The sequence below is a fragment of the Rhizobium sp. SL86 genome (assembly GCF_026672545.1).
Lineage (GTDB): Bacteria > Pseudomonadota > Alphaproteobacteria > Rhizobiales > Rhizobiaceae > Neorhizobium.
On sequence record NZ_JAPPRJ010000002.1, the window covers coordinates 115344 to 173014 of the forward strand.

The window sequence follows — 57671 nt, forward strand, 5'->3', positions numbered from 1 at the left end:
ATATGTTTGCCCCCTCAGCCCAGAACCTTACGTGCCCTCGCCTCGATCATCCGGTTATAGGCCAGCATGATCAGGAGATTGGCGACAAGAACAATGAAAGCGATGGCGGCACCGAGCGGCCAGTTCAGCTCGTGCATGTATTCGTCATACACAACGGTCGCCGCCATTTTCAGCCGGCGCCCGCCGAGAAGGCCAGGAATGGCAAACGAGCTTGCCGAAAGGCCGAAAACGATCAGACTGCCGGACAGGACACCGAGCGAGATCTGCGGCAGGATGATCCTGCGCATAGCGGTAAAACGCGAGGCGCCGAGCGACCATGCGGCCGACTCAAGCCCCGGGTCGAGCTTCTGGATCGCTGTCCAGACCGGGATGATCATGAACGGCAGCATCACATGCACCAGCGCGATCACGATGGCCGTTTCGCTATAGAGAATACGAACCGGACCGAGACCAAGCATGATGCTGGCCTTTGAGATCAACCCCGTCGAACCGAGCAGCATGCTCCAGCCGAAGGAGCGCACGACGACCGAAACGAGCAGCGGTCCAATGATGACGAGCAGGAAGACCGACCGCCACGGGTTCCACATCCGCGATAGGATATAGGCCTCCGGCACGCCGATCATGACGCACAGAACCGTAGTGATGAAGGCAATCCTCAGCGTTCGCCAGAAGATCGACAGGAAATAGGGATCGGAAAGGACCGTCGTATAGTTCGAAAGCGTGTAGGTGTCGCGCACACCCAGATTGAAATCATAGGCATGGAAGGACAGCACCGCGGTCAGCACCAGCGGCAAGACCACCATACCGAGGAAAAAGATCAGGCCGGGCAGAGACAGGAACCACGGCGTCGAATGTGTCCGTGCCGTCATCCCTCGACCCTCGACACTTCCTGCGGGCGGGCGGCCATCCGGGCGCTTTCAGGCGCCCAGGCAAGCTCGACCGGTTGCCCCACGGCCGGCGGCAATGACCGGTCGGTATTCGGCGAGGAGACAATGATCAGGCCGACCGCCGTCTCCACATTGAACAGCCAGTGACTGCCGAAGAAAAACCGGGCGCTGACCACGCCCGGCAGATGCCCCTCGCCCGCCGGCACGATGTTGATCCGCTCTGGACGCAGGGACAGGATGACCGGTTCGCCCTCGGCGGCGCCAGATCCGGTCGCCGGCAGGATGACGCCCGACGACTGGATGGCGGATGTGAGTGCCGTCCCTGAAATGTTGTTCATCTTGCCGATGAAGGAGGAGATGAATTCCGTTGCCGGATGATCGTAGACGGCCGCCGGCACATCCACCTGCGTCATCCGTCCATGTTCCATGACGACCACCCGGTCGCTGATCGACAGCGCCTCACCCTGGTCGTGGGTGACCATGATCGTCGTCGTGCCGACCGTCTGCTGGATGCGGCGGAGTTCGAACTGCATTTCTTCGCGCAGCTTGGCATCGAGATTGGAAAGCGGCTCATCAAGCAACAGCACCGGCGGTTCGATGACAAGAGCACGGGCGATCGCGACGCGCTGCCGCTGGCCACCGGACAGCTGGCGGGGGTAACGATCGAAAAACCGGTCGAGCTTGACGAGTGCCAGAACCTCGGCCACCCGTCGATCACGCTCGGCCTTGCCGATCCTGCGCATTTCCAACCCGAAGCTGACATTCTGCGCCACCGTCATATGCGGGAAAAGCGCATAGGTCTGGAAGACGATTCCGAGGCCGCGGCGGTTCGGCTTCTCGTGCGTTATGTCGCGGCCATCGAGCATGACCGAGCCCGCCGACGGTTCTACGAGACCGGCAATCATTTGCAGCGTCGTGGTCTTGCCGCAGCCGGACGGTCCGAGCAGCGAGACGAATTCGCCCTTGCCGACCTCCAGACTGACCGCATCGACGGCAGTAAAATTGCCATAGGTCTTCGACAGCGAATTGAGCGTCAGAAAGCTCATGTCCACTCCAGTTGCGCCAGTTTTTTGCGCGTTTTCTGATTGCGTTCCCGAGGCAAGGAGACCGCAAGAAGCCGCTAACGGTCAATAAAAAATTCCTGTTAAAAAAATTATCATTGAAAAATTCCATTATATGAAATTTGTGTGGAGACGAGTTAAACTGGATTACGCTCAATGAATGAAGATACCCGCCAGATCTCGAGTGCGCGGCGTACGCTGATCATCCTCAAGGCTCTCGGTGCGGCCGACAGCGCCGGCATGCGGCTGATCGATGTGGCACGAGAGGTCGGCTGCAACCAGCCGACGGCACATCGCGCAATGCAGGATCTGATGGCCGAAGGTTTTGTCGAACAGGTTGCGGGCGGCAAACGCTATCGCCTCAGCGTCGAATTTTTCGTCCTCGCCGCCCGCGCCGGACACGCCGATGGACTGCGCGAACTCGCACGTCCGGCACTTCTTCGCCTCTCTTCCACCTTGACCGACACGATTTTCCTGCTCGTTCGCAGCGGTTATGATGCGGTCTGCCTCGACCGTGTCGAAGGGCCGTTCCCGATCCGCTCCTTCACGGGTGACATCGGCGGCAAGGTGCCGCTCGGCATCGGCCAAGGCAGCACCGCCATCCTTGCCAATCTGCCGGACGCAGAACGAGAGGCCGTGATCCGGTTCAACATGCCCCGGCTGCTCGACCGCAGCCATCTCGACGAAGCAAGCTTCCGCCTCCTGCTTGCCACAGCCCGCGAACAGGGGTTTGTCAGTTTTAATGCCGGCCTCATTCCCGGCATGGCCGGTGTCGCCGTTCCCGTCTGCGATGCAAGCGGCACGGCGGTGGCGGCCTTGAGTGTCGGCACGCTTGCCGAACGCGCCGAGGGCGAACGCCTGCAAGCGATCGTGGACATCCTGACCACCGAAGCCAAGGCACTCGGACAGAAAATCAATCCCTTCGATCCCACCCTGCGCGCGCCAAACCGCAGCCTCAGCAGCGTTCAGCCAACAACCCGGAACGTCTAGTGGCAACCTGGGTGCTCGGCTCGGCGGTCAGCACCGCCGCGAACCGGCCAATGGGCGCAAGGACCAACGGGGTATGGGGGGTGCCGCTCGCGGCTGGAGGGTCGGTGCTGCAATCCTCCTTTTTCATCGTCTTGTGTAGTGCCAGGACGGTAGCGTCTTGGCCGGCACCGCAGGCCCTTACCCGCAAGTCTCGGCAAACGGCAGGCTGAGCACTGCTGAGAAACCGTGTTCCGTTCGACGGAAATGAAGCTCTCCGTCGAGCTTGTTCATGGCCATCTCCACGATTGCCAGGCCGAGACCACTGCCGTTACCGGCAGGCGACCGTCCGCGGTGGAAACGCTCCCGAACCCTTTGATGCTCATCCTCGTCGATGCCCGGCCCCTGATCGACAACCGACAAGTCGAGGCGATCGCCGACCTTGCTGGCGGCAACGACGATGGTCGAGGTTTCCGGTGCATATTGCATCGCATTTTCCAGGACGTTGCGCAGAGCAAGCCGCAAGAGGTTCTCGTTACGGACCGAAAAGGACAGGACCTCGCCCACCGCGATCGTGACATTCAGGCCGTGGCCGCGTTGCACGCCGTCGAGATCGGCCAGGACGCCTTGCACGAATTCGGCGGTGACGAGGTGCTGCGGGCTCGTTCCACGTTCAGCGGAATCCACCGTCGCCATGTCGATCAACTGCCGCACCAGGCGGCCGGTGCGGTCGACACTCGTCGAAATCTGCCTGAGGGCCTGCGACCGCACCGCCTCGTCGCTGCTCATGGCGGCCACCTGCGCCTGTGTTTTCAGGCCGGCAAGAGGGGTTTTCAACTCGTGAGCCGCATAGGCGGTGAAGGTCTTTTCCCGTTCGCGCGCTTCACTGACGCGATGGAACAGCGCATTAAGTGCCCGCAGAAGCGGACGAACTTCGCCTGGAGCATCGGCCTCGGTGACAGGATGCAGTTCATCCGCCGACCGTGCCGCCAGAAGTGCTGCAATACGGTTGAGCGGCGCCAGTCCGCGCGCCACACTCAGCCAGATCAGAAGTGCAAGAAGCGGCAGACTGGCGAAGGCGGGAACCAGTTGTCCCGTCACCACATCGGCCACCAGCCTGTCGCGGATATCGAGACTATCGCCCACAAGGACGCGCACGTTCAAGACAGGATTGACCACGGCATAGACGCGCCATTTTACACCGTCGACCGTGGTTTCGCTGAAACCATCGTCATGATCGGAAAGGGACATGCGCGGCGCGCTCTCCGAGCGGCTGACAAGCTGCCCCTGCAAGGACCAGATCTGACAGGACAGTTGCCGACGATACTCCCCCGCATCCGTTTCCGCTGCCGTTTGCGCATCCGTCTGGCTGCTGACGGCCGCTGCGACATCGATGTGGTGATCGGTGATGAGCGAACTGACCATGCGGGCCGCTTCCATCAGCCGCGCATCAAGCGCCTTTTCGACACGGGTCTGCACGCTCACATAGGTCCAGGCAACGCCGAGCAGCCAGATGGCGCTCGTTGTCGCCAGCAGAAGGAGAAACAGGCGAAGGCGCATGGACTGCATCATCAAACGGACCCCAGACGATAACCGACGCCACGAACGGTTTCGATGACGGCGCTCCCCAGCTTGACCCGCAGTTTGTGGATATGCACCTCGATCGTGTTGCTTTCGACGTCTTCCTGCCAGCCATAAAGCCTCTCCTCGAGAGCCGACTTTGAATGGATGGCCGTCGGGTTCTCCATCAGGGCACGCAGGATGGCGAATTCGCGCCGCGAAAGTGTGACCTGTTCGCCGCTCCGTTCCACCCGCATCGATGCCGGTTCAAGGCTCAAGCTGCCGCAGGTTAATGTGCCGTTCGCCCGGCCCTCGGCGCGCCGCGCAATCGCACGCAGTCTCGCGGCGAGTTCGTCAAGATCGAAGGGTTTGCCGAGATAGTCATCGGCTCCGGCATCAAGGCCACCGATGCGATCGCCGACTTCGTCCTTTGCTGTCAACAAAAGCACGGGCACGCGATTTCCGCTTCGTCGGATCGACAAAAGGACATCGAGCCCGGAGCCGTCCGGCAGCATACGATCCAGCACAACCGCATCGAACCCGCCAGCCGTCAGCGCGAGAAAGGCATCCGCAGCCGTGGCAACCGTATCGACGGCGAAGCCGCAAAGCTTCAAGCCTTCCCGCAATCCATCGCGCAGGACGAGATCGTCTTCCACCACCAGTATGCGCAATCAAACCTCCGTGCGTGTGGTCTTTCCGCGTGATGCCGAGGCAACCTTAAGCCTGCCTTAAGCTGCGCACGAGATCGCTCGCCCAATTCGAACAGGACGAAAACCCCATTCGTCCACTCTGCGCTGATGACACAAGGATACCGCATGCTTCTTTGCAAACCGCCGGCAGCCTTCCTGCCCACCGGTCGATCACTGCTCGCGTCCATGCTGGCGCTTGGCCTTTCGGCCTGCGTCCAGACCACCGAGACCGCACCGCCTGCCCGGCCCACCGTCGACCCCGCCGTGCAGGCCATGTACGGCCCCGTCACCGATGGTGAGGAAAAGGTCCCGCCAGTCGATACGTCAAAAATGGACCCGAAAAATGTCCGTCAGATCGTGAACTATCGCACCCCCTATCCGCCGGGAACGATCGTCGTCGATCCGCATGCGCGGTTCCTTTATCTGGTCATGGAAAACAACAAGGCCATGCGCTACGGCGTCGGCGTTGCCAAGGCCGGCCTGGCATTCGAAGGCGAAGCCGTGATCGAACGAAAGGGGCGCTGGCCAGGCTGGGTTCCCACGCCGGACATGATCCGACGCGAGCCCGCGCGTTACGGACCACTGGCCAAGGGCATGCCGGGCGGCATCAACAATCCGCTCGGCGCCCGCGCCCTTTATCTCTACAAGAACGGAGAGGACACGCTCTACCGCATTCACGGCACAAACGAAGCGTGGTCCATCGGAAAATCCGTGTCCTCCGGCTGCATACGCCTGCTCAACCAGGACATCATCGACTTGCACAGCCGGGTTCCCGAGGGCTCGAAAGTGGTGGTCCTCGGTCCCGAACAATCCGGAAAAGGAGAATTCTGATGCTTTACAGACGTGAACTGGTCACCGCCGGACTTGCTGTCGCTGGGGCTGCCGTTTTTCTGCCGCGTGTCGGCAAGGCACAGTTGACGAAGGAAGAGGTGTTCTTCGACAATGACGCTCCCGTGCTTGGCAATCCCAAGGGCAGGATCACGGTTGTCGAATATTTCGATTACCAGTGCCCCTACTGCAAAGCCTCCCACCCGACCGTCAAAAAGGTCGTGGAAGATGACGGTGACGTCCGGCTCGTCATGAAGGATTGGCCGGTATTTGGTGGCGCCTCCGTGTTTGCGGCACAGGCCGTCCTGGGCGCAGCCCAGATCGGCAAATATGAGATCGCTCTCGAATCGCTGATGAAGACCAAGGGCCGGCTGTCGCAGGAGGATGTCGAGACACAATTGACCGGTGCCGGTCTGACGATCAAGCAGCTTGCCGCTGCCGTCAACGCCAACAATGCCAAGATTTCCGGCCTTCTGGACCGCAACTATAATCAGGCGCTGGCCTTCAACTTCGCCGGAACGCCATCCTTTGTCATCGGCAATTCCCTCTATCCCGGCGTGCTGGACGAAAAGGCGCTGAAGGACGCAATTGCCAAGGCGAGAGGCTGACCGCTGCCCAACCGGTTTGCCACAGCTTGCCTAATCCGCTGATGCGCCTTGAAGAAACGACATCCGCGCCCCACCATCGACGGGGGACGCGGCTCATGGCCCGATTGCGCCCGGACAAAGCCCCCCGAACAGGCGGATGCTGCCGGCGGTCGTCTCGGCGGCCGGCCAATCGGTTCACCTCAGTGAAACGTGCGCTGCTCGCATACCAGCTGAACCGCAAGTGCTGCCAGAATATGGCGCACGGCCGGAGACCCGTCATCCAGATCGCCGGAGAGGAACGGCATGAGCGCAAGCCCCAGCTTGTGCAGCACGGGATCGGGCATATTGCGCCGAGGTCTCGGGCGGACAGGCAGAGCAGGAAAACGCTCGGACATTTCGTCGATAAGCGCAAAGGGAATGACCAGGCCTATTCCGTCGATCGCACCCATCAGGCGGATCGCCGCTCCCTCGGCGAGATCGACAAAACAGACATTGCCGCGCTCATAGATGCGGGCGGGCCTTGCGGAGCCATCGGCGAGCAGGTCGCAATGCTTGACCTGCTGCAGATAGATCATCGCGAAATAGGCGGGCTGCGGGTCCAGCTCGAAGACATCCTGCCGACTGCTCGAGATCTGATGCATGACGCGCCAGGCGGAAATCGGCTGGTCTCGAAACGGAACGTTGCGAAGAGAGGGAAAGTGCTCCAGGCGAAGCGGCGCCGCTGTCCCCAAGTCTTTTCCTGTCGCCATGCATCGCTCCGAGGCCAAGTCGTCGACCATTCAACACCGTTATGCCTTCGCTCAGGGCTTTGCAATCCGCAAACGGCGCGGCGCCCAATGGCTGCGACACTCACGCGATTTTCTGCCAAAATTGAGCAGCTGGAACAAGGAATCTAGCTGCTGCCGCCGGCAATTCCCGCTGAGGCGAGTGTTTGACGCAGCTTTGCGATGAAAACCCGCACTTTTGGCAACACGAGCTGATTGGTGGGATAAACCGCCCAGATCGCGATTTCCTCCGGCGCAGCATCGGCCAACGCGATCTTGACCAGTCGGCCGGCCGCGACATCCTCATCGACATACCAGTCGGAGAGCAGCGCCACGCCGCCCCCCGCGACACTTGCCGCGTGGCAGCCGGCAATGCTGCTGCAGGACAAACGACCGTTCAGGCGCACATGCCGCTCGCCCTCGGCTGACACGAGGGTCCAGTGGGTGGCATTGCCGAGCGCCAGGCAATCATGGTCGCCAAGATCACTCACCCGTTGAGGCAGACCGCGCCTGGCAAGATAGGCCGGGCTGGCCACGAGGGTGCGCGGATTGGCGGCGAGCTTCTGGGCAATCAGGCTGCTGTCGCGCAGCCGCGCGATGCGGATGGCCAGATCGGTTCCGGTTGCCACCAGATCCGGAAGGCTGTCGTTCAGGTCGACGGCCATCTTGAGATCCGGATTGTCGGCCAGAAGATCCGGCACGAAGGGCATGATGAACTTCAGCCCGAACGAAATCGGGACAGAAACCCGAAGCAGGCCTGCCGCCCCGCGCGTTTCCGCCCTGAGCCTTGCCATCGCTTCGGCCTCGTTGTCCACGAGCGCCCGGGCAAAGGGCAGGAAGGTTTCCCCCTCCGGCGTAAGAGACAGGGACCGCGTGGTGCGGTGGAGCAGGCGGACACCGAGCGAAGCCTCCAGTGCGGCCAGCCGGCGGCTTGCCAGCATCGGCGTCACGCCCAGCTGACGGGCTGCCCCCGCAAGGCTGCCAGCGGTGACCGCCGCGGTGAAGACCTGAACGTCAGCCGTGTCCATTATATCTCTATTCGTTCTACTGTCCGATCATTTTCTCAGTCTAATGCGGAAATCGATAGAACGCTAGATAGGGTGCATCTCCATTCCGTCAGAAAGACACCGATCATGGATGCCACCCGACATGATAAACCAGCAGCCCCGCACGGTCTCGGCACCGGCGCCCTGCTGGCCATGGCCACCGCAAGCGGACTTGCCGTCGCCAATATTTACTACAATCAGCCCATGTTGGGCCTCATCGAGGCCGATTTCCCAGGTCAGCCGATGACCGGCCTTGTTCCGACGGCCACCCAGCTCGGTTATGCCCTCGGGCTGTTTTTCCTGTTGCCGCTCGGCGACCTAGTGCACCGGCGCAAGCTGATCATCTCGCAATTCATCGTTCTGGCAGCCGCTTTGGCGCTTGCGGCGCTTGCCCCCTCGGCGCTTGCGCTTGTGCTCGCCTCTCTGGCCGTGGGCGCGAGTTCGACGGTTGCACAACAGATCGTTCCCTTCGCCGCGTCGCTGACGAGCCCGGAAAAGCGTGGTTCGACGATCGGCACCGTGATGGCGGGTGTTTTGTCCGGCATCCTCTTCAGCCGAACCCTGTCCGGCTTCATCGGCGCGCATGCCGGCTGGCGGGAGATGTTCTGGCTCGGTGTGCCGCTGGCACTTGCCGGTGCCATGCTGATGGCTGCGACTTTGCCGCATCATCGCCCGACGTCGCAGATGCGATACGGGTCTGCGCTCCGGTCACTTGCGCAACTGTGGAACCGTGAGCCGGCACTGCGCACGGCCGCGCTCATGCAGGCTGCCCTGTTCGGCTCGTTCGCCGCCTTCTGGACCGTTCTTGCGCTTTATCTCGCAACCCCGCAATTCGGACTCGGATCGGATGTCGCAGGCCTGTTCGGCATCGTCGGCGCCGCCGGTATCTTTGCCGCTCCGCTTGCCGGCCGCATTGCCGATCGTCATGGCCCGCAGGTCGTCGTCTGGCTGGGCGCACTCCTCGCACTGGCCGCCTGGATGATCTTCGGGCTCTGGGCCTCGCTCGGTGGCCTCGTGATCGGCGTCATCGTTTTGGATTTCGGCATCCAGAGTGCCCTCATCTCCAACCAGCACATCGTCTATGCGCTGGATCCTGAGGCACGCAGCCGCCTCAACACCGTCTTCATGACGTCGATGTTCCTCGGCGGTGCCGCCGGCGCAGCATTGTCCACCTTCGTCTGGAACCTTGCGGGATGGACGGGTGTCAGCCTTTTGGGCGCTGTCCTGGCGCTGGCCGCGCTTGCCATCCGGGCCACCGGCTCGGACCTGAAGACAGTGCACAAGGCGCATCGCTGAGAGCGCGCCCGGCAAGATCCGTTCCTTTATCCGCCGTCTGCACGAAGACGGCGGAAACATCCAAATCACCCTACCAAGCTTCAAGAGCCAAACGACAACACGCGCCATAAAGGGCGCGTCCCATTTTCACACAACGAGGAATCCCATGTCCGTTACCGCCACCCCGACTCCCGGCTCCAAGCTTCTGAAGCCTTCGGACCACACCCTGATCCTCATCGATTTCCAGTCGCAGATGTCGTTTGCGACAAAAAGCATCGACGCGGTCAACCTGCGCAACAACGCCGCCCTGATCTCCAACGGCGCAAAGGGCTTCGGCGTCTCCACCATCCTGACGACGGTGGCCGAGAAGAGCTTCTCCGGCCCGATGTTTTCCGAAATCACCGATGCGTTTCCAGGTCAGAAGCTGTTTGACCGCACATCGATGAACACCTGGGAAGACGCTGCCGTCATCGAGGAAGTCAACCGCATCGGCAAGCCGCGCATCGTTTTGGCCGGCCTGTGGACCAGCGTCTGCATCGTCGGTCCGGCACTCTCGGCCATCGACCAGGGTTTCGAGGTGCTCGTGATTGCCGATGCCTGCGGCGATGTCAGCACGGAAGCGCATGAGCGTGCGATGGAGCGCATGGTTCAGGCGGGTGCCCAGCCGATGACATCTCTCCAGTATCTCCTGGAACTGCAGCGCGACTGGGCCCGCACAGAGACCTATGACATGACCACCGGCATCGCAAAGAAGTTCGGCGGCGCTTACGGTCTCGGCATCATCTACGCCAAATCCATGTTCGGCGCTTCCGAAGGCCACTGAGGCCATCTGCGGCACTCCCTTGGCGGGGGTGCCGTCTCCCCTTTCGTGAGGCCCACCCATGAAGATCTACCTGATGTCGCTTGGTGCCGGCATTCTCGTCGGCGTCGTCTACAGCCTTCTCAACGTGCGCTCGCCCGCCCCGCCGATCATAGCGCTGGTTGGTCTCCTCGGCATCCTCATCGGTGAGCAGGTCCTGCCACTGGCCCGCACGCTCTGGCGCAAGGAGCCGGCAGCGCTCTCCTGGCTGCACGAGGTCAAGCCGCACATGTTCGGCCACCTCCCGAAGGGCGCCAAGCCGCCGGTCGAGGCACGCTCGACAGTGCCACGAACGGGCGAGGACGCTTGATGCCGACCCGTCGCGCCTTCCTCGGCGGGGCTTCCAGCCTCGCATCCCTGCAATGGCTCGCTGCGGGTTCCCCCGTCAGCGCCGCATCCACCGGAGATGTTTCCATGACAGCCGATCTCATCCTCCACCACGGCCTCATCACCACGCTCGACCGGACGAAGCCTGCGGCCTCGGCCGTCGCGATCAAGGACGGCGTCTTCATCGCTGTCGGCACGGATCAGGAGGTCATGGCGCATGCCGGGCCGGACACGAAGATCGTCGACCTGAAGGGCAAGCGCGTGCTGCCGGGCCTTATCGACAACCACACCCACGTCGTGCGCGGCGGGTTGAACTTCAACATGGAACTGCGCTGGGATGGTGTGCGCAGCCTCTCCGATGCCATGGACATGCTGAAGCGGCAGGTGGCGATCACGCCGGCCCCGCAATGGGTGCGCGTCGTCGGCGGTTTTACCGAACACCAGTTTGCCGAAAAGCGCCTGCCCACGATCGAGGAAATCAATGCGGTGGCGCCGGATACGCCGGTCTTCCTGCTGCATCTCTATGACCGGGCACTTCTGAACGGAGCGGCTCTGCGCGCCGTCGGTTACACGAAGGACACGCCGAACCCGCCCGGCGGCGAGATCACCCGTGATGCCAACGGCAATCCAACCGGTCTGCTGCTGGCAAAGCCCAATGCCGGCATTCTCTATTCGACACTCGCCAAGGGACCGAAACTGCCCTTCGACTACCAGGTCAATTCCACCCGCCATTTCATGCGCGAACTGAACCGGCTGGGCATCACCGGCGTGATCGATGCCGGCGGCGGTTTTCAGAACTATCCCGACGATTATGCCGTCATCCAAAAACTCTCCGACGAGGGTCAGATGACCGTGCGCCTTGCCTACAACCTGTTCACTCAGAAACCGAAACAGGAGAAGGACGACTTCCTCAAATGGACGTCTTCGGTAAAATACAAGCAGGGCGACGACTACTTCCGCCACAATGGCGCGGGCGAGATGCTGGTCTTCTCCGCCGCCGACTTCGAGGACTTCCGCGAGCCAAGGCCCGACATGCCGCCGGAAATGGAAGGCGAACTGGAGGAGGTAGTGCGGATCCTCGCCCAGAACCGCTGGCCCTGGCGCCTGCATGCGACCTATGATGAGACGATCTCGCGTGCACTCGACGTATTCGAGAAGGTCAACCAGGACACCCCGCTCGAGGGACTGAACTGGTTCTTCGACCATGCGGAAACGATCTCCGACCAGTCGATCGACCGGATCGCGGCGCTTGGCGGTGGCATCGCCGTGCAGCACCGAATGGCCTATCAGGGCGAATATTTCGTCGAGCGCTACGGCCACGGCGCGGCCGAGGCGACACCGCCCATCGCCCGCATGCTGGAAAAAGGCGTGAAGGTTTCCGCCGGTACGGATGCCACGCGCGTCGCCTCCTACAATCCGTGGGTATCGCTCGCCTGGATGATCACCGGCAAGACCGTTGGCGGCATGCAGCTCTATCCGCGCGCCAACTGCCTGGACCGCGAGACCGCCCTTCGGATGTGGACGGAAAACGTCACCTGGTTCTCCAACGAGGAAGGCAAGAAGGGCCGCATCGAGAAGGGTCAGTTTGCCGATCTCGTGGTGCCGGACAAGGACTTCTTTGCCTGCGCCGAAGACGAGATCTCCTTCCTGACCTCGGAGCTGACGATGGTCGGCGGCCGCATCGTCTATGGTGCCGGCGACTTCAAGACGCTCGACGAGAACCACGTGCCGCCGGCCATGCCGGACTGGTCGCCGGTGCGCGCTTTCGGTGGCTATGCGGCCTGGGGCGAACCGGAGGGGGCCGGACGCCACTCGCTTCGTCGCACGGCGATTTCGACATGTGGCTGCGCCAATGATTGCACCGTGCACGGACACGACCATGCCCGTGCCTGGACATCGAAGCTGCCCATCAGCGACCTCAAGGGTTTCTTCGGCGCTCTCGGCTGTGCCTGCTGGGCTGTGTGAGGGCATCATGACAACGGTTTCCCATCACGCACCCAAACCGGCGGAACAGCGCCTCCTGACATCGCCCGTTCTCCGCTTCATCGCGCTTCTTGCGCTGTGCTCCGCCTATATCCAGGGCCTGCTCGTCAAGATCTTCGACTTTGCCGGCGCGCAGGCGGAGATGACCCATTTCGGACTGCTGCCGGCGCCGCTGTTTGCCATTGGTGTCATTATTTTTGAGCTCCTGATGTCTGCCCTCGTTCTCTCCGGCGTCTATCGACGTCCTGCGGCGCTCGCGCTTGCGGGGTTCACGCTGGCCGCAACCTTTATTGCGCTGCGCTTCTGGGAACTTCCGGCCGGCATGGAGCGCGGCATGGCGATGAACGGCTTTTTCGAGCATCTCGGTCTCGCCGGCGCCTTCCTCTACGTGGCGGCCATGGATGCCACCCGCGCAAAGGGCGGAACGCCCTGGAGCGGCTGATCCGGGGACGGCAGCGTTCACCCCAGAATTCCAAAGGTCCCAGCCCTCCGGGTTGGGACCATTTCGACATTCATTCCCCTTGCGGAGGTTTCCATGTCATCGGCAACAGACGACAAAAATGCAGGGGGCGCATTCGCGGCACTCAGCCAGAGCGTGTTCACCGTTCTGTGGGCCGCGACGATCCTTGGCAATACAGGCACCTTCATCCGCGACGTCGCGAGTTCCTGGTTGGTCACCGATCTGTCTGCGGCACCGGCCGCCGTCGCCACGATCCAGGCCGCCGGCACGCTGCCGTTCTTCCTGCTGGCGATCCCGGCGGGCGTCCTCTCCGACATCTTCGATCGCCGGATGCTGCTGATTTTTGTACAGGTCCTGCTCGCCTGTGTCAGCCTCACGCTGATGACGCTTGCCGCCCTCGATCTGCTGACCATCGAGGCGCTGATCGGCCTGACATTTCTCGGCGGTGTCGGCGCAGCCCTTGCCGCGCCCGCATGGCAGGCGATCGTGCCGGAACTCGTGCCACGCCCCTATCTGAAAAGCGCCGTCGGCCTGAACTCGCTCGGCATCAACATCGCCCGGGCGATCGGCCCGGCGCTGGGCGGCGTTCTTCTCGTCACCGTCGGCGCCGCGCTGACCTATGGCGCCGATGTGGCAAGCTATGTCCTCGTCGTCGCAGCCCTTCTCTGGTGGAAACGCCCGCATGGCGAAGCGGATGTGCTGAAGGAAAACTTCACCGGCGCGTTCCGGGCCGGGCTGCGTTATGCGCGTGCCAGCCACGACCTGCACATCGTGCTCCTGCGCGCCGTGGTGTTCTTCGCCTTTGCCAGCGCGGTGTGGGCCTTGCTGCCGCTGGTGGCCCGCAATCTGCTGGGCGGTTCGGCCGGTTATTATGGCCTCCTGCTCGGCGCGATCGGCCTTGGCGCCATTGGCGGCGCGGTGGTGCTGCCGATGCTGCGCCGGCGGCTGGATGCCGACGGGCTTCTTCTTTTTTCCGTTGTCATCACGGCCGGTGTGATGGCCATTCTCGCCCTGCGTCCACCGCAGGAACTGGCGCCGGTGGCACTGCTTTTCCTCGGAATGGCCTGGATCGTGGCACTCACGACGCTGAATGGCGTGGCGCAATCGATCCTGCCGAACTGGGTGCGCGGCAGGGCGCTTGCCATCTATCTGACCGTCTTCAACGGCGCCATGGCCGGCGGAAGTCTCGGCTGGGGTGTGGTTGCGGAAGCCGTCGGCATTCCGCAGACGCTGCTCATCTCCGCCTTCGGGCTGATGGTTGCCGGGCTCGTGATGCACCGCGTAAAGCTGCCACGCGGCGAGGCCGATCTCGTTCCGTCGAACCACTGGCCGGAACCGCTTCTCGCCAGCCCGGTGGCGCAGGACCGCGGACCGGTGATGATCACGGTCGAATATCGCATCGATCCGCAGCACAGGGGCCCCTTCCTGCACGCTCTTTCCCGCCTGTCGCACGAACGCCAGCGGGATGGCGCCTACAGCTGGGGCGTGACGGAAGACGCCTCCGACCCGTCCCTGCTCCTGGAATGGTTCTTCGTCGAATCCTGGGCCGAACATTTGCGCCAGCACAAACGGGTGTCCAAGGCGGACGCCGATCTGCAGGCAGAGGCACTGAGCTTTCACCAGGGCGAAGCCAGGCCGGTGGTGCGCCATTTCATCGCCCTGGAGCGCCGGAAACATTAAAAGCCGCCGCCGGTTGAAGACCGGCGGCAGCACCCACTCTTAGCGGCGCATGTCGAACAGCAAAGCCTTGCCATCGGTGATCCATTCGAGATCGGGAAGCTCGTCCGATCCCAGCTGAATACCGTCGCCGCCGGCGAGGCGCTCGCCATCGATCATGGCAAGGCCTTCGACGACATGCAGAAAGACGTGCCGGCCCGCCTCACGCGGGATCGCCAGCCGGTCACCTTCACGCGGATGCGCCATCAGGAGGCGGGTGTCCGAATTCAGCTCCAGCGGCGCCCCGTTCCCAGGTGCGGCGGCGATCAACGTCCATCCGCGACTGGCGTCCATGTCCGGCAGGCTGACCTGCTGGTAACGTGGTGCGCCACCCCGATGGTCCGGGATCAGCCAGATCTGCAGGAAATGCGCCGGCTCCGAAGCGGAGGCATTCATTTCCGAATGGCGGACGCCTGTCCCGGCATACATCAGCTGCGCCTCGCCCGGTGCAATGGTGACGGTGTTGCCAAGCGTATCCTTGTGTTGCAGCGTGCCAGAAAGGACCATGGTCAGGATATCCATGTCCTGGTGACCATGTTCGGAAAAGCCGGATCCGGGAGCGATGCGGTCCTCATTGATGACGCGCAGAGCTGCAAAGCCCATGCGTGTCGGATCCTGAAAACCGCCGAACGAAAAGGTGTGGTAGCTGTTCAGCCACCCCGTATCGGTGTGGCCGCGGGACATGTTTTCGTGGATGAGGGTCATTTCGCCGCTCCTTGAACAATGGACGCCAACACCGGCGTCCTCCTTGCCGACCAAGATAACGCGCTTCTTCGTCAACAAAATACGCAGATATGACGAATAATCGTTCTCAATTATTGAACGTCGTTCTCTTGTCCCGATAAAGCAAGTGTAAACCCTGTTTCAACCAAAAGGAGACAAATGTGGAAACGCGCCTACCTGTCAACGGTTTGGAAAGATCGACTGCCCCAGGGTAAGGAATAGTCACATTTTTCGCCAACCCACTCGTTGACGCTGGATTCTCGAATGGTGCGCAGGACAATGCTCGGCGATTTGACAGGTAGAGAGGCAGCCTGGCGCAGTTCAATTCTGGGCAAGGTGACGCTCTTTCTGCTGCTTGCGGTTGCAGCCGCTTATGTCACCGGTGCGGCGACCGGCTGGGTGATGATCGAGCGCAGCCAGCGGGAAGACTGGCGGCGGCAGGCAAGCACGAATGCGCAGATCGCCAGCAGCGTCATTCGCAGCATCTACACCTTCGTTTCGGTGGATCTTTCGGACACCGCCCAGATCGAAGCAATCAACTCGGAAAGCATGATCGGCGACGACCAGTCCGTGCTCGACACGGGTTTCGTGGCCGTCGATGTTTTGGCCCTGGCAGCCGTCCAGACCAAGGAAAAGATCTGGCTTGCGGCCTATCAGCCGGATAGCGGGAAGTTGCTGACGCTGACCGACAATGACGGTGGCACGCAGGGTGTCGCAATCCAGCTTGAACAACCTGAAAAGCCCGGCTTTTCCCATTTCACAACAGGATTTGCGAAAGTCGGCCCGGAACGGCATTACGTCGCCATCATCCCGATCAAGACACCGGAGGGGACACTGCTGGGTGCGGTCGTCGCCAGCGCCGGCAAAGCCGACCGACTTCTGGAAATGCAGGCGAGCTTCTACCGGAACTCGCTGCTCTACGGCGCAATCAGCATGATCCTGACCGGCGCCGTCGTGGTGTTGACGATGAAGCGCCTGTTCCATCCGATCCCCAAGCTCATCGACGCGCTGAAGCGGATTGCCGGAGATGATACCGGCCATGTCACGCCGTTCCAGTCCCGCCGAGACGAGATCGGACGCCTTGCAGCGGCAATCGAGACCCTCCGGGAAGGCGTGGTGGAGCGCGAACACCTGCGCCGGGCCCAGGAAGCGGCGCGAGAACTGGAACACCTTGCCCTTCATGATCCCCTGACGGGACTGCCAAATCGCGCCTTCCTGCAGAACACGCTGAACGCAATGCTCGCGTGCATCGTCGACAGCGGGAAGGTCGTCAATGTCATGCTGCTTGATCTCGACCGATTCAAACCGGTCAATGACACGTATGGGCACGCCATCGGCGACCAGTTGCTCATCGCCATGGCGCAGCGCATCACCCCCTTGATGGGACCGGAAGACATCCTGACGCGGCTCGGCGGCGACGAATTCGCCCTGATCCAGGCCGTTTCCATCAATGCGCACAAGGAAGCGCGACATCTCGGCAATCGCATCATCGAAGCGATCAGCCAGCCGTTTTTCATCGCCGGCCATTCGATCACGATCGGCATCAGCATCGGTGTGGCGACGGCCCCCTTCCATGGCACGACGAACAAGGATGTCATGGGCCATGCCGACATCGCCCTTTACACCTCAAAGGGTGCCGGTCGCGGATGCCTGCGCATGTATGAGCCGGGCATGACGATGGAGGGCAGCGGTCGCAGCGCCATCGAACTCGAGCTTCTGCAAGCGCTGGCGGAAAACCAGTTCGAACTGTTCTACCAGCCCATCGTCAGCACCGCGACGGAGGATGTTTCAGGTTATGAAGCGCTCATCCGCTGGCGTCATCCGAAGCAGGGGCTCGTCAGCCCGGACAGCTTCATACCGGCGGCGGAAGACACCAACATCATCCTCGATCTCGACCGCTGGGTCCTGCAGGAGGCCTGCCGCGCAATGGCAGGTCGGCCGGATGATCGGTCCGTTGCGGTCAACGTATCGGCGCTCAGCCTGCAGCGGCCGGATCTTCCCGATTTTCTGCTGAGGACGCTGCGGGACACCGGCCTTGCTGCCCATCGGCTCGAAATCGAAATTACCGAAAGCCATCGCGTCGCGGGCGCCGATGTCGTCTCGATCCTGAACGACATTCGCAGCATCGGCATCGGCATCGCCGTCGATGACTTCGGCACTGGCTTCAGTTCGATGTCCTACCTGATGGATCTTCCGGTCACGCGCATCAAGCTCGATCGCCGTTTTGTTTCCGGCGTCGTGACCGATCCGCGCTGTCTCAACGTCGTGCGCTCCTCCATTGCGCTTGCCCGCGGGCTGCAGATCGAGGTGACGGCCGAAGGCATCGAGAACAGGCGACAGTTGGACGTCATCCGATCGCTCGGTTGCCGCTCGGCGCAAGGCTATCTCTTCGGAAAGCCCGCCGCCCTGCCCGAGCCTGACATGCAAAGGAACCTGGCGCATCCCGTTCGCGCCGCATTATGAGGAATGGTCATCATGAACAAGACTGCCTCTGCCCACCGAACATCCGCCCCCCGCCGGAGCGCCATGCTCGGACTGACATGGATGATTGCGCTCGCTTTTGCGGTGCCTCTGTCACCCGATACGGCCGCCGCGACCGACATCCCGCCGAATACGCTGGAAAAGATCCGCCAGTCCGGCGAAGTCATGATCGGACACCGCCAAGCGGAACCACCGTTTTCCTATGTCGTCGGCGAGCAGCCGACAGGTTATTCCCTGGAACTCTGCAGCCGCATCGTCGACCTGCTGGCACAACGGCTGAACCTGCCCGAGATCAAGATCCGGTATCAGGTGGTGTCGTCGGCAACCCGTTTCGTGATGATGCGCGCGGGCAAGATCGACATGGAATGTGCGGCCACCACCAACAACGCCGAACGCAGGAAGCTCGTCGCCTTCAGCTATCCGCATTTCGTCACGGCGACCCGTTTCGTTGCGCTCAAGGAGTCCGGGATCACGCGGCTTGCCGATCTCGCCGGACGCAGCGTCGCAGCGACGACGGGAACCGTCAATCTGGATCAGCTGAATGCCGTCAATCGGGAGAAGGGGCTGAATATCTCCGTCCTCTTGAACAAGGAAAATGCCAGCTCGTTTGCGATGGTGACAAGCGGCAAGGCTTCCGCCTTCGTGATGGACGATATCCTGCTGGCCGGCCAGATTGCCGCTGCGGCCAATCCGGAAGCCTATGTCATTTCGCAGGACACGCTGAGCCGGCCGGAACCCTACGGCATCCTGCTTCCTCTGGGTGATACGGCTTTCAAGGATGCCGTCAACGAGAGCATCCGTACGATCTACGCCAGCGGCGAAATCTACCGCCTGTATGAAAAGTGGTTCGAACAGCCAATCCCGCCGAAAGGTCAGAACATGAAGCTGCCGGTCTCGCCGGAGCTTCGCGCGGTCTTCGACACGCCCAAAGACTATATGGAGTGAGGGGCCATGAGAAATGTCCTCAAAACCGCCTTCACCGTTCTTTTCTCGCTGACGGGCCTTGCCACCACCTCGGCGCAGGCTCTGACCGAGGTCGTGGTGCCGTCCACGGTCGAGCGCCTGCGTGAGACACAGGTGCTGCGGATCGGCTACGGATCGGCAGAACCCTTCTCCTTCACCACCGCATCTGGCGAGGTCGTCGGCTACTCGATCGACCTTTGCAAGGCGATGGCCGTCGAACTTCGGCGGATGCTCGCCCTGCCGGACCTCAAGCTCGACTATGTCTTCCGCACACCGGCGAACCGCCTGCAGCTGCTGAACGACGGTTCGATCGACATCGAATGTAATGCCAGCACCAATACCCCTGAACGCAGGAAGGCTGCGGCCTTCGCTCCTCCGCACTTCTTCACGCAGACCCGCTTCGTCACGCTTGCCAAGAACAACATCCGTACGCTGGAGGATCTGCGCGGCAAGAGCGTCAGCGTGGTGCTCGGAACCGTGAATATCGGCGAGATCCTGCAGGCCTCGCGCGAACGCAAGCTTGGTCTGGTCTCGGTGCCGGTGCAGGAGGTTCACGAAGCCTTCGATCTCGTCACCAACGGACGCGCATCCGCATTTGCGATGGACGATATCCTGCTCTACAGCCTGATTGCCCGTTCGGGACGGCCGGAGGATTACCGCGTTGGCGATGACCCCCTGTCGGAAGCAGCCGCCTATGGTTTCATGACCCGTCTGCACGACACCGAATTTGCCGATCTCGTCGCCCGGGCCCTGAAACAGGTCTACGGCAGCCCGCAGATGCGGGAGATCTACGACCGGTGGTTCATGCGCCCGATCGGCGACGGACAGTATGCGCTGAACATGCCGATGAGCGCCGAGCTGAAGGCCGCCATGGGTTTGTCAGACTAGATCTCATGGCCGCCGTCACCCCATGTTCTTGGCTATCCGCACCGCCCGATTTGCAGGATAATGTCCAGTGGTCGAAGCGGGTGGGGGCGTCCATTGGCACTAGCAGATTCGCAAGTCATCCAGCCGATTTCGGTGCTGATCGTCGAAGACGACGCCCCGACACGACAGCGCATCGTCGGTGCGCTGTCGAACACGGCCGATTTCAACGTAAACCAGGCTGCCAGCTTCACCGAGGCCTACAGCTTTCTGGCCCAGACCTGTCCTGACGTTCTCTTGACCGATATCCAGCTGCCGGACGGCAGCGGCATGGACCTGATCCGGCGCATGCGCCAGAAGTCCGACAAGACGGAGATCATGGTGATCTCCATCCTCGGCGACGAAACAAGCGTGATCTCCGCCATTCTGCTTGGCGCAAACGGTTATATCCTGAAGGATGCATTTCCGGCGGACATTGCCGATACGGTACGCGATCTGCTCAAGGGCCACTCGCCGATTTCGGCTTCGATCGCCCGCTTCATCGTCCGCCGCACCCAGTCACGGGAGAGCGGCGCGCCGCGCTCCGACCTCAACACCGCAAAGCTGACCGCACGCGAGATCGACATCCTCTGGGGGATCGCCAAGGGGTTCAGCTACGCCGATATTGCCGACCATCTGGGGATTTCGCGGCAGACGGTACCGGGCTACATCAAGAACATCTATCGCAAGCTCGAGGTGAACACGCGGGGCGAAGCGGTGTACGAGGCACTGCAGCAGGGGTTGATTCGTCTGTGACGCTCACCTCGTCGTCCCACACCGACCCGTCCTACCGCCGCCTGGCACTGGCTGCGGTCTTCGTGCTCCTGCAGTTGGCTGTCATCGTCATCTGCGTGCAGATCCGCCAGATCCCGCTTCCACGCCCACCGGAAAGCGACCGCATCGAACAGATGTGGCGTCAGGGGGCCCGCGGTGAGTGGCAGCCGGTGACGCTGCCGGATCACCGGCCAACCGCCGGCCTGACACCAACGATCACCACCTATCGCGCGACATTCGCGTGGTCACCCGACCAAGCCAAAACGCCCTGGGCGGTCTTCGTGCCACGCTTTACCACCACCATCGAGATCGCCATCAACGGCAGCACCATTGAAGATACCGTCCGCGATCCCTCCAAGCGCCGGCCGGACCGCAACACGCCCGTGCTGGCGCCGATCGCCGAAAGCCTGTTGAAGCCCGGTTTGAACGAGGTGACGGTACGATTGCAGGTCTGGGGGCCTCTGGAAGGTTATCTCGACAGCCTCTATGTGGGACCGGATGCGCAGATGCGACGTGCATACGACGTCCGCCGGACGCTCTTCGACACCCTGCCCCTGATCCTGGCGGCCTGGCAAGTCACCTTCGCCACTCTGCTCGGCATCATCTGGCTGAACCGCCGCCATGAATCCATCTATGGTTATCTGGCCATGGCCACAATGCTGGGGGTGGTGCAGCATTTCGCAGGTCTGCCACAATCCGCCATCGTCGCGGGTCTGCTGGGTGCCATGGGGCCACTCGAAGCCGCCCTGATGCTGCATTACATGCTGCTTCTGACGGGCCGGCGGATCCGTCGCCGGCATGCTTTTGCCTTCATGCCCGGCCTCGTCATCATCGCCGCCGCCTTCCTTCTGTCTCCGGAACACCTGCGCATCGTCTATCTGTTGCTCGGTCCACCCTCCATCGGCCTCCTGATTGCCGCCGTGTGGATCGTCCTGCTGGCGGCAGTGTGGCAGGCGAGGCGACACGCCATCTATCTCGCGACGATATTCACCGCAGTGCTGAGCTGCTGGGCCCTCGACGTCCTGACGCTCAACAACATGATTGCCGGCGAACGGATCTTCATCGGCCGTCCGTCCTATTCTCTGGTGCTGATGGCGCTCGGCATCTGGCTGATCTGGCGGTTTGTGCAGGCTTTGAAGGAGGCCGACGGTTTTGCCGCCGCACTGGTGCAGAAGGTCACGGAAGCAGAGGACAAGCTGCGCGCCAATTTCGCTCGCGAAGAGGAACGGGCCCGCTCGGAAGCGCTGCTTGCCGAACGCACCCGCCTGATGCGTGACCTGCATGACGGGCTGGGCGGACAGCTCGTCAGCATCGTCGCTCTGTCGGAACAGCCGCAGCCCTCGGGCCAGGCGATCGGCGAGGCAGCGCGTGCGGCACTGAAGGACCTGCGGCTCGTCATCGATGCGATGGAGGAGATCGACGGAGACCTGATGCTGGCGCTCGCCTCCTGGCGCGAGCGGATCGACACGCAGTTACGGGCACACCAGATGCACCTCGACTGGACCATTCGCGGCCCGTCAGGCCTTCCGATCTTCCAGAACCTCAGGTCGTGGCATGTCATCCAGTTGATCCGCCTGATGGACGAAGTGGTCACCAACGCGGTCAAACACTCCGGCGGCAAACATGTCGCGGTGACGATCGAAACCGTCGACGACACGGCCGGCAGGCCGGCAGGGCGGATCACCATTCAGGATGATGGGCATGGCTATGCCGCAGACCAAACAGGTGCGGCCGGCACCGGGCGCTCAGGTACAGGCCGCGGACTTCTCAACATTCGCCGGCGGGCGGCCCTGTGCGACATCGATCTCGTCACCGAAACGGGACCGACCGGCACGAGGATCGAACTGACCTTGCCGGCGGAATTTCCGTCACAGACCGCCGACAGCCGGTCGGGCAAGATTTGACCGCACAAGCTTGCCCAGAACGACCCTACGACTGAGTGCCGAAAAGACCCGCTCAGCGGACCCCGCGACGATTGACCGGACCGCCACGATTGGCCGGTGCGGCACCGACGCCTGGCGCTCCCACACCCGGAGCCACGCCGACGCCCGGGGCTCCAACGCCCGGCGCACCGACGGCAGGCCGCGCGACGCAGCCGACCGGGTACCCTGGGCGCGTGCAATAGACGGCAGTCCGCACCGCCGGTCGCACGACACACCCCACCGGCACACCGGGTGCCGTGCAGTAGATGACGGCGGCAGCCGGCGGGCGCACGACGCAGCCTTTCGGAACGCCGACGGTCTTGCAATAGACGACAGCCGCGGCCGGCGCCTCAACAAGAACCGGCTCTGAGACAGCCAAGCCGGACGCGAATGCCAGCGCAAGCGCCGAACGGGCCAGGACGGGGCGAATGGCCATGATCATGTTCTCCATCAAAATCTCGGTGCCAATTCCAAGGCAACTGATTGGCGAGTATGCCGCAACCAATAGCTCCGCACAGGCCATGATCATGGGGTAGAGCCCGCCTCCTTCCACCGGTACAGACAAGGATCGACAAACGCGGCAGCGCAGGCGACGAGGCTGGCAAGATGAATGGTCCATCAGCGCAGACGGCAACCCCGCCACAGGCGCCGGTTCCGCCGACGGGCGATGGCCCGGACCTGATCGAACGGGCCGCACAGGTGATCGACCAGTTCGAGACGCGGCTCATCGAAAGCCTGCTGTCGGCCCCTCGCCTCAGCGCGGATCTCGCCAAGGCTGCTCATATTCTGCCGCAGGCCAATCACGCGCTTCTGGCCTCGATCGCTGCGGCTCTCTTCCTCATCGGCCTGTTCGTCGTGACCTCCCACCTCAGCCGTTCGCGACGGCTTGCCGCCGCGAACGCCCGCGTTCCGGTCATCGCCATGCTGCGGCTGACCGCCTGGAGCCTTCTGCCGCTCCTTGTCACCGCACTCGCGGCCCGGATCCTGCTGGTCCACGGACTGAACGATCCGGCCGCGCAGACAGGTTTTGTGCGAGACCTGGTGCTTGCCGTCGTCGTGTGGCTGGCTTCGGTCACCTTTCTCGATCTGGTGCTGCGTCCCGGCATTGCGCACCTCAGGCTTGTCGCGCTGAACGAACACGGCGCCCGACGTGCCTTTCGCTGGGGCGCGCTTCTTCTCGCGCTTGCCCAGCTTCAGGCGGCGGCGCTTGAAGCCGCCGATGAGGCCGGAATGCCGCGGCCTTCGCTGACCTTGCTTTCGGCGATTGCGGCGGTTGCACTTCTCGTGCTCGTGCTGCGTCTCCTCGCGCGGCTGCGCCTCAGCGGGCTGACGCCGCTTCTCTATCTCTGCCTTGTCTGGCTCGCCGTTTTCGGCGCCGTGCTGTGGATCTGGGGCTGGGTGATGCAGAACATGGCCCTGTTTCAGGGCATGAAGGGACTGGTGATCGGCATTCTGCTGGCGCTCGCCTTCGACCGTTCGATTGCGCTCAGTATCAGCCTGTCGCGGCGGCCGGCCGTCATGCGGCTGCTGTTCGTCATCCGGGTGCTGATCGATGCCCTGGCGATCGCGATCATCCTGCGGGTGATTGCCGGCTACTGGCTGGTCGGCAGCCTGTCGCTGATCGATCCGGCGCAGTGGCCCGACTATTCCCGGCGTCTCAATTTTGCCCTCGTGCTTCTGGTCTGCGCCGCGGGCCTTGCTGCGCTGATCCATGCGCTCATCGAAGCCCGTATCATGCCGCAGGAAGCGCTCGGCTCGCTGGAAGACCAGGAGCTGCGGCAGGCGCGTGTCTCCACGGTTCTGCCGATCATCCGTTTTTCGCTGCTCGCTCTCATTGGAGGCGTCTTCTCGCTGGTCGCGCTTTCGGCGCTCGGCGTCGACACAACACCCGTGATGGCCGGCGCCGGTATTCTTGGTCTCGCCGTCAGCCTTGGCTCGCAGGCTTTGGTGAAGGACATCATATCCGGCGTCTTCTGGATGCTCGACGATGCCTTCCGGCTTGGCGAGGATGTCGAGATCGACGGGAAACCGGGCAGGATCGAACGGATCCAGATCCGCAGCCTCAGGCTTCGCGGCGCCGATGGCCGGCTGCATACGATCCCTTATGGCCAGATCGAGATCGTGGCGAGCCGCAGCCGCAGCCTCGTAACGGCGAAGATCACGATCCGGTTGACGGAAAGTCCGAGCATGGCGCAACAGGACCGCCTGCTCCGCCTGGTGGGATCGACGCTGCGCAGCGAACCGGCGATCCACGCGGCAATCGTTGGCAAGATCGCACTGTCCGAAGTGGTGACCGGTGTCCAGACCCACGAACTCGGCCTGACCTTCCACCTGCTGCGCGTCTCCGCCCCCAGCGTTCTGCCGCTGATCCCGCCCCTGCTTCTCGAGGTCCTCCAGTCCGCACACCTCGCTCTGGCGCCCGATGCGGTGGAGGTTTCGATGGTGGAAACGGCACCGGTTTCGGAGGCCGCAATGCAGATGGCAGCGTCTACGCCATGATCATGGGATGGCGGGAAAGCGCCACCTGGACGAGTGTGCGCCTCACGTCGCGCGGCCAATCGCTGCGCCCTTTGGACCCTGGAGCAGCAGCATGCCGGTTGTGACGGCTCTTTCATCGAAGGCTCGGCAGAACGGAGCGTCCGCGCGCCGAACCGCCAGACGCCTCTTTGCCTGCGGCGCCGTTACCATCACGCTGTCGCTGACCGGCTGCGCCTCGGCCGACAAGGGCCTGCTGCAGCCGATCGAAAAGACTGACACGCAAGCCAAGCAACTCACGATGCTAGCGGTAACCACCCGCAAGCCCGAGCCCGGCAAGACGGGTTTCATGTTCGGCCACGAGCGCGACAGCACCGTGCATTTCGTTCGTCTGACCATGTCGATGCCGAAAGGCCGCGAAGCCGGGACTTTGCCGGTGTCGACCAGCAACCCGGACCCGAAGACGGACATCACGCTCCTCAACGCCACGCCGCTCAGCTATGCGCAGTTCAAGGCGGAAACGGCGATGCCCAAGACCACGGCGGGGAAAGCGGCGAACCGCGCCATGATCTTCACCCACGGTTTCAACACGCGCTTCGACCAGGCCGCCGTTCGCTATGCGCAGATCATCGAGGACACCGGTTTCGATGGCCGGCCCATCCTGTTCAGCTGGCCCTCGCACGGCATTCCGACCGGCTACGGCTACGACAAGGATTCCGCCAATTACAGCCGCGACGCCCTGCAACAGCTGATCGACGGTCTGGCGAGGGAAAAGAGCCTGGAGCGGGTCGATATCTTCGCCCATTCCATGGGCACCTGGCTGACGATGGAGACCCTGCGCCAGATGGCGCTGTCGAAGGATAAGGCAGCGCTTGATCGCATCGGAACCGTCATCCTTGCGGCACCGGACATCGATCTCGACGTCTTCCGCACCCAGGTCAGCCAGCTTGGTCCCCTCAGCCAGCGCATCAAGGTCTACGTATCTGCCGATGACCGCGCGCTGCAACTGTCGCGCCGCCTCTTCGGCGGCAAGATCCGCGCCGGCGAGACGACCGATCTCGCCCAGTTTCGGGCGCTCGGCATCGAGGCCTACGACATTTCCGAGGTCAAGGGCGGTTTCGGCAAGAACCACAACAAGGCCTTTGGCGATGGCCAGACCATCGCCAGCATCGGCCAAAGCCTGTCCAATCGCCCGGGCCTCATTTCGTCCAGCCTGCAGCAACTGGTGGTCGCAGTGCCGAGGCTGGACGACGCCCTGCTGATCGCGACCGACCAGAACAAGCTTTGACAACAGCCCGCATGTCTCAGAACCGAGGAGAACCAGCATGACCATCCGCAATAACATCACCGCCGCCCTGACGTCGGCCTTTGTCCTTCTCGCACCGCTCGCCGCTGAGGCGCAGCAGGAAGCCTTCATGGCTGCCGACAAAAACGGCGACACGAAGCTCGATTCCAGTGAGTTCAAGACCTTCATCGACGGGCTTGCCGCCTCCGGCAATCCGATGGCCACAAAGATCAAGGGTGCAGGTCGGTATGGGCTGGCCTTCGGCCGCATCGACAAGGACAAAAACGGTCTTCTGACGCCGGCGGAACTTTCCGCCCTGAAGTGAGAGGCGGCTCCGCCTGGAGGCTTGATCATGAACCGCCTGATTGCCGCGCTGGGAATTTTCTCTTCCCTCACCCTGTCACCTTGGTCAGCCTCTGCAGACGAGGTCAGGCGCAAGGTGGTCATCGAAACGCCGAAGCCTGCCGATATCACCCGCTATCTGCAGTCGACGGGATCGTTCAGCGCCGTCAATGCGGTCGATCTGGTCGCCCGCGTCTCGGGTACGCTGGAGGAGGTGCGGTTCCGCGATGGCGATTTCGTCCGCAAGGGCGAGACCGTCTTCGTTATCGAGCCCGAGCCCTACCGGATCAGCCTCCTGACAGCGGAAGCGGATCTGAAACAACAGCAGGCGAACCTGGAACAGGCGCTGGCCAATGCCGCCCGGCAGGAAACACTGTCGGCCCGGCAGGTGGTCTCCGAAAGTACGCGGGAAAGTGCCGACACCCAGAAGCGTGTTGCCGAGGCACAGGTGACGGCGGCAGAAGCAAAACTCCGGTCTGCCGCCCTCAATCTGTCCTACACGGAGGTGAAGGCGCCGTTCGACGGCATTCTCGGCGCACGCACCGCCGATCCCGGCGCCTATATCAACGCGGCCTCGGCGCCGAAACTTGCAGTACTGATCCAGCCCGACCCGCTGCACTTAAGCTTTTCCGCCACGGAGCAGGAGGTGATCCTGATCCGCAAGGCGCTGTCCGGACGCAAGATCACCCCAGGCGAGGGCAATCCGATCCGCGTCGAGGCTGCCCTGTCCGAGGCAGGCGGTTATTCCTATGCCGGAGCGCTCGACTATATCGCGCCCGAGATCGATCGCGACACCGGAACGCTGACCCTTCGGGCGCTCTTTCCCAACCCGGATCGTTTTCTCTCGTCCGGCATGTTTGCAAGGGTACGGATCCCGCTCGATACACGCCGCGTCGTGACGGTTCCCGAACGGGCGATCACAAGCCTTCAGGGCACCCACAGCGTTTTCGTGGTGGCGGACCAAGGCGTGGTGCAGCAGCGCAAGGTGGCGCTCGGCGACAAAACCCCCGACGGCCGGCGCGAAATCCTCTCCGGCATCGGTGAGGCGGACCGCGTCGTGACGCTCGGTCTCGCGGGCTTACGCCCCGGCCAGGCGGTCGAGATCGTTGACCAGATCTGACAATTCCAAACCTGTCCCACAGGGAGTGCCGCAATGGCCCGATTTTTCATCGATCGCCCGGTTCTGGCAAATGTCATCGCCATCCTGACGATCATCTTGGGGCTGGTGGCGATGGTGCGCCTGCCGGTCGCCCAGTATCCGAATGTCGTGCCGCCCTCGATCCAGGTGACGGCGCGTTATCCCGGTGCCAATGCGGAAACCATCGTCCAGGATGTGGCGCTTCCGATCGAAAGCCGCGTCAACGGCGTCGAGGGCATGCTCTACATGCAGTCGACCGCGACCAGCGATGGTGCCTATACGCTGACCGTCACCTTCGCCATCGGCACCGATCCGGACGAGGCGCAGATCCTGGTGCAGAACCGCGTGGCCGGTGCCGTGCCGCTCCTGCCGGATGCGGTTCAGTCGCAGGGCGTGCAGACCGCCAAACGCTCCACCTCCATTCTGGCGATCGTCGCACTGACCTCCGACAATCCCGACCATGACAGCCTGTTCATGGCCAATTACGGCACAATCAGCCTGGTGGATGAAATTGCCCGCGTGCCGGGCATCGGCGCCGTTAATGTCTTCGGCTCGGGAAGTTACGCGGTCCGCATCTGGATGGACCCGCAGACAATGGCCGCCCGCGGCCTGGTGCCCTCCGATGTCATGTCCGCCATCCGCCAGCAGAGCCGCACTTCGTCCGCCGGACAACTGGCGCTTCCCCCGGTGCCGGCCGGACAGGAGTTCCAGTACACGCTGAAGCTCGCCTCGAAGCTCGAAGACGTGCAGGATTTCTCCAACATCATCCTGAAGGTGGGCGCCGGAGGCGAAATCGTCCGGCTGGGCGACGTGGCGCGCATCGAGCTTGGCGCGCAACAATACAGCCAGCAATTTGCCATCGACGGAAAGCCTGCGGCGGGCCTTGCACTGTTCCTGCTGCCGGACGCGAACGCGCTCGAAACGATTGGCGCCGTGAAGGCGCGGATGGCCGAACTTTCCAAACAGTTTCCGCAAGGCCTCGACTATTCCGTGCCCTTCGACACGACGCTCTTCGTTTCCGCCGCGATCGGCGATGTCTACCATACGCTGGTCGAGGCCGCCGTTCTGGTGCTGCTGGTCATTCTGCTGTTCCTGCAGAACTGGCGGGCGACGCTCGTGCCGGCGACCACGGTTCCGGTCACCATCATCGGTGCCTTCGCAGCTCTCGCCCTCTTCGGTTTTTCCATCAATCTCTCCACGCTGTTCGCCATCATTCTGGCGATCGGCATTGTCGTGGATGACGCGATCGTGGTGGTCGAAGCGGCCGCCAAACATATCGAGGCGGGGGTTGCACCACGGGAGGCGGCCGCGCGTGCGATGGACGAGCTGTTTGGCCCTATCATCGGCATCACGCTGGTCCTGCTCGCCGTCTTCCTGCCGGCCTCCTTCCTGCCGGGGCTTAGCGGCGAACTGTACCGACAGTTCTCGCTGGTGATCGCCGCCACCGCGTTGATCAGCGCCGTCAACGCCGTGACGCTGAAGCCGACGCAATGTGCCCTGTGGCTGAAGCCGCATGTCGAAGGACGACGCAAGAACTTTGTCTATCGCGGTTTCGATGTCGTCTATGGCGGGCTGGAGCGCCTTTATATCCGCCTGATCCGCCGGATGATCGGCTTCAGTCTCGTTCTTTCGCTGCTGGCTCTGCTGCTGGCTGGCCTCGCCGTGGCCCTGCTGGCACGCGTTCCGACCGCCTTCCTGCCGATCGAGGATCAGGGCTATTTCCTGGTCTCGGTCCAGTTGCCGGAAGGCGCCTCGCTGGAACGAACGGCGACGGCACTCGAGGATGTGCGACGGCGCGTCGGGGACATGAATGTGGTCGAGACCGTAGTGGCGATCAGCGGGCTTTCGGCGCTGAACGGCAACGCCAGCCTTGCCAATGCCGGCGTCGCCTACGTCATCCTCAAGGACTGGAGCTTACGGGCAGAAGGCGAGGATCTCCTGTCGCTCTACACCCTGCTGCGGGACAGGCTCGGCAACCTGCCCGACGGGCAGGCGCTCGTCCTGCCGCCGCCACCGATCCAGGGGATCGGCAATGCCGCGGGTTTTGCGCTGCAGATCCAGTCGCGCGACGGCAATTTCGACTATGAACGTCTGGCCGAGCTGGGCGCAACAGTCGCCCGGACTGCAGCCAGCGAACCGACATTCCGCGAGGCCTTCAGCCCGTTCCGGGCCGATGCGCCGCAATATGCCGTGCTGATCGACCGGGTGAAGGCGCACAGCCGCAACGTCGATGTCGGCCAGGCCTATGATACGGTCGGACACTATATCGGCTCGTCCTATGCCGGGCAGATCAACCTGTTCGGGCGCGTCTTTCAGGTCTATGTGCAGGCGGATGCGGAACGGCGCATCAGCGTCTCGGATCTTGAGCAACTGCGGCTCAGAAGCGCCACCGGCCAGATGGTGCCGCTCGGCGCCATTGCCGAGGTCGAGGCCGTCATCGGCCCTGCCCTTGTCAGCCTCTATAATCTTTATCCCTCCGCGCAGATCATTGGCTCGCAGGCGGCCGGCTTTTCGACTGGCCAGGCTCTCGACCGCCTGGACGAGATCACCAAAGAGCTGCTGCCCGAGGGCTATTCGAAGGAATGGACGGCGGTCTCCTACCAGGAGCGTGTGCTCGGCGGGCAGATCTATCTCGTTTATGCGCTGAGCCTTCTCCTCGTCTATATCGTGTTGGCCGGACAATATGAAAGCTGGTGGGCGCCGATCAGCATCATCGCCACCGTACCCCTGGCGCTGATCGGCACGGCGCTGACGCTGCTCGCTGCCAAGGCCTCGGTCAATCTCTACACCCAGATCGGCCTCGTGCTGCTGATTGCGCTTTCCGCCAAGAACGCGATCCTGATCGTCGAGACGGGACGCCATCTGCGCTTCAAGGAAGGCCGCAGCATCATGGACGCGGCGCTCGAAGCCGCGGGGTCCCGCTTCCGTCCGATCCTGATGACCTCGATCGCCTTCATCCTGGGCGTCGTGCCGCTGGTACTCCAGACGGGTGCAGGTGCGAGCGCCCAGAAGTCGATCGGCATCGCGGTGCTCACCGGCATGCTGGGATCGACCTGCCTCACCGTCGTCTTCGTGCCGCCCTTTTTCGTCATCCTGCAACGGATCGAGGAGTACTTCCGTAAGACGCCGGTGACGGAAGGCCATTGACCAGCCCTTCAACGTTGCGGCGGGCAAGAGAGTGCCTCGACTCTCCCTCTCCCCGTCATGACGGGGAGAAGGTCGCAGCAGCGGGATGAGGGGCAACTGGAAAATATTACCGGTAATTTGGCCTCTCACCCCAGCCCTCTCCCCGTAAGCGGGGAGAGGGGAAAAAACGCCGCGACTGATCGATTCCTCGTTTTGCCGGCATGCCGATGGACACCCCGACCGGCTGCATCCTTATCTTTTCCTTATGCGGACGAGATCTCTTCCCCATCGAAACCTGACGCTGATCGGGACTAGGTTTTTCCTGAACCAACAGGAGAAACGGACATGTCCGACCTCATCTTCCTCGCGCTTGGCAGCGGCACGCTTCTCGTGCTGGCGCTCTATGCGCGCGCCCTCGACCGGTTGTGAGGCAGGCGCCATGCTTGAACCACTCTTCGGTCTCGCCGTGGCGCTTGGCCTCGGCATTTATCTCGTGGTCACGCTTCTGCGGCCCGAGCGCTTCTGATCATCCAGGAGAATTTTCATGACCATCATCGGGTGGCTGCAGATCAGCCTCCTCTTCCTCGCCGTGCTCATCGCCATCAAGCCATTGGGTCTCTACATGGCCAAGGTCTTTGCCGGCGAGCGCACCCTCCTCTCTCCCGTGCTTTGGCGTGTCGAGAATGACCTCTATCGCCTGTCCGGCATACGGGCTGACAAAGAGCAGAGCTGGCTGGCCTATACGCTTGCCATGCTGGCCTTCTCGCTTGCCGGCTTCGTGGCGCTTTATGCCATCCTGCGTCTGCAGGCCTATCTGCCGCTCAACCCGCAGGGTTTTGCCGCCGTTCCGCCGGATCTGGCCTTCAACACGGCGGTCTCCTTCGTCACCAACACGAACTGGCAAAACTATGGGGGCGAAACGACGCTCAGCCATTTCAGCCAGATGGCAGGCCTGACGGTGCAGAACTTCGTCTCGGCTGCCACCGGCATGGCGCTTGCCATCGCCTTTACCCGGGCACTTGCCCGTTCGAAAATCGCAACGCTCGGCAATTTCTGGGTCGATCTCACCCGCGCCACCCTCTACGTGCTGCTGCCGATTGCGTTTCTGATCGCGATCGCCTTCGTCGCCATGGGGCTGCCGCAGACCCTTGATGCATCCGTCAGTGCCACGACACTCGAGGGTGCCAACCAGGTCATCTCGCTCGGACCGGTCGCGTCCCAGGAGGCGATCAAGCAGCTCGGCACAAATGGCGGCGGCTTTTTCAACGTCAATGCCGCGCACCCGTTCGAAAATCCGACCGCCTGGTCGAACTATCTCAACATCTTCGCCATGCTGTCGCTGTCGTCAGCGCTGGTCTACACCTTTGGCCAGATGGTCGGGAACCGCCGCCAAGGCTGGGCTCTCATTGCTGCCATTGCCGTACTGCTGGTCTCCGGCGTTGCGGTCACCTACTGGGCCGAAGCTGCAGGCAATCCGATCCTGACCGCACTCGGCGTCGATCCCGCACTTGGCAACATGGAGGGCAAGGAAATCCGCTTCGGCCAGGCCATGACGGCGCTTTATGCGGCGGTCACGACGGGCCTTTCGGATGGCGGCGTCAACGGCATGCACGGTTCCTTCACCGGCCTTGGCGGCCTTGTGCCGATGTTCCTGATCCAGCTCGGCGAGGTTCTGCCAGGCGGCGTCGGTTCCGGCCTCTACGGCCTGCTGGTCTTTGCGCTTCTGTCGGTCTTCGTTGCAGGGCTCATGGTCGGCCGCACGCCGGAATTCCTCGGCAAGAAGATCGAAGCGCGCGAGATGAAGTTCGCCATGCTCGCCGTCCTCATCCTGCCGCTCGCCATTCTCGGCTTCACGGCCGTGTCGGCCATCCTGCCGGTGGCAGTTGCGAGCATCGGGACTGCCGGTCCGCACGGTCTGTCGGAAATCCTCTACGCCTTCACGTCAGCTGCAGGCAATAACGGCTCGGCCTTCGGCGGCCTCAGCGGCAACACCGTCTGGTACAACACGACGCTCGGCATCGCCATGCTGCTTGGCCGCTTTGCCTATGTCGTGCCCGTCATGGCGATTGCCGGCTCGCTCGCCGCGAAAGTCAAGGCGCCGGCCTCCGCCGGCACCTTCCCCACCGATGGCCCGCTCTTCGTCGGCCTGCTGATCGGCATCATCCTCATTCTCGGTGGCCTGCAGTTCTTTCCGGCGCTGGCGCTCGGTCCGATTGCCGAACATTTCTCCATGCTGGCCGGCCAAACCTTCTGAAGGAACTTTCCATGTCCAAGGAACATCAGGCGTCCAGCCTCCTTGATTCCAAAATCCTCGTGCCGGCGGCCCGTGACGCGGTCCGCAAGCTTGACCCCCGCCAGCTCGTCCGCAATCCGGTGATCTTCGTCACCGAAGTCGTGGCCGCAGTCGTCACGGTTCTCTTTGTCCGCGATCTGGTCATTTCACCGGCCGCAGCCGGATTTTCCGGCCAGATTGCCGCCTGGCTCTGGTTCACCGTGCTGTTTGCCACGTTTGCAGAAGCCGTTGCCGAAGGCCGCGGTCGTGCGCAGGCCGACAGCCTGAAAAAGACCAAGTCGGATCTGGTGGCCCGCAGGCTCAAGCCGGACGGCAGCACGGACACGATCCCCGCCTCCGGTCTCAAGGTGGGAGATATCGTCCTCGTCGCCGCCGGCGAACTGATCCCCGGCGATGGCGAGGTGATCGCTGGTGTCGCCTCCGTCAACGAAAGCGCCATCACCGGCGAGTCCGCCCCTGTCATCCGCGAATCCGGCGGCGACCGTTCGGCCGTCACCGGTGGCACGCAGGTTCTCTCGGACGAGATCCGCGTGAAGATCACGGTCGCCCCCGGCTCGTCCTTTGTCGACCGGATGATTGCGCTGATCGAGGGGGCACAGCGCCAGAAAACGCCGAACGAGATCGCGCTGTCGATCCTGCTGTCGGGCCTGACGCTGATCTTCCTTTTCGTCTGCGTGGCGATCTGGGGGCTCGCCGGTTATTCCGGCACCGTGCTCTCGGTCACGGTGCTGGCAGCGCTGCTCGTGACGCTCATCCCGACCACGATCGGCGGACTTCTGTCGGCGATCGGCATTGCCGGCATGGACCGGCTGGTGCGCTTCAACGTGATTGCCACCTCCGGCCGCGCGGTGGAGGCGGCCGGCGACGTCGATACGCTTCTCCTCGACAAGACCGGCACGATCACCTTCGGCAACCGGATGGCCAGCGATTTTCTGGCAGCGCCCGGGGTGACCGCCGGGGAGCTTGCCGAAGCGGCCCTGCTGGCCAGCCTGTCCGACGAAACCCCGGAGGGCCGATCCGTCGTGGCGCTGGCGACCGGAGAATTCGGTGTCGCTATGCCCAGAGCTGAATTCGATGCAGTGATCGGCTTCACCGCCGAAACACGCCTCTCCGGCGTCGACCAGGGCGGACGCCGCCTGCGCAAGGGCGCCGTCGATGCGGTGCTGAAATTTGCCGGCCTTGCCGACCAAGATGTGCCGGCAGAATTCCGCCGCGCGGTCGACCAGATCGCCCGGACCGGCGGCACGCCGCTCGCCGTTGCCGATGGGAACCGGCTGCTCGGCGCCATCCACCTCAAGGACGTCGTCAAGCCCGGCATCAAGGAGCGTTTCGCGGCGCTGCGCGCCATGGGTATCCGCACCGTTATGGTGACCGGCGACAATCCGGTAACGGCAGCGGCCATTGCTTCCGAAGCCGGTGTCGATGACTATCTGGCCCAGGCAACGCCGGAGGACAAACTCGCTTATATCCGCCGCGAACAGCAGGGTGGCCGCCTGATCGCCATGTGCGGCGACGGCACCAATGACGCGCCGGCACTCGCCCAGGCCGATGTTGGCGTCGCGATGCAGACCGGAACCCAAGCCGCCCGCGAGGCCGCGAATATGGTGGACCTCGATTCCAGCCCGACGAAGCTGATCGAGATCGTCGAGATCGGCAAACAGCTCCTGATGACGCGCGGGTCGTTGACGACGTTTTCGATCGCCAACGATGTGGCCAAATATTTCGCCATCATCCCCGCGCTGTTCGTGGCGACCTATCCGGCGCTTGATACCCTCAACATCATGCGTCTCACCTCGCCGCAATCGGCCATCCTGTCTGCGGTGATCTTCAATGCGCTGATCATCGTTGCGCTCATCCCGCTTGCCTTGAAGGGGGTTGCCTATCGCCCGGCTGGTGCCGCGGCACTGCTGCGTCGCAACCTCTTCGTCTACGGCCTTGGTGGCCTCGTTCTTCCCTTCGCCGGCATCAAGGTCATCGACCTTGCCGTCAGCACCCTTCATCTGGTGTAACCATGCTTCAACATCTCAGACCCGCAGTTACCCTCGTTGTCGCCTTTACCGCGATCACTGGTCTGGCCTATCCGTTGGCGGTCACCGGCATTGCGCAGGCGGTGATGCCTGACACCGCCAATGGCAGCCTGATCAACCGCAACGGAACGGTCATCGGTTCCGTGCTGATCGGTCAGGCCTTCACCTCCGAGCGTTATTTCTGGCCGCGACCCTCGGCCACCAGCCCGGATGCCTATGCCGCGAATGCGTCTTCCGGCTCCAATCTTGGCCCCACCTCGGTCAAGCTTCGCGACCGTGTGGCGGGCGATGTGGAAAGACTGAAGACGCAGGGGCTTGCGGCACCGCTTCCGGCCGATGCCGTCACCACCTCCGGATCGGGCCTTGATCCGCATATCTCACCGGCTTTTGCCCGCGCCCAGGTGGCGCGTGTTGCCAAGGCCCGTGGCCTCAACGAGGCAGTTGTCGCCTCGCTGGTGGAACAGCGGATCGAAAATCCCGAATTCGGGGTGATCGGCGAAGCGCGCGTGAATGTGCTAGAGCTCAATCTGGCACTGGATGCCCTGAAGACGTGAGTTGTTGAATGGCGGAAGACGACCGCAACGAGATCCGCAGGCCGGACCCCGATGCCCTGCTTGCCCTGGCGGAAAAAGACCGCCGGGGCAAACTGACGGTGTTTCTGGGCATGGCGCCGGGTGTCGGCAAGACCTATGCGATGCTGTCGCGCGCCCGCCGCCTTTGCGCGGAGGGCATAGATGTCGTGGTGGGCCTGGTGGAAACCCATGGGCGCAGCGAGACGGCAGCACTCCTTGAGACACTGGAGGTTTTGCCGCGCCGCCGCGCGGCCCATCGCGGGCGCATGCTGGAGGAATTCGACCTTGACGGCGCGCTTGTCCGCCGGCCGCGGATCCTGATCGTCGACGAACTCGCCCATTCCAACCCGGAGGGTAGCCGTCATCCGAAACGGCATCAGGATATCGAGGAACTGCTGGCGGCCGGGATAGAGGTATGGACCGCCCTCAACATTCAGCATCTGGAGAGCCTTGCCGATCTGGTGGCGCAGATCACCGGCGTCACCGTGCGCGAGCGGGTTCCGGATGTGGTGCTGAAGCGCGCCGACGAGGTTGTGCTCGTCGACCTGCCGCCGACGGAGCTGATCGAACGGCTGAAGGAAGGCAAGGTCTACCTGCCGGACAGCGCCAGCCGGGCGGTGGATCGTTTTTTCCGGCTTGGCAATCTGACGGCGCTGCGTGAACTGGCGCTCAGGCGAACCGCCGACCGCGTCGACGACCAGATGGTCGATTACCTGAAGCAGAACGCCATCGACGGCCCCTGGGCGACCGGCGAAAGGCTGATCGTTTGCGTCGGCTCCGACGATCTGTCGGAGAAGGTGGTCCGGGTTGCCGCCCGCCTCGCCTCCGGGCTGAATGCACCGTGGCTCGTTGTGTCCATCGAACGGGCCGACCGCGAGGTGGAGACGCCCGAGCGCCTGCGGGGGATCGAGGCGATCTTCCGCCTCGCCGAACAGCTGGGCGCCGAAAGCCGCCGGGTCATCGGTCAGGATTTCGTTGACGAGATCCTGAAGCTTGCCCGCCGCGAACATGCAACGCAGATCGTCATCGGCACGCGTCCGCGCACCGTGTTTGAACGTCTCTTCGCACGTTCGCTGCCGGATGCGCTGTCGGCACGCGCCTCCGGCCTTGGCGTGCATCTGGTGACCCCCGACAAGGCCGAGGCGAAACGCCGCCTCCCGCGGCAGGTTATATGGCCGGTTCAGGGCCTCCTGCGGTCGGTCCTCGTCGGCCTGGGTTTCGTGACACTCACGACAGGCGTCGGCAAGGTGATCGACACCATCATGCCGCTGCCGAACATCTCGCTGGTCTTCCTGCTGGGGGTTCTGGGCTCCGCGGCGCTTGGCGGATATGTCTCGGCCCTGCTGGCCGCGCTTCTCTCGACGCTCGCCTACAATTTCTTCTTCATCGATCCGCTCTACACCTTCACCATCGCCGCACCGCACGAGGTCTTTGCGCTTTTCGTCTTCCTGGCGGTCGCTATCGTCTCCGGCGGCTTTGCGTCGCGCATCCGCGAACAGGCGACGATTGCCGGCACCCGCGCCACGGCGCTGCAATCGCTTTACGATTTCTCCCGCAAGCTCGCCGGCACCGCCAAACGCGACGATGCGATCTGGCTTGCCGTGTCGCAGCTGCAGCTCAGCCTCAAGCGCTCGGTCGTCTTTCTCCTGCCGCGCCAAGGCGATCTGCAGATGGCGGCCGCCTGGCCACCCGATACCGAACTGGACGTGACCGACATGACGGCCGCCCGCTGGACGCAGGACAGGCGCGAAGCCGCCGGTGCTGGGACCGGCACGCTGCCGAACAGCCGCTTCCAGTTCCGTCCGCTGCTCGGGCCGCACGGCATTGTCGGCGTCTGCGGCGTCAGCCATCAGGGCGATGGGCTTGATCTTAATGCCGAACGCTCGCTGACGGCGGTTCTGGACCAGACGGCGATTGCGCTCGACCGGGCGCGGCTGGCCGACGAAACCCTGGAGCAGGCCGCGCGGCTGGAGGGCGAGCGGTATCGCGAGGCGCTCCTCTCCTCCATCTCGCATGACCTGAGGACGCCGCTTTCGACGATCACCGGCGCTGTCACCAGCCTGCGCGAATTCGGCGAACGGATGGAGCCCGAAAGCCGACAGGATCTTCTCCAGTCGATCGAGGAAGAAAGCGGCCGCATGAGCCGCTTCGTCGCCAACCTGCTCGACATGACCCGCATCGAGGCCGGCACGCTGAAACCCAAGCAGGACTGGGTGGACGTGGCCGATGTCGTGCAGTCGGCCGTCGAACGCACCCGCCGGTATGCACCGGCGCGCCTGATCGAAACCGGGATTGCGCCCGACCTGCCGCTGATCCGTGGCGATAGCGTGCTGATCGGCCAGGTTTTGTTCAACCTGCTGGACAATGCGATCAAATATGGCGGCGAGGAAGCGATCAAGGTGTTTGCCCGCCGGGACGGTCCGGCGGTGATCATCTCGGTGACCGACATGGGACGCGGCATTCCGCCGGAGGATCTGGACCGCGTCTTCGAAAAATTCTATCGCAGGGGAAAACCGGACGGGCGCGCACCGGGAACGGGGCTGGGGCTCTCCATCGCCCGCGGTTTCGTCGAAGCCATGGGCGGGACGATCCATGCGGAAAGCCCGGCCTTGAAGAAAAAGGGAACGCGCATCGTCATGCGCTTTCCCGACAGCGGCACTGTAACGAACGGGAGCCCGGATGAACCTGTCGCGTATCCTGGTCGTTGATGACGAACCACAGATCCAGCGTTTTCTGAGGCCGGCGCTGACGGCCGCCGGTTACGATGTCATCGAAGCAGGCACCGGGGCGGAGGCACTGAAGGCGGTCGCCACCCAGGCGCCGGATCTCGTCATTCTCGACCTAGGCCTGCCGGACATGGACGGCAAGGAGGTGATCGCGAACCTGCGCGGCTGGAGCGATCTGCCGGTCATTATCCTCTCCGCCCGCGACCGCGAGACCGAGAAGATCGCGGCCCTTGATCTCGGTGCCGACGACTATGTCGAAAAACCCTTCGGTATCGGCGAGTTGACGGCCCGCATCCGCACCGCGCTGCGCCACCGCAACAAGGCGGATGCCATTCCCGCCGTCATCGAAACGGATGGATTGACCATCGATCCCGTGCACCGCCTGGTCAGCCGCGCGGGCGTGAGCCTGCATCTGACGCCGAAGGAATATGACCTGCTTCTGCTGCTCGCCCGGCATGCCGGCCGGGTGGTGACGCACCGGACGCTTCTGACCTCCGTCTGGGGGCCGGCGCATGCGGAAGACCTGCAGTATCTGCGCGTTTTCATCGGCCAGTTGCGCCAGAAGATCGAGAAGAATCCCACCGATCCGCGTATCGTGCGCACGGAACCGGGCGTCGGTTATCGTATGGTGATGGAATGACCGGATTGCAGGCGCAGCGCGAGATCATGGTGATCCATGGCCGGTTCGATCCCGCCCCCTTTCTGGCCTGGATCGTACGCCATGCGAGGAAGCTTGGCCTTCACAACGAGATCGCGCACGCCTCCGGCGATCGTATTGAGCTGCGGACCGAGGGGCCGGACGAACTGCTCTCGGCCCTGGAAATGGCCTGCCTGCTCGGTCCGATCGAGGCATGGATCGACACCATCGACCGCAATCTCGTTCACGAACATGCGTGCGATCCCTGCTCGCCAGCCTTCTCTCCACCGCCCAAAAATGCGCCATGATTGAGTTTGCCGAAATTCGATGCATAGTGGCGGGCGCTGTGTGATGATGAAAAGACCGACGTGATGCAACCTCAATCTTCGGCCGGATGGCTTCCGGTGATGCTGTCCGCCGACCTGCCCCCCATGACCGTCGTGCCCGCCCTGATGCCACAGGGCCCGTTCGCCCTGTGGCGAAGCGAAAGCGGCATACTGTCCCTTCAGGCAGATCGCTGTCCGCACCGGGGCATGCGGCTCTCGCACGGTTTCGTACGCGGCGAGGCGCTGTCCTGCATCTATCACGGCTGGCGTTATGCCCAGAACGGCCGCTGCCTGAAGATCCCGGCGCATCCGCGGCTGGAACCGCCGGAGGCGATCCGCGTCGAAACCTATGCCGTGACCGAAAGCGGCGGCCTCATCTGGGGCTGTCTTGAGACGCCGGCTGGCGCTCCGCCCAACTTCGACGGCTTTGCGCCGCTGCGCATGATGTCCGTGAAGGTGTCGCCGCAGATGATCGCTACCTCGGATGAGGTCGATCGCCGCGCGGATGGAGCGCTGGCGATCGAGCTTGCCGGTCAGCACTGTCTGTTTCTTGCCCGTGCTCAGCCGGACGGCAGCACGCTTCTGTTCTGTCTGATCGAGGAGGCCGCAGCACCTGAGGCCCGGATCGCGGTATCGCGAGCGCTGGAACTGTTCCGGTGCCGGCTGGAAGCGGATGACCTGCAAAAGGAGGCGCTCTGATGATCGGGCCGATGATGGATGCCTGGTATCCCGTGGCGCTGGAGAGCCGTCTTGGCACAAACGGCCGAAGCACACGGCTGATGGACACGCCGCTTCACGTCGCAAGGCTGAACGGTGGCGCGATCGAGATCCGCACCGAAGATGGCCGCGCTCTGCCGGTCCGTCTGCGTTACGGTCATGTCTGGACCTCCCTCGGGGCGCCGACGACGGACCTGTTCGACATTCCGGAAGCCGACCAGCCAGGGCGCCGCCTGGTGGAGGTGGGTGTGGTGCGAGTGCGCTGCTCGCCGCTTCGGGCCGTCGAGAATTTTCTCGACATCGCGCATTTTCCCTTCGTCCATACCGACATTCTGGGGGCGGAACCGCACACGGAGGTCGAGAAATACGAGGTGGAGATCCGCGAGAAAGAGGACGAGGTCTGGGCGACCCAGGTGAAATTCTACCAGCCGCAGGCAGCGAAATCCGCCTCCACCGGCATCACCACGGATTACATGTACCGCGTGCCGGCGCCGACCTGTTCGGTTCTCTACAAGACCTGCCCGGCACGGCCGGGTGAATGGGATGTCATCACGCTGTTCGTCCAGCCGCTGGCGGAGGATCTCTGCGACGTCTGGCCCTGGATGGCGCTGTTCGATGACGAGAGCCCGATGACCGATCTCATCCATTTCCAGCAGATGATCTTCCTGCAGGACCGGTCGATCCTCGAGAACCAGATCCCCCGTCTGCTGCCGCTCGATCCGGGCATGGAGATCCCGACCCGCGCCGACCTGACCTCCGTCGCCTACAGGCGCTGGCTGAAACGACACAACTACACCTATGGCGCACAACTGGTGGCGCAATGAAGCTCTACGACTACATCCTCTCGCCAAGCTGTTACAAGATCCGCCTGATGGCCTCGCTGCTCGGTGTACCGCTGACGCTGCGCCCGGTCGATTTTCACCCGGGTGAAGAGCATCTCACTCCCGAATTTTTGGCCCTGAACCCGGCCGGCACCCTTCCGATCCTCGCAGACGGGGGTCTGCTGCTGACGGAAACCAGCGCCATGCTGGTGCATCTTGCGACAAGCGCCGGACCCGACTGGCTGGCCCGCCATGACCCGCAGGCCGCGGCGAGTGAGCAGCAATGGTTATCCTTCGCGCACCGGCTGACGGCAAGCCTTGGCGGCGCAAGGCTCTGCGACATGTTCCAGCGGCCAGGCGATCTCGCTTCGTTGCAACGGCAGGGTATCATGGCACTTCGAGAACTCGAGGTGCGGCTTTTCGAGCAACGGCTGCGGCAACAGGCCTTCCTGGCATCCGACCGGCCGACCATTGCCGACATTGCCTGTTTCCCACATGTGGTTCTGGCACCGGATGGTGGGATTTCACTTGATCCCTATCCGTCCATCCGGTTGTGGCAGCGGTCCATCCGTGGCCTTCCGGGCTTCATCGAAATGCCGGGCATCTATCGCCGGCATGAGTTGAGCGAAGAGCCCGATCCCGACGCAGCCAATGAGACAGCAGAACAGGTATAATATCCACAGGACTGTGGCAGTGATGCCTCCCCTGATCTGACGTTCTTTCCTTTACGAGTTACAGACATTCTCTCGGTATTTTCCAGACAAGACGAAATACAACTGAACCGCCGCAGAGAATGATCCGTGATTGAAATCGCTGACCCACAAGCCCGAACGCCATCCGAGGAGGTCAGCGTCCCGAGAGTGCTCATCGTTGAGAGTGCGCAGACGCTCTCGCACGTCCTGAAACAGAAGATCGAGGATGAGATCGGCGCGGACGTCACGCTCTGCCATTCGCTCGCCGAGGCGCGTTTGGCGCTTGCCACATACGACATTGCTGTCGCACTGACGGGCCACGAGATACCGGACGCTCCCGATGGCGGCATCCTTGCGCTTCTCGGCGAATATGAAGTCCCGACGATCCTTCTGAGCGGCAGCGTCAGTGACGAGTTGCGTCTGAACTACGCCAAATACAGGTTGGCCGACTATATTCAGAAGGAGGGGCCAAGCGCGCTTCCGACAGCGGTCGCCGCCGTGGATCGTATCCTGACGAACCGGTCGGTTTCCATCCTGGTGGTCGATGACGCACGGGCGGCACGCTCCGATCTCACGAGCTTCCTGAAACTGCAGAATTTCCGGGTGATCGAAGCCACCACCGGCATGCAGGCTCTCGACCATCTCGCCCGCGATCCCTCGATCGAGGTGGTGATCACCGACTACTTCATGCCGGACATGAACGGCTACGATCTGACCAAACGCATCCGGCTGGAGCATGGTTCGGACCGGCTGCGGATCATCGGTGTTTCCGCCTCGCGTGATCGGTCCTTGTCAGCCCAGTTCCTGAAGGCCGGCGCCTCGGATTTCCTCTACCGCCCCTTCGTGCCGGAGGAGTTGCAGTGCCGGATCAACAACACCGTCGAGACGCTTCTGCAACTGAAACGCCTGCGGCATCTGGCCGAGCACGACCCGCTGACCAGGCTTTACAATCGCCGTGCCTTTTTCGAACGCGCGGCACAGCACTTGCGAAAGCTGGAGAGAAAGAGCAGCCACGGAGCCATCGCCATTCTCGACATCGATCACTTCAAGCAGATCAACGACAGCTTTGGCCACGAGCGAGGCGATTTCGTTCTGAAGGCGATCGCAGACATCCTGCTGCAATCCTGCCGGCAGAAGGGAATCCTGGCGGCCCGGCTGGGTGGTGAGGAATTCGTGCTTCTGCTGCCGGATGTGACGATGCCGGAGGCGGAAACCTTCTGCAACGATCTCCTCCTGCAGGTGCGACAATGCGTTGTCGGCGCAGGAGAAACGGCTGTTCCCGTTACGGCCTCCATCGGCCTTTCGAGGCTGCAGCCCGGCGAACCTCTGGATAACCAGTTGAACGCCGCCGACCAGATGCTCTACCTCGCCAAAAGCGATGGTCGTGACCGCATTCACAGCGACAGCAGCATCACGATCGGCTGATTGCCTTAAACCTTCCGGCCCCGATCATCAGGACCGGCGGGAGGCTGTCAGCACGGTCTCGATCGCAAGGCCGGCGGAGAGGATTTTTCGGTCCTGCATCGCGGCGCCCGCCACCATCAGGCCGACCGGAGCCTCGCCCGGCTGATGGCACGGAATGGAAAGCCCGCAGCCATCCAGGAAGTTGATCATGGTCGGATTGCGCAGCACCAGACCGTTCGCCCGGAAAAAGGCGTCGTCGTCGCCGAGCAGCGGCGAAATCTCCGGTGCGATGATCGGCACCGTTGGCATGATCAGCGCATCATAAGGCTTGATCTGCGCCTCGACGCGGGCAATCCACTGGCGTCGGACCTGCAGTGTCTCGATGTAATCCGCTGCCGAGAGTTCCCGTCCGCGCAGAATACGCAGCCGAACTCTTGGGTCATAGCTATCAGCCAGTTGCTCCAGAAGGCTGCGGTGCCAGGTCCAGGCCTCGGCGGCCACCAGTCCGCCGCGGGCATAGATGCCGGCCACCTCGGAAAATTCCGGCAGATCGATTTCCACCACGGTTGCACCGGCGTCCGAGAGCGCCGACAGCGTACGCGAAAAGGCAGCCGATACGGTCGCATCCATATCCGACAGCACGATTGTGCGTGGTACGGCAAGGCGCAATCCCTTGATCGGCAAAGCCTCCGGCGCTCCCGGCACGCCCTCACCCGAAAGAACCGCGTCGATGATCGCGCAGCAGGTGACGGATGCGGCGATGGGGCCAATCGAATCGAGCGAGGTGGAGAGCGGGATCACCCCTTCGGCAGACACACGTCGCGCGGTCGGTTTGAAGCCGGTCAGACCGCAGAGTGCGGCCGGGATACGGATCGAACCGCCGGTATCCGTGCCAATCGCGGCAACCGCCATGCCGTCGGTGACGGATACGGCGGCCCCCGAAGAGGAGCCACCCGGAACGCGTCCGGTTGCGCGGTCATAGGCGTTTTTCGGCGTGCCGTAATGCGGGTTGATGCCGATCCCTGAGAAGGCGAATTCGCTCATGTTGGTGGTGCCGGTGATCACCGCACCGGCAGCGATCAGGCGGCGGACGACCGGCGAATCCTGTGTCGCTGGCCGGGCATGCTTGAGGGCGATCGAGCCCGCAAAGGTCGTTTCGCCCTCGATGTCAAAAAGGTCCTTTACCGAAATCGGCACGCCATCCAGCGGTGAGCGGGCGTGGCCTGCCGCGCGCGTGGCATCCGACGCCGCGGCAAGTTTCAGGCTGCGCTGCGCGTTGATACGAATGAAGGCGCGGGCGCCCTCGCCTGCCGGATCATTGATCCTTTCGAGTGCCTTTCGGGTCAGGGCATCCGACGTCGTCAAGGCGGCATCGAGTTCTGCAGCAACGGATTTGATGGTGGAGAGGGACATGATTGGCGGCACCTGGAGCGAATCGGACTGACGAGCATCTTCCGGTGGCCGGCGTCGCAAGGCAATGGAGAGGCACGCCATTTTATCGGGCTTGCACGGCATCTGCTCCCGACCGCGACAGGGGAGCGTCTACTGGAGAAGCGGCCGAAGCTGTCCTGCCACGCCCTGCATGACGGACAGATACCGTTCCGCCATTTCGGCCGCCGGCACATGGGCGGCCGGCGCGCCGATGTTGAGGGCAGCCACCACCCTGCCCTTCACGCCGAACAACGGTACGGCGATCGAACAGAGGCCGAGCTCCAACTCCTGATCGATGACGGCGTGGCCCTTCTCGCGCACCCCCTGCAGTTCCGTCATCAGTTCCGCGATCTCCGTCTTCGTTCGCGGGGTAAAGGCCTGGCGGGGTGCGGCCTCGATCAGCGCGCGTGCCTCCGTTTCCGGCAGAGCGGCGAGAAGCACCCTCCCCATCGAAGCGCAATAGGCCGGCAGCCGGCTTCCGGGCATCAGGTTGATCGACATCACCCGTTTTTGCGAGGCACGCGCCACATAGACGATATCCGTGCCGTCAAGCACGCTGACCGAGGCGCTCTGGCCAACCTCTTCCGACAGACGATCGAGAAAGGGCTGGACGATATGCGGCAGCGGCGTGGCGGACAGATAGGCATAACCGAGACGCAGGATGCGCGGCGTCAGCGAAAAATACTTGCCGTCGTAATCGGCATAACCAAGCTGGGCGAGCGTCAGCAGGCACCGCCGGGCGGTTGCCCGGTCGAGGCCGGTCTCTTTGGCCGCTTCGGCGATCGATAGCCGCGGCTGCGCCTCGCCGAAGGCCTCGATGATTTTCAGTCCCTTGGCAAAACCGCCGATCAGATCCGTGTCCCGCATGGCTGCCTCCTGCTCCTGATTTTGTGCGATATGCGAACAAAAGTCAAATAACGCACAAAATGATTGACGTATGACCAGCCGAAGGCGCTTAGTGTGACATCTGGAAGACCATGGGAGAGAGACATCATGGACAAGACCATCGCGAGCACGGCGGATGCCGTCGCGCGCATCCATGACGGCGCGACCGTCATGATCGGCGGGTTCGGCGGCTCCGGCGCGCCGATTGAACTCATTCATGCACTGATCGACAAGGGACCGAAGAACCTCACCGTCATCAACAACAATGCCGGCAATGGCCGTATCGGCATTGCCGCGATGATCGATGCGGGTCTTGTGAAGAAGATGATCTGCTCGTTCCCGCGTTCGTCGGATCCACGCGCCTTCACCGACAGGTACCTGGCCGGTCAGATCGAGCTGGAACTTGTGCCGCAAGGCACACTTGCCGAGCGCATCCGCGCCGGTGGCGCCGGCATCCCGGCCTTCTATACGCCGACCGGTTACGGCACCGAACTTGCCGAGGGCAAGGTGATCGCCGAGTTCGACGGCCGCCACTATGTGCAGGAACGCTGGCTGAAGGCGGATTTCGCCATCGTCAAGGCTGAGCTTGGCGATACCTACGGCAACCTGACCTACAACAAGGCCGGTCGCAACTTCAATCCGCTGATGTGCATGGCGGCCGCCACGACCATTGCCCAGGTTTCGAAAATCGTGCCCGCCGGCGAGATCGATCCGGAACATGTCGTGACCCCCGGCATCTTCGTCGATGGCGTCGTGGAAGTCGCAAACCCGCAACAGGAAGAAGCGCTCATCCGAGCCGGAGTGGCCTACGTATGACCCTCAACACCCGCGAAGACATCAAGCTCTCCAACGCCCAGATCGCCTGGCGCGCCGCGCAGGACATTGAGGACGGCGCCTATGTTAACCTCGGCATCGGCTTTCCGGAAATGGTTGCCCGTTTCCAGCCGCCGGGTCGCCAGGCCATCTTCCACACGGAAAACGGCATCCTGAACTTCGGTGAAGCCCCGCCGGCCGGCGAAGAAGACTGGGACCTGATCAATGCCGGCAAGAAGGCCGTGACCCTGAAGCCGGGCGCCGCCTTTTTCCACCATGCCGACAGCTTTGCCATGGTGCGCGGCGGCCATCTGGATGTCGCGATCCTCGGCGCCTATCAGGTGGCCGAAAACGGCGATCTCGCCAACTGGCGGGTCGGTTCCAAGGGCGTGCCCGCCGTCGGCGGTGCGATGGACCTCGTGCACGGCGCCAAGCAGGTCTTCGTCATCACAGAACATGTGACGAAGGACGGCAAGCCGAAACTCGTGGACAAGTGCAGCTTCCCGCTGACGGGCGTCGGTTGCATCACCCGCGTTTATACCAGCCATGCCGTCATCGACATCAAGGACCGCCACTTTGTCGTGCGCGAAAAGCTGAGTGCCATGACGATGGACGAGTTGCAGGCGATGACCGGCGCCCCCCTTCACACCGATGGTCCGGTGGCCGATCTCGTCGTGCCGGAAGTTTGAGGAATTCACCATGACCGACGCATTTATCTGCGATTACATCCGCACGCCCATCGGCCGCTTCGGCGGATCACTCTCCTCCGTCCGCGCCGACGATCTCGGTGCCGTACCGCTGAAGGCGCTCATGGAGCGCAACGCCTCCGTGGACTGGGAGGCCGTTCAGGACGTGATCTTCGGCTGCGCCAACCAGGCCGGCGAAGACAACCGCAACGTGGCACGCATGTCCTCGCTGCTGGCCGGCCTGCCGGTCTCCGTCACCGGCACCACCATCAACCGTCTGTGCGGCTCCGGCATGGATGCCGTCATCACCGCTGCACGCGCCATCAAGGCCGGCGAAGCCGAACTGATGATTGCCGGCGGCGTTGAAAGCATGAGCCGTGCGCCCTTCGTGATGCCGAAGGCGGAAACCGCCTTCTCGCGCAATGCCGAGATCTACGACACGACGATCGGCTGGCGTTTCGTCAACCCGGTGATGAAGAAGCAGTACGGCGTGGATTCGATGCCGGAGACCGGCGACAACGTGGCGATCGATTTCAAGATCAGCCGCGACGATCAGGATGCCTTTGCCGTGCGCAGCCAGGCGAAGGCCGCGGAAGCCCAGGCGAATGGCCGTCTGGCAAAGGAAATCACGCCCGTCACCGTGCCGCAGCGCAAGGGCGATCCGCTGATCGTTGACCGGGACGAACATCCGCGCGCCACCTCCGTCGAGGCGCTCGCCAAGCTGAAGCCGGTCAACCGGATGGAGGGCGCAACCGTCACCGCCGGCAATGCGTCTGGCGTCAACGATGGGGCCGCCGCGCTGATCATCGCCTCGGAAGCTGCGGCCAAGAAGTATGGCCTCACCCCGATCGCCCGCGTGCTCGGCGGCGCGACGGCCGGTGTTCCGCCGCGCATCATGGGAATCGGCCCGGCACCGGCTTCGAAGGCCCTGCTCGCGCGTCTCGGCATGACGCAGGACCAGTTCGACGTGATCGAGCTGAACGAGGCCTTCGCCTCCCAGGGCATTGCGACGCTGCGCGACCTCGGCATTGCCGACGACGACGCCCGCGTCAATCGCAACGGCGGCGCCATTGCGCTCGGCCATCCGCTTGGCATGTCGGGTGCCCGCATCGCCGGCACGGCAGCGCTGGAACTGCAGATCAGCGGTGGCCGCTATTCGCTTTCCACCATGTGCATCGGCGTCGGTCAGGGGATCGCGATCGCGCTGGAACGGGTCTGATTAGGACCTTTCTGCCTGCACCCGCAAAGCGTGGACACAACGGGTGCAGCCTCTTCAAAATCGGGAATGCCGGCGGCGCGTGGTTGCCGGCATTCTACCGCAGCGGAAATTGGTGGATTTGAGGTTCAGGCGAGCCGCCCCGATCGTTCGGCCTTCGGTTTCGCTTGGAACCGGTTCAGGGTCTTGACCCAGGCTTCGTCCAGCCTGCTGACCGGAAGCACCAGCAGCGCAAGAAGAGCAGTCGACACGGCGAAGGCCGCGGCAATGCCAAGCGCATTATTCCCGAAGAACAGCAGAACAAGGCTTGCGACGGATCCCTGCAAGGGTACGTGCAGGACATACATTGCAAAAGAATGCCGGGCAAGAAAACGCGACGGCGCAGACTGGTAGATGCGTGAGAGCCGCATGGCGCGGACCCCGATCAGCAACAACATCGCACCCAGCCCGTGGATGAACCAGTCCGCTCTTACGATCTGCCGCGCTGCCCATTCATCAGCCCGCCACACCTCCGGGAAGGGCTGATAGGTGGACCCCAGCACGAGACCGCACAGAATCAGGATCAGCGCCCAGGATTTAGTAAGGCTGCTGACGAGAGGCAGGACGTATTTCGCCAGATAGACGGTTGCTACACAGATGGCGCAGAGGGGATGGACCTTGAGCGCCCCATAGCCAAGCACAACGACGATTGCACCATCGAGCAAAACTCTCGGGCGGCTGCCCATCAGAGCGGCGGTTATCAGGGCGAAAATGCTGCCGATCAGTTCGTATTTCATAGTCCAGAGGGCCGAATTGTACTGACTGACACCCCTGGCGAACAGCAACAGGACATCCTGCACCGCCCCCTCCAGCGACGGCTGCGGCCACGGTTCCCAGAGTTTGACGCCGCCGCTTCGTTCCAGCCACGACGAGCCAGTCAGGCCCGCGGCTTCGACGTTGAACATGCATCCGCTGAGATAAAGAATGGCAGGCAGCAATGTGCCGACGACCGTCAAGGGAAGAAGCCTCGGAAACCGCTTCAGGATGGCGATACCCGCACGGCGTCTGTCCGACCGGTCAACGAGGCTTGCGGTTAACACGAAACTTGAGAGGACGAAAAAGATCGAAACCAGGAAAGGTCCGTTGACGATCGCCAACAGGACGGGTGGATCGACGCTGATCAACGACGATGGCAAACCGGCAGGTCCTACGTCCGGAAGAAACCCGTAAAGGAAGTGGAAAACGACCACGCCGACCGCGGCGATGCCGCGCAGGAAGTCGGCATCTTCGAAACGCTGCTTGCTGGGAGTGTTCAAGGGCCGCTCCGGTCGTTGCTGCAGTCACCTGCATCTACTCGGTGGGATGAACTCTTGGACGATCCATGTGGCGAGAGTTTGAACCCGCCTCAGAACATCGGATGATGAGAGGCTGGAAGATCCGGGTGCGGGTTGATGGCGAGGGGCGCGATGTCCGGTGCGAGCCAAACCGGCGCAGGCAGAAAGGCGAGCGGGACCTCTCAATCAGCGGAAAAGGCCCCATAAAAAGCCTTTGCATCCCTAAACATCTGCGAGCGATCCTCCTCACGCGTGTAGAACATGTGCCCGCCACGATAGAGTTTCAGGCTCGTCCGGTTGGCCGCAAGATTGGGCGGCAGATGATCCAGCACATAACGGCTCATGCCATAAGGCGTCAGGATGTCGCTGTAGCCGTGCGCCACCATCAGCCGGAACGAGGGAATGGTGGACAGGAGATCGCGCAGGTCCGTCGCAATGCTGGCCGTCGCCCGGCTGTCGCCACCGCGGCCACCGTTCCACTCCCAGCGGCGGTTGACCTCTTCGTTGAGAAGCGAATAAGTCATCTCGGTGCGGAAGCCGAGCCCATCGCGGGCATAGGCGGCAAAGGCCGAGCCATAAGCGCGGGTGTAACCTTCCAGCACCGGATCATCGTTGCGGCTATAGGATGCCTCGGGATAGGCATCCGGCACCGCGGTGCCGGCATCGTAGGGGCTTACAATGGTGGCCGAGCCGCCGGCCTGTTTGGCATAGACATCCCCGACAAAACCGCGCGTGCGCTGAACGATCTCCTCGGAAAGCCCGGTCCAGCCCGCAATGCGCTGGAAGAGCCTCTCGGCATCGGGTCCCTGCGGCCATGCGCCAGCCAGACTGACGAGATAATCCGTCATGGCGAAACGCTCGGCCTCCCGCACCCGCTCGGCATCAAAACGGTTCTGCCGCTCCAATTCGGCCGCAGCCAGCGACGGAAATTGCAGTGCCGCCGCAAGCGGATCATTGTCTGCGCCAAACAGGAAGCGCCCCTCCATCAGCGGCGAGACCATGATGATGCCGGACGGGATCATGTTCTGGCTGTTCTTCATCGCAAGCGCCACCTTGGCCGCGCGAAAACCGCCATAACTTTCGCCCAGCAGAAATTTCGGCGCAGACAGACGTTCATTCTCCTGCACGTAAAGCGCAATCACCTTGGCGAGGCTTTCGGCATCCTGCCGGACGGAGAAGAACCGACGCGCCTCCTCGTCCCCGGTTGCGCGGCTCCAGCCGGTGCCGACCGGATCGATGAGCACGAGGTCGGTGAAATTCAGCCAGCTTTGCGGATTATCTTGCAGTACGGGACGGCTCCCATCCGCATTGTCGCCGGTAAACGACAGGATCTTCGGCCCCACCAGCCCAAGATGCAGATAGGCCGAGGCCGCTCCCGGCCCGCCGTTAAAGGCAAAGGTGAGCGGGCGCTCTTTTGGCCCGTCCTTCAGCCGGTAGGCCGTGTAAAAGATCTTGGCGGCCACCTGTCCATCCTGGCCGCGCAGGTCAACCGTTCCGGCAGTTGCCACATAGGCAAGCGCGCCATCCGGCGTTTCGAGCGTGTGTTCGGTCACGGCGTTGGCCGGCAGCAGGCTGAGAAGACCGCGCACCGCGGTGGACGAGGACTGCGTCTGCCGACCGGGCTCACTTGCCGCATCCTGGGAAAACCCCGACTGCATAGACAGGGACAGGACCAGCAGGGTCAGGATAGATAGGGTGCGCATGGTTTTCCTCCTCGAACAGACCTCGCAGATGTAGTGCAATCACCGCGAACGCCCATTCAATTCAACTTGATGGGGAGAACAAAGCGCAGGTTCTGCAATGGCCAAGGCCTGCGCAAGCCGATCGCCAAGGTCGAATGACGTGCTCGGCCTGCCGAAAATCGGCGGTGGCAGTCACGGCGAGGCGTGCTGATCGTTAAAATACCGACGGACCAGCTGCCAAAAAACTGTCACAAACCGCCGAAATCTCCACGTAATCATAGGGCTAACTGCCTTTATATTTCCGACACAAAATATACATGCAGGCTTAACACTGGGGATCTAGGGCTAAATCCCGACGTCGATGATGAGACGAAGGGACGGTCATGCATCTGAGGCTTGAGAAACTCACCCGCCAGTTCGGCAGCAACACCGCCGTGGATTCCGTGACCATCGATATTCCCGCCGGCCAGATGGTCGGCGTGATCGGTCGCTCCGGTGCCGGCAAGTCGACCCTGTTGCGGATGATCAACCGTCTGGCCGACCCGACGTCGGGAAGCATTCGTTTCGGTGAGACGGAAGTGTCGGCGCTGCACGGTCAGGCCCTGCGCAACTGGCAGCGCGACTGCGCGATGATCTTCCAGCAGTTCAACCTCGTTCCGCGTCTCGACGTGCTGACCAATGTCCTGCTCGGTCGCCTCAATCATCGTTCGACGGTGATGAGCATTCTGAACCTGTTCAGCCGCGAGGAGCGTCTGATGGCGATCGCAGCACTCGAGCGGCTCGGCATCGAACAGACCGCGCTGCAGGCGGCAGGCACGCTGTCCGGCGGCCAGCAGCAGCGTGTGGCAATTGCCCGGGCGCTGATGCAGTCCCCGAAGATGGTGCTGGCGGACGAGCCGATCGCCTCGCTCGATCCGCTGAACGCCAAGATCGTTATGGATGCGCTGCGCAGCATCAACGAAAACGACGGCATCACCGTCGTCACCAATCTCCATACGCTCGATACCGCGCGCAATTATTGCGAACGCATCATCGGCATGGCCAAGGGTCGTGTCGTGTTTGATGGCAAACCGGCCGATCTGACGGCTGACGCGGTGCAGGAGATCTACGGCTCCGATCGGGATGGATCGGGCATCGACGAGACGATGACATCCACCAGCATCACCCTTTCCGGCACCGCGCAGGCCAGCAGTCTGGCAGGTGCCCCGATATCCGCGCCCTTACGCCCCCTCAGCGCTGCTGAGGCGTAGGCCGCACCGATCGCCAGCCCGCGTCAAAGGCAGGACGTTCACGACCATTGGCTCTGACAGGAGATGAACTCATGTTGAAGAAGACCCTTCTCGCCGCCGTAGCGCTCGTTTCGCTCGCCGGCGTTGCTGCTGCCCAAGATCTCAAGGAATTCCGCATCGGCATCCTCGGCGGCGAAAACGAAGCCGACCGCCTGCGCAACTTCGCCTGCCTTCAGGATCACCTGAAGACCGAACTCGGCGTCGAAAAGGTCTCGCTCTTCCCGGCTGCCGATTATGACGGCGTCATTCAGGGTCTGCTCGGCGGCACGCTTGATTACGCCGAACTCGGCGCTTCCGGTTATGCCAAAATCTACCTCGCCAACCCGAAGGCCGTCGAGCCGATCCTGACGACCGTCCAGACCGACGGCTCGATGGGCTATCACTCGATCATGGTTGCCCGCAAGGATTCCGGCATCAAGACGCTGGCCGACATGAAGGGCAAGAAGCTCGGCTTCGCCGACCCGGACTCGACCTCCGGTTACCTGATCCCGACCGTCACGCTTCCGGAAGCCATTGGCGGCGCACCGATCAAGGAATATTTCGGCTCGACCGGTTTTGGCGGCGGCCATGAAAACCTCGTTCTTGAAGTGCTGAAGGGCAATTTCGACGCCGGCACGACCTGGGGTTCGGGCGTTGGCAACTTCAAGGACGGCTATACCTCCGGCAACCTGAAGAAGATGGTCGACAAGGGCATCCTCAACATGGATGACCTGGTTGAACTGTGGAAGTCGCCGCTGATCCCGAACGGCCCGATCGTTGTTCGCACCTCGATGAACGACACCATGAAGTCCAAGTTCAAGACCTTCATGATGAACCTGCCGAAGACGGACGCCAAGTGCTTCTCCGCCATCCAGGGCGGCGATTTCAAGGGCTACGCCGAAGTCAACGTCGACTTCTACAAGCCGATCATCGACGCCCGCAAAGCCACCATCGGCGGCTGATCAGCCCTGTATCCTGACATCAACATCGCCGGCCCTCATGGACCGGCGATGCTCTTTTCAGTCGGCTCATGAACGAGCCCTCTCCTATCGAGGCCTGTCCGGCAATGGCATCCACACTCAATCCCACGGCACATGACGCGCCCCTTGGCACCCGGCTCGGCGAACGCGGCGAGAAGATCGAGCGACACTGGCAACAGCTTGCACGGCAGCGACGCTTCTACACCGCCATCAGCCTTGCGGTCCTGCTCTTCGCTCTCTTCGGGTCGTTGTGGTTTGCCAATGACAGCAATTCGGGAAAGTTCTTCGATCGCCTGCCGCATCTGTTCGACTTCGTGGAGGATCTTCTGCCGCGCGACGCCAACGAAGTCTGGCGCGCCCTCTTCGATCTGCCCTCCCCCTATTTCGACGGCAGTCTGAAATATGATTATCCGGAGGGTCGGTACTACATCACCGACAGCCTCTACATTCCCGAATATTTCTACAAGATGGTGGAGACGCTCAACATTGCCGTCATCTCCACCCTCATCGGTTTTTTGCTCGGTGCAGTCCTCTCCTTCTTTGCCGCGCGCAACATGGTGAAGAACCCGTGGATCCGCGGCCCCGCGCGGCGGTTCATGGAAATTCTGCGTGCGTTTCCCGAAATCGTGCTGGCCGGCTTTTTTCTGGCGATCCTCTCGCTCGGCCCCATCCCGGCCATCATCGCGGTGACGATCCACACGATCGGCGCGCTTGGCAAACTCTTCTTCGAAGTGATCGAAAACGCCGACATGCGTCCCGACGAGGGGCTACGGGCCGTCGGCGCCAGCTGGATCGAACGCGTCTGGTTCGCCATGGTGCCGCAGGTGATGCCGAACTTCATCAGCTACTTCCTGCTGCGCCTCGAAATCAACGTGCGTGCCTCGACGATCATCGGTGCAGTCGGCGGCGGCGGCATCGGCGAACAGCTGCGGTTGTCGATCAGCCGCGGACATGAGGCAAAGACGCTGGCGATCGTCCTGCTTCTGTTCATCACTATCATCGCGGTCGATCAGCTGTCGGCCTGGCTGCGACGCAAACTGGTGGGCGAACAGGCCTTCCAGGCCGTCATCTGAGGAGAAGCACCCATGCAGACCCTGACTGCCGCCGAATTCGACGCCATTGCCGCCCGTCATCCGACACTGCTCGTGCCCTCGTTCTGGAGCCGTTTTCGTATTCCGGTGATCGCCGGCGGCATGATCCTTTATATGGTCTTCTGCTGGTGGTTTTTTGCCGTCGGCCAGGTGATGTCCAGTGCCAACTGGGGCATTGCCGGTAACTATCTGGCGGATTGGGTGTCCTACGAGATCCGGCCGGATATCGAGATCGCCAAGGATGGCGCGATGGCGATCACCTATTCGCGTTTTGATCCGATCGGTCCCAATCCCAATCCGGATTGGATCGACGCAAGACGGGAGACGATCACCCGGACAGTGCCTGAGGCAGCCGCTCCGGTACAAACTCCGTCGAGCAAACCGTCCTCCAGTTTCAGCTTCATGGTTCAGCCTGCGCCGCAGGCGGCGGAGCAGAGTGCGTCTTCGGAAAGCTCTGCACCGAAGACCGTCACGGAGGAGGTGATCGTTGACGCCAAGGTAACTCTCGGCCGGGCAGCGACTGTCGATGTGCGGCCCGACCGCGTAATTCTGATCCGTGACGGATCGACGGTCACGCTGCGCCTCGACCGGGTGCGGGAGACCGTGACGGTTGACGGTGCAAAGCCGGACTGGGTGGAGCAGCGTGCCGAGGGCGGCCGCGTGATCGCCTATTTCGGCTGGGCCGGCTGGGTGGATGTCAGTTCCGACCGCGTGCGGATCCGCAACCGCTTCTTTGGCTGGGCGAACTTCATCTTCGACACCAATTCGGCCTTCTTCGGCATGTCCGCCAGCCATGTGATGAACACGATCATTTCTGGCGAGCGCATCGACCCGTCGATGAGCAATCTGGCGCTTGCCTGGAACGACATCCTCTACAATCCCTCCTGGCAGCACCTGGATGTCTGGACCAAGCTGCTACAGACCATCGTCATGGCCTTTGTCGGCACGCTGTTTGCGATGGTCGTGTCATTCCCCCTGTCCTTCCTGGCTGCCCGCAACATCACGCGCAACCGGCCGGTGAACCAGATCGTAAAGCGTTTCTTCGACTTCCAGCGCTCTGTCGACATGCTGATCTGGGCGCTCTTTTTTACCCGCGCCTTCGGGCCGGGACCGCTCGCCGGCATTTCCGCCATCTTCTTCACCGATACCGGAACGCTTGGAAAACTCTATTCCGAGGCCTTGGAAAACATCGACGACAAACAGCGCGAAGGTGTGAAATCCGTCGGCGCGGCACCGATCGCTGTCCAACGCTTCGGCGTCCTGCCGCAGGTCCTGCCCGTCTTCGCCTCTCAGGCGCTGTATTTCTGGGAATCGAACACCCGCTCCGCCACCATCATCGGTGCCGTCGGTGCCGGCGGTATCGGTCTGAAGTTATGGGAGGCCATGCGCACCAATTCCGACTGGGAAAATGTTGCCTACATGGTCATTCTGATCCTGATCGTGGTGTTCATCTTCGATAACATCTCCAACGCGCTGCGCAGCCGTCTGATCGGCCAACGCCAGCATTGACATCTGCCACTGACGGACTCATCCGTCAGTGGTCCTCTGATCTTCGGCCCGGCGCTTTGGGTCCCTGCAAGCGGTTCGTTCAACATGCCCGACATCATCCTCTCCAATGCCCGGATCGTCCTCGACAACGACATCATCCAAGGCAGCGTCAAAATCGAAAATGGCCTGATCGCGGATATCAGCGAAGGTTCAAGCCGCGCCGGAGAGGATTTTGAGGGTGACTACCTCATTGCCGGTCTGGTCGAATTGCACACCGACCACTTGGAGACCCATTATTCCCCCCGCCCCGGCGTGCGCTGGCATGCTATTTCTGCCATCCAGGCCCATGATGCCCAGGTCGCCACTTCCGGCATCACCACGGTTTTCGACTGCCTGCGCATGGGTTCGGACGAAGATGGCGGGTTCCAGAAGGGCGAGATGCGCGCGATGGCCGATGCCATCGAGACCGCGCAGAACGAAAACCGTCTTCGGGCCGAACACCTGCTGCATCTGCGCTGCGAGGTGTCCTCTGCCGATGTGCTGGAGCATTTTTCCGATTTCGAGGAGGATCCGCGCGTCCGGCTTCTGTCCTTGATGGATCATGCGCCGGGCCAGCGCCAGTTCCAGACAATGGATCAGTACACCCTGTACTACAAAACGAAGCGCGGCCTGTCCGACGAGGCGTTCGCTCACTTCGTTGCCCGCCGGCAGGAGGCCTCCGCACTCTACGCCGCTCCGCACCGCGATGCGCTGGCGCGGATCTGCCATGCACGCGGCATCACGATTGCGAGCCACGACGATGCAACGCTTGATCATGTGGACGAAGCGATCGGTTACGGAATCCGGCTGGCTGAGTTTCCCACCAGCCTTGACGCCGCGGATGCCTCACACAAGGCCGGCATGAGCGTGTTGATGGGCGCGCCGAATGTGGTGCGCGGCAAATCCCACTCCGGCAACATTGCCGCCCGCGACCTCGCCGCCCGCGGCGTGCTCGACGTCCTGTCCTCCGACTATGTGCCGCTCAGCCTGCTGCATGCACCCTTCGTGCTGGCCGACGAGATCGAGGGTATCTCGTTGCCGCAGGCGCTTGCCATGGTGACCTCCACCCCTGCCCGCACCGTGGGCCTCGACGACCGTGGGCGCATTGCCGAAGGCCTGCGCGCCGACCTCGTGCGCGTCCGCCGTGCCGATGGGGTCCCGGTCGTGCGGTCCGTCTGGCGTCAGGGGCTAAGGGTGGCGTGATGGCCGACAGCCGGTCGAAACCAGAAGCGAGCTCCGAAGGAACGATGGTCGTCGTTGTCGGTCCGTCCGGTGCCGGCAAGGATACGCTGATCGACTACATTCGAAAGATGCTCAGCGGTCGGTCGGAGATTCATTTCGTCAAACGGACGATCACGCGACCGGCGGAAGCGGGCGGCGAAGATCACACGCCGGCAACCGAGGCAGAATTTTCGGCTCTGCGG

General features: G+C 62.7%; 52 protein-coding genes (2 of these 52 cut by a window edge). 39 read left to right on the forward strand and 13 right to left on the reverse strand.

The features are described 5' to 3' along the window. The 3 genes in view from OU993_RS12785 to OU993_RS12795 are tightly spaced (at most 12 nt apart) and all read right to left on the reverse strand, a layout consistent with a single transcriptional unit that may run on beyond the window. On the reverse strand, positions 1 to 2 hold a 2-nt sliver of the coding sequence (locus tag OU993_RS12785; RefSeq protein ID WP_268157931.1) for an ABC transporter permease. It extends 793 nt beyond the left edge of the window; a 2-nt sliver of its 795-nt coding sequence is all that appears in the window; only part of the start codon is in view: it crosses the left edge, with 2 bases visible at positions 1 to 2; its stop codon lies off the left edge, out of view. Between the two features lie 12 nt (positions 3 to 14). Next, on the reverse strand, positions 15 to 869 hold the full coding sequence (locus OU993_RS12790; protein ID WP_268157933.1) for an ABC transporter permease: 855 nt from the start codon (positions 867 to 869) through the stop codon (positions 15 to 17). Further along, positions 866 to 1933, reverse strand: coding sequence for an ABC transporter ATP-binding protein (locus OU993_RS12795; RefSeq protein ID WP_268157935.1), 1068 nt, complete (start codon positions 1931 to 1933; stop codon positions 866 to 868). Before OU993_RS12795 ends, OU993_RS12790 begins: the two co-directional genes overlap by 4 nt. Positions 1934 to 2104: 171 nt before the next feature. Between OU993_RS12795 and OU993_RS12800 the strand changes: the two genes are divergently transcribed. Further along, positions 2105 to 2938 (forward strand): IclR family transcriptional regulator, encoded by an 834-nt coding sequence (locus OU993_RS12800; RefSeq protein ID WP_268157937.1) that lies wholly within the window; start codon positions 2105 to 2107, stop codon positions 2936 to 2938. Positions 2939 to 3115: 177 nt separating this feature from the next. On the opposite strand, the gene OU993_RS12805 is transcribed toward OU993_RS12800, so the two are convergent. Together OU993_RS12805 and OU993_RS12810 are read right to left on the reverse strand one after the other, a co-directional pair. Beyond that, complete coding sequence (locus OU993_RS12805; protein ID WP_268157939.1) at positions 3116 to 4486, reverse strand: sensor histidine kinase; 1371 nt, start codon at positions 4484 to 4486, stop codon at positions 3116 to 3118. Then, complete coding sequence (locus OU993_RS12810; RefSeq protein ID WP_268157941.1) at positions 4486 to 5145, reverse strand: response regulator; 660 nt, start codon at positions 5143 to 5145, stop codon at positions 4486 to 4488. Before OU993_RS12810 ends, OU993_RS12805 begins: the two co-directional genes overlap by 1 nt. A 144-nt stretch (positions 5146 to 5289) precedes the next feature. Here OU993_RS12810 and OU993_RS12815 point away from each other — a divergent pair, with 144 nt between their 5' ends. Continuing rightward, complete coding sequence (locus OU993_RS12815) at positions 5290 to 5994, forward strand: L,D-transpeptidase (RefSeq protein WP_268157943.1); 705 nt, start codon at positions 5290 to 5292, stop codon at positions 5992 to 5994. Then, positions 5994 to 6599 (forward strand): DsbA family protein, encoded by a 606-nt coding sequence (locus OU993_RS12820; protein WP_268157945.1) that lies wholly within the window; start codon positions 5994 to 5996, stop codon positions 6597 to 6599. Before OU993_RS12815 ends, OU993_RS12820 begins: the two co-directional genes overlap by 1 nt. Positions 6600 to 6778: 179 nt before the next feature. Here the strand turns inward: OU993_RS12820 and OU993_RS12825 are convergent, their stop codons facing one another. Both OU993_RS12825 and OU993_RS12830 read right to left on the reverse strand, forming a co-directional pair. Further along, on the reverse strand, positions 6779 to 7327 hold the full coding sequence (locus OU993_RS12825) for a hypothetical protein (protein WP_268157947.1): 549 nt from the start codon (positions 7325 to 7327) through the stop codon (positions 6779 to 6781). 143 nt (positions 7328 to 7470) lie between these two features. After that, positions 7471 to 8370: a LysR family transcriptional regulator gene (locus OU993_RS12830; RefSeq protein ID WP_268157949.1), complete on the reverse strand. Its 900-nt coding sequence runs from the start codon at positions 8368 to 8370 to the stop codon at positions 7471 to 7473. 105 nt (positions 8371 to 8475) lie between these two features. Here OU993_RS12830 and OU993_RS12835 point away from each other — a divergent pair, with 105 nt between their 5' ends. From OU993_RS12835 to OU993_RS12860, 6 genes are all read left to right on the forward strand, one after another. Beyond that, the gene (locus OU993_RS12835; protein WP_268157951.1) at positions 8476 to 9684 is read left to right on the forward strand and encodes an MFS transporter; all 1209 of its coding nucleotides are present in this window, start codon (positions 8476 to 8478) and stop codon (positions 9682 to 9684) included. Between the two features lie 145 nt (positions 9685 to 9829). Beyond that, positions 9830 to 10486: a hydrolase gene (locus tag OU993_RS12840; RefSeq protein WP_268157953.1), complete on the forward strand. Its 657-nt coding sequence runs from the start codon at positions 9830 to 9832 to the stop codon at positions 10484 to 10486. Between the two features lie 58 nt (positions 10487 to 10544). Next, positions 10545 to 10832, forward strand: a complete 288-nt coding sequence (locus tag OU993_RS12845) for a XapX domain-containing protein (RefSeq protein WP_268157955.1) — start codon at positions 10545 to 10547, stop codon at positions 10830 to 10832. Further along, positions 10832 to 12814: an amidohydrolase gene (locus tag OU993_RS12850; protein WP_268157957.1), complete on the forward strand. Its 1983-nt coding sequence runs from the start codon at positions 10832 to 10834 to the stop codon at positions 12812 to 12814. Before OU993_RS12845 ends, OU993_RS12850 begins: the two co-directional genes overlap by 1 nt. Before the next feature lie 7 nt (positions 12815 to 12821). After that, on the forward strand, positions 12822 to 13274 hold the full coding sequence (locus tag OU993_RS12855) for a DoxX family protein (RefSeq protein ID WP_268157959.1): 453 nt from the start codon (positions 12822 to 12824) through the stop codon (positions 13272 to 13274). 93 nt (positions 13275 to 13367) lie between these two features. Continuing rightward, positions 13368 to 14972, forward strand: coding sequence for an MFS transporter (locus OU993_RS12860; RefSeq protein WP_268157961.1), 1605 nt, complete (start codon positions 13368 to 13370; stop codon positions 14970 to 14972). A 39-nt stretch (positions 14973 to 15011) separates the two neighbouring features. On the opposite strand, the gene OU993_RS12865 is transcribed toward OU993_RS12860, so the two are convergent. Further along, positions 15012 to 15713, reverse strand: coding sequence for a pirin family protein (locus tag OU993_RS12865; protein WP_268157963.1), 702 nt, complete (start codon positions 15711 to 15713; stop codon positions 15012 to 15014). Between the two features lie 282 nt (positions 15714 to 15995). Here OU993_RS12865 and OU993_RS12870 point away from each other — a divergent pair, with 282 nt between their 5' ends. The 5 genes from OU993_RS12870 to OU993_RS12890 all read left to right on the forward strand — a co-directional run bounded on the left by OU993_RS12870 (position 15996) and on the right by OU993_RS12890 (position 22756). Beyond that, positions 15996 to 18194 carry a GGDEF domain-containing phosphodiesterase gene (locus OU993_RS12870; protein WP_268157965.1) on the forward strand — a complete coding sequence of 733 codons (2199 nt, stop codon included), beginning with the start codon at positions 15996 to 15998 and terminating at the stop codon, positions 18192 to 18194. Between the two features lie 63 nt (positions 18195 to 18257). Then, positions 18258 to 19157, forward strand: coding sequence for an amino acid ABC transporter substrate-binding protein (locus OU993_RS12875; protein ID WP_442792983.1), 900 nt, complete (start codon positions 18258 to 18260; stop codon positions 19155 to 19157). Positions 19158 to 19163: 6 nt separating this feature from the next. Continuing rightward, positions 19164 to 20063: an amino acid ABC transporter substrate-binding protein gene (locus OU993_RS12880; RefSeq protein WP_268157969.1), complete on the forward strand. Its 900-nt coding sequence runs from the start codon at positions 19164 to 19166 to the stop codon at positions 20061 to 20063. A 93-nt stretch (positions 20064 to 20156) separates the two neighbouring features. After that, positions 20157 to 20834 carry a response regulator gene (locus OU993_RS12885; RefSeq protein WP_442792956.1) on the forward strand — a complete coding sequence of 226 codons (678 nt, stop codon included), beginning with the start codon at positions 20157 to 20159 and terminating at the stop codon, positions 20832 to 20834. Beyond that, positions 20831 to 22756, forward strand: coding sequence for a sensor histidine kinase (locus OU993_RS12890; RefSeq protein ID WP_268157973.1), 1926 nt, complete (start codon positions 20831 to 20833; stop codon positions 22754 to 22756). The genes OU993_RS12885 and OU993_RS12890 overlap by 4 nt, the downstream gene beginning before the upstream one ends. A gap of 52 nt (positions 22757 to 22808) precedes the next feature. Here the strand turns inward: OU993_RS12890 and OU993_RS12895 are convergent, their stop codons facing one another. Then, positions 22809 to 23210 (reverse strand): hypothetical protein, encoded by a 402-nt coding sequence (locus OU993_RS12895; protein ID WP_268157975.1) that lies wholly within the window; start codon positions 23208 to 23210, stop codon positions 22809 to 22811. A 170-nt stretch (positions 23211 to 23380) separates the two neighbouring features. On the opposite strand from OU993_RS12895, the gene OU993_RS12900 reads away from it, so the two are divergent. The 16 genes from OU993_RS12900 (at position 23381) to OU993_RS12975 (ending at position 43376) form a co-directional block, all read left to right on the forward strand. Then, complete coding sequence (locus OU993_RS12900) at positions 23381 to 25273, forward strand: mechanosensitive ion channel family protein (RefSeq protein WP_268157977.1); 1893 nt, start codon at positions 23381 to 23383, stop codon at positions 25271 to 25273. Positions 25274 to 25364: 91 nt separating this feature from the next. Further along, a complete protein-coding gene (locus OU993_RS12905; RefSeq protein WP_268157979.1) occupies positions 25365 to 26537 on the forward strand; it encodes an alpha/beta hydrolase in 1173 nt (390 codons plus the stop codon). A gap of 37 nt (positions 26538 to 26574) precedes the next feature. Further along, positions 26575 to 26859, forward strand: coding sequence for an EF-hand domain-containing protein (locus OU993_RS12910; protein WP_268157981.1), 285 nt, complete (start codon positions 26575 to 26577; stop codon positions 26857 to 26859). Between the two features lie 27 nt (positions 26860 to 26886). Next, positions 26887 to 27996, forward strand: a complete 1110-nt coding sequence (locus tag OU993_RS12915; protein WP_268157982.1) for an efflux RND transporter periplasmic adaptor subunit — start codon at positions 26887 to 26889, stop codon at positions 27994 to 27996. Between the two features lie 33 nt (positions 27997 to 28029). After that, entirely contained in the window at positions 28030 to 31161 is a 3132-nt protein-coding gene (locus OU993_RS12920; RefSeq protein WP_268157983.1) for an efflux RND transporter permease subunit, read from the forward strand. Positions 31162 to 31543: 382 nt separating this feature from the next. Continuing rightward, positions 31544 to 31666 carry a K(+)-transporting ATPase subunit F gene (gene kdpF / locus OU993_RS12925; protein WP_268157985.1) on the forward strand — a complete coding sequence of 41 codons (123 nt, stop codon included), beginning with the start codon at positions 31544 to 31546 and terminating at the stop codon, positions 31664 to 31666. 18 nt (positions 31667 to 31684) lie between these two features. After that, a complete protein-coding gene (kdpA, locus tag OU993_RS12930; protein ID WP_268157987.1) occupies positions 31685 to 33394 on the forward strand; it encodes a potassium-transporting ATPase subunit KdpA in 1710 nt (569 codons plus the stop codon). An 11-nt stretch (positions 33395 to 33405) separates the two neighbouring features. Further along, complete coding sequence (gene kdpB, locus OU993_RS12935; protein WP_268157988.1) at positions 33406 to 35442, forward strand: potassium-transporting ATPase subunit KdpB; 2037 nt, start codon at positions 33406 to 33408, stop codon at positions 35440 to 35442. A gap of 2 nt (positions 35443 to 35444) precedes the next feature. After that, positions 35445 to 36014 (forward strand): potassium-transporting ATPase subunit KdpC, encoded by a 570-nt coding sequence (gene kdpC, locus OU993_RS12940; RefSeq protein ID WP_268157989.1) that lies wholly within the window; start codon positions 35445 to 35447, stop codon positions 36012 to 36014. A gap of 8 nt (positions 36015 to 36022) precedes the next feature. Beyond that, entirely contained in the window at positions 36023 to 38740 is a 2718-nt protein-coding gene (locus OU993_RS12945) for a sensor histidine kinase (protein WP_268157990.1), read from the forward strand. Further along, complete coding sequence (locus OU993_RS12950; RefSeq protein WP_268157991.1) at positions 38712 to 39398, forward strand: response regulator; 687 nt, start codon at positions 38712 to 38714, stop codon at positions 39396 to 39398. Before OU993_RS12945 ends, OU993_RS12950 begins: the two co-directional genes overlap by 29 nt. A 5-nt stretch (positions 39399 to 39403) precedes the next feature. Further along, positions 39404 to 39703 (forward strand): acylphosphatase, encoded by a 300-nt coding sequence (locus OU993_RS12955; protein WP_268157993.1) that lies wholly within the window; start codon positions 39404 to 39406, stop codon positions 39701 to 39703. A 99-nt stretch (positions 39704 to 39802) separates the two neighbouring features. After that, complete coding sequence (locus OU993_RS12960; RefSeq protein WP_268157994.1) at positions 39803 to 40420, forward strand: Rieske 2Fe-2S domain-containing protein; 618 nt, start codon at positions 39803 to 39805, stop codon at positions 40418 to 40420. Next, a complete protein-coding gene (locus OU993_RS12965; RefSeq protein WP_442792957.1) occupies positions 40420 to 41262 on the forward strand; it encodes an aromatic ring-hydroxylating dioxygenase subunit alpha in 843 nt (280 codons plus the stop codon). Before OU993_RS12960 ends, OU993_RS12965 begins: the two co-directional genes overlap by 1 nt. Next, on the forward strand, positions 41259 to 41933 hold the full coding sequence (locus OU993_RS12970) for a glutathione S-transferase family protein (protein WP_268157995.1): 675 nt from the start codon (positions 41259 to 41261) through the stop codon (positions 41931 to 41933). Before OU993_RS12965 ends, OU993_RS12970 begins: the two co-directional genes overlap by 4 nt. Before the next feature lie 186 nt (positions 41934 to 42119). Next, on the forward strand, positions 42120 to 43376 hold the full coding sequence (locus tag OU993_RS12975; protein WP_268157997.1) for a GGDEF domain-containing response regulator: 1257 nt from the start codon (positions 42120 to 42122) through the stop codon (positions 43374 to 43376). 27 nt (positions 43377 to 43403) lie between these two features. Here OU993_RS12975 and OU993_RS12980 read toward each other — a convergent pair whose 3' ends face one another. Beyond that, positions 43404 to 44768, reverse strand: a complete 1365-nt coding sequence (locus OU993_RS12980; RefSeq protein ID WP_268157999.1) for an amidase — start codon at positions 44766 to 44768, stop codon at positions 43404 to 43406. Positions 44769 to 44897: 129 nt separating this feature from the next. Next, the gene (locus tag OU993_RS12985) at positions 44898 to 45653 is read right to left on the reverse strand and encodes an IclR family transcriptional regulator (RefSeq protein WP_268158001.1); all 756 of its coding nucleotides are present in this window, start codon (positions 45651 to 45653) and stop codon (positions 44898 to 44900) included. Between the two features lie 126 nt (positions 45654 to 45779). On the opposite strand from OU993_RS12985, the gene OU993_RS12990 reads away from it, so the two are divergent. From OU993_RS12990 to pcaF, 3 genes are read left to right on the forward strand one after another with little or no spacing between them, the layout of a single operon-like run. After that, entirely contained in the window at positions 45780 to 46487 is a 708-nt protein-coding gene (locus OU993_RS12990) for a 3-oxoacid CoA-transferase subunit A (RefSeq protein ID WP_268158003.1), read from the forward strand. After that, complete coding sequence (locus OU993_RS12995) at positions 46484 to 47173, forward strand: 3-oxoacid CoA-transferase subunit B (protein WP_268158005.1); 690 nt, start codon at positions 46484 to 46486, stop codon at positions 47171 to 47173. The genes OU993_RS12990 and OU993_RS12995 overlap by 4 nt, the downstream gene beginning before the upstream one ends. A gap of 10 nt (positions 47174 to 47183) precedes the next feature. Beyond that, the gene (pcaF, locus tag OU993_RS13000; protein ID WP_268158007.1) at positions 47184 to 48389 is read left to right on the forward strand and encodes a 3-oxoadipyl-CoA thiolase; all 1206 of its coding nucleotides are present in this window, start codon (positions 47184 to 47186) and stop codon (positions 48387 to 48389) included. Between the two features lie 125 nt (positions 48390 to 48514). On the opposite strand, the gene OU993_RS13005 is transcribed toward pcaF, so the two are convergent. Beyond that, a complete protein-coding gene (locus tag OU993_RS13005) occupies positions 48515 to 49681 on the reverse strand; it encodes an acyltransferase family protein (protein ID WP_268158009.1) in 1167 nt (388 codons plus the stop codon). 200 nt (positions 49682 to 49881) lie between these two features. Then, a complete protein-coding gene (locus tag OU993_RS13010; RefSeq protein WP_268158011.1) occupies positions 49882 to 51402 on the reverse strand; it encodes a S10 family peptidase in 1521 nt (506 codons plus the stop codon). Between the two features lie 362 nt (positions 51403 to 51764). On the opposite strand from OU993_RS13010, the gene phnC reads away from it, so the two are divergent. The 6 genes from phnC to phnN all read left to right on the forward strand — a co-directional run. Next, positions 51765 to 52631, forward strand: a complete 867-nt coding sequence (gene phnC, locus OU993_RS13015; RefSeq protein WP_268158013.1) for a phosphonate ABC transporter ATP-binding protein — start codon at positions 51765 to 51767, stop codon at positions 52629 to 52631. A gap of 71 nt (positions 52632 to 52702) precedes the next feature. Then, a complete protein-coding gene (gene phnD, locus OU993_RS13020) occupies positions 52703 to 53611 on the forward strand; it encodes a phosphonate ABC transporter substrate-binding protein (protein ID WP_268158015.1) in 909 nt (302 codons plus the stop codon). Positions 53612 to 53715: 104 nt separating this feature from the next. Further along, positions 53716 to 54702: a phosphonate ABC transporter, permease protein PhnE gene (phnE, locus tag OU993_RS13025; protein WP_268158017.1), complete on the forward strand. Its 987-nt coding sequence runs from the start codon at positions 53716 to 53718 to the stop codon at positions 54700 to 54702. 12 nt (positions 54703 to 54714) lie between these two features. After that, entirely contained in the window at positions 54715 to 56229 is a 1515-nt protein-coding gene (gene phnE, locus OU993_RS13030) for a phosphonate ABC transporter, permease protein PhnE (RefSeq protein WP_268158019.1), read from the forward strand. Positions 56230 to 56313: 84 nt separating this feature from the next. Further along, a complete protein-coding gene (locus OU993_RS13035) occupies positions 56314 to 57450 on the forward strand; it encodes an alpha-D-ribose 1-methylphosphonate 5-triphosphate diphosphatase (RefSeq protein ID WP_268158021.1) in 1137 nt (378 codons plus the stop codon). After that, a protein-coding gene (gene phnN, locus OU993_RS13040; RefSeq protein ID WP_268158023.1) for a phosphonate metabolism protein/1,5-bisphosphokinase (PRPP-forming) PhnN crosses the window boundary here: on the forward strand, positions 57450 to 57671 show its start. Its footprint extends 381 nt past the window's final position; only the first 222 of its 603 coding nucleotides appear in the window; the start codon lies at positions 57450 to 57452; the stop codon falls past the right edge of the window. The genes OU993_RS13035 and phnN overlap by 1 nt, the downstream gene beginning before the upstream one ends.

Coding starts and splice junctions, on each gene's coding strand:
- OU993_RS12790 (WP_268157933.1), bottom strand. CDS start 869: ATGACGGCACGGACACATTCGACGCCGTGGTTCCTGTCTCTGCCCGGC.
- OU993_RS12795 (WP_268157935.1), bottom strand. CDS start 1,933: ATGAGCTTTCTGACGCTCAATTCGCTGTCGAAGACCTATGGCAATTTT.
- OU993_RS12800 (WP_268157937.1), top strand. CDS start 2,105: ATGAATGAAGATACCCGCCAGATCTCGAGTGCGCGGCGTACGCTGATC.
- OU993_RS12805 (WP_268157939.1), bottom strand. CDS start 4,486: ATGATGCAGTCCATGCGCCTTCGCCTGTTTCTCCTTCTGCTGGCGACA.
- OU993_RS12815 (WP_268157943.1), top strand. CDS start 5,290: ATGCTTCTTTGCAAACCGCCGGCAGCCTTCCTGCCCACCGGTCGATCA.
- OU993_RS12820 (WP_268157945.1), top strand. CDS start 5,994: ATGCTTTACAGACGTGAACTGGTCACCGCCGGACTTGCTGTCGCTGGG.
- OU993_RS12825 (WP_268157947.1), bottom strand. CDS start 7,327: ATGGCGACAGGAAAAGACTTGGGGACAGCGGCGCCGCTTCGCCTGGAG.
- OU993_RS12830 (WP_268157949.1), bottom strand. CDS start 8,370: ATGGACACGGCTGACGTTCAGGTCTTCACCGCGGCGGTCACCGCTGGC.
- OU993_RS12835 (WP_268157951.1), top strand. CDS start 8,476: ATGGATGCCACCCGACATGATAAACCAGCAGCCCCGCACGGTCTCGGC.
- OU993_RS12840 (WP_268157953.1), top strand. CDS start 9,830: ATGTCCGTTACCGCCACCCCGACTCCCGGCTCCAAGCTTCTGAAGCCT.
- OU993_RS12845 (WP_268157955.1), top strand. CDS start 10,545: ATGAAGATCTACCTGATGTCGCTTGGTGCCGGCATTCTCGTCGGCGTC.
- OU993_RS12850 (WP_268157957.1), top strand. CDS start 10,832: ATGCCGACCCGTCGCGCCTTCCTCGGCGGGGCTTCCAGCCTCGCATCC.
- OU993_RS12855 (WP_268157959.1), top strand. CDS start 12,822: ATGACAACGGTTTCCCATCACGCACCCAAACCGGCGGAACAGCGCCTC.
- OU993_RS12860 (WP_268157961.1), top strand. CDS start 13,368: ATGTCATCGGCAACAGACGACAAAAATGCAGGGGGCGCATTCGCGGCA.
- OU993_RS12865 (WP_268157963.1), bottom strand. CDS start 15,713: ATGACCCTCATCCACGAAAACATGTCCCGCGGCCACACCGATACGGGG.
- OU993_RS12870 (WP_268157965.1), top strand. CDS start 15,996: ATGGTGCGCAGGACAATGCTCGGCGATTTGACAGGTAGAGAGGCAGCC.
- OU993_RS12875 (WP_442792983.1), top strand. CDS start 18,258: ATGCTCGGACTGACATGGATGATTGCGCTCGCTTTTGCGGTGCCTCTG.
- OU993_RS12880 (WP_268157969.1), top strand. CDS start 19,164: ATGAGAAATGTCCTCAAAACCGCCTTCACCGTTCTTTTCTCGCTGACG.
- OU993_RS12895 (WP_268157975.1), bottom strand. CDS start 23,210: ATGGCCATTCGCCCCGTCCTGGCCCGTTCGGCGCTTGCGCTGGCATTC.
- OU993_RS12900 (WP_268157977.1), top strand. CDS start 23,381: ATGAATGGTCCATCAGCGCAGACGGCAACCCCGCCACAGGCGCCGGTT.
- OU993_RS12905 (WP_268157979.1), top strand. CDS start 25,365: ATGCCGGTTGTGACGGCTCTTTCATCGAAGGCTCGGCAGAACGGAGCG.
- OU993_RS12910 (WP_268157981.1), top strand. CDS start 26,575: ATGACCATCCGCAATAACATCACCGCCGCCCTGACGTCGGCCTTTGTC.
- OU993_RS12915 (WP_268157982.1), top strand. CDS start 26,887: ATGAACCGCCTGATTGCCGCGCTGGGAATTTTCTCTTCCCTCACCCTG.
- OU993_RS12920 (WP_268157983.1), top strand. CDS start 28,030: ATGGCCCGATTTTTCATCGATCGCCCGGTTCTGGCAAATGTCATCGCC.
- kdpF (WP_268157985.1), top strand. CDS start 31,544: ATGCGCGCGCCCTCGACCGGTTGTGAGGCAGGCGCCATGCTTGAACCA.
- kdpA (WP_268157987.1), top strand. CDS start 31,685: ATGACCATCATCGGGTGGCTGCAGATCAGCCTCCTCTTCCTCGCCGTG.
- kdpB (WP_268157988.1), top strand. CDS start 33,406: ATGTCCAAGGAACATCAGGCGTCCAGCCTCCTTGATTCCAAAATCCTC.
- kdpC (WP_268157989.1), top strand. CDS start 35,445: ATGCTTCAACATCTCAGACCCGCAGTTACCCTCGTTGTCGCCTTTACC.
- OU993_RS12945 (WP_268157990.1), top strand. CDS start 36,023: ATGGCGGAAGACGACCGCAACGAGATCCGCAGGCCGGACCCCGATGCC.
- OU993_RS12950 (WP_268157991.1), top strand. CDS start 38,712: ATGAACCTGTCGCGTATCCTGGTCGTTGATGACGAACCACAGATCCAG.
- OU993_RS12960 (WP_268157994.1), top strand. CDS start 39,803: ATGCTGTCCGCCGACCTGCCCCCCATGACCGTCGTGCCCGCCCTGATG.
- OU993_RS12965 (WP_442792957.1), top strand. CDS start 40,420: ATGATCGGGCCGATGATGGATGCCTGGTATCCCGTGGCGCTGGAGAGC.
- OU993_RS12970 (WP_268157995.1), top strand. CDS start 41,259: ATGAAGCTCTACGACTACATCCTCTCGCCAAGCTGTTACAAGATCCGC.
- OU993_RS12980 (WP_268157999.1), bottom strand. CDS start 44,768: ATGTCCCTCTCCACCATCAAATCCGTTGCTGCAGAACTCGATGCCGCC.
- OU993_RS12985 (WP_268158001.1), bottom strand. CDS start 45,653: ATGCGGGACACGGATCTGATCGGCGGTTTTGCCAAGGGACTGAAAATC.
- OU993_RS12990 (WP_268158003.1), top strand. CDS start 45,780: ATGGACAAGACCATCGCGAGCACGGCGGATGCCGTCGCGCGCATCCAT.
- OU993_RS12995 (WP_268158005.1), top strand. CDS start 46,484: ATGACCCTCAACACCCGCGAAGACATCAAGCTCTCCAACGCCCAGATC.
- pcaF (WP_268158007.1), top strand. CDS start 47,184: ATGACCGACGCATTTATCTGCGATTACATCCGCACGCCCATCGGCCGC.
- OU993_RS13010 (WP_268158011.1), bottom strand. CDS start 51,402: ATGCGCACCCTATCTATCCTGACCCTGCTGGTCCTGTCCCTGTCTATG.
- phnC (WP_268158013.1), top strand. CDS start 51,765: ATGCATCTGAGGCTTGAGAAACTCACCCGCCAGTTCGGCAGCAACACC.
- phnD (WP_268158015.1), top strand. CDS start 52,703: ATGTTGAAGAAGACCCTTCTCGCCGCCGTAGCGCTCGTTTCGCTCGCC.
- phnE (WP_268158017.1), top strand. CDS start 53,716: ATGGCATCCACACTCAATCCCACGGCACATGACGCGCCCCTTGGCACC.
- phnE (WP_268158019.1), top strand. CDS start 54,715: ATGCAGACCCTGACTGCCGCCGAATTCGACGCCATTGCCGCCCGTCAT.
- OU993_RS13035 (WP_268158021.1), top strand. CDS start 56,314: ATGCCCGACATCATCCTCTCCAATGCCCGGATCGTCCTCGACAACGAC.